At 76.7% G+C, this 57,368-nt stretch carries 51 protein-coding genes (1 of these 51 only partly in view); 28 read left to right on the top strand and 23 right to left on the bottom strand.

Translation table 11 applies throughout. The features are described from left to right. Positions 1 to 203 precede the first annotated feature (203 nt). Complete coding sequence (locus ACI78U_RS07660; protein WP_456874693.1) at positions 204 to 1,391, top strand: ROK family protein; 1,188 nt, start codon at positions 204 to 206, stop codon at positions 1,389 to 1,391. Here the strand turns inward: ACI78U_RS07660 and ACI78U_RS07655 are convergent. The 4 genes from ACI78U_RS07655 to ACI78U_RS07640 form a co-directional block, all read right to left on the bottom strand. After that, positions 1,388 to 1,756 carry a hypothetical protein gene (locus ACI78U_RS07655; RefSeq protein ID WP_456874692.1) on the bottom strand — a complete coding sequence of 123 codons (369 nt, stop codon included), beginning with the start codon at positions 1,754 to 1,756 and terminating at the stop codon, positions 1,388 to 1,390. The two genes, ACI78U_RS07660 and ACI78U_RS07655, sit on opposite strands and share 4 nt — an antisense overlap. Before the next feature lie 87 nt (positions 1,757 to 1,843). Beyond that, positions 1,844 to 2,071: a DUF4177 domain-containing protein gene (locus ACI78U_RS07650; RefSeq protein WP_456874691.1), complete on the bottom strand. Its 228-nt coding sequence runs from the start codon at positions 2,069 to 2,071 to the stop codon at positions 1,844 to 1,846. A 28-nt stretch (positions 2,072 to 2,099) separates the two neighbouring features. Continuing rightward, positions 2,100 to 3,410, bottom strand: a complete 1,311-nt coding sequence (locus ACI78U_RS07645) for a class I SAM-dependent RNA methyltransferase (RefSeq protein WP_456874690.1) — start codon at positions 3,408 to 3,410, stop codon at positions 2,100 to 2,102. Beyond that, entirely contained in the window at positions 3,403 to 5,439 is a 2,037-nt protein-coding gene (locus tag ACI78U_RS07640; RefSeq protein ID WP_456874689.1) for an APC family permease, read from the bottom strand. Before ACI78U_RS07640 ends, ACI78U_RS07645 begins: the two co-directional genes overlap by 8 nt. 124 nt (positions 5,440 to 5,563) lie before the next feature. Between ACI78U_RS07640 and ACI78U_RS07635 the strand changes: the two genes are divergently transcribed. The 3 genes from ACI78U_RS07635 (at position 5,564) to ACI78U_RS07625 (ending at position 7,916) form a co-directional block, all read left to right on the top strand. Next, complete coding sequence (locus ACI78U_RS07635; RefSeq protein WP_456874688.1) at positions 5,564 to 6,274, top strand: potassium channel family protein; 711 nt, start codon at positions 5,564 to 5,566, stop codon at positions 6,272 to 6,274. Continuing rightward, on the top strand, positions 6,274 to 6,939 hold the full coding sequence (locus ACI78U_RS07630) for a potassium channel family protein (RefSeq protein ID WP_456874687.1): 666 nt from the start codon (positions 6,274 to 6,276) through the stop codon (positions 6,937 to 6,939). Before ACI78U_RS07635 ends, ACI78U_RS07630 begins: the two co-directional genes overlap by 1 nt. 89 nt (positions 6,940 to 7,028) lie before the next feature. Continuing rightward, the gene (locus tag ACI78U_RS07625) at positions 7,029 to 7,916 is read left to right on the top strand and encodes an alpha/beta fold hydrolase (protein ID WP_456874686.1); all 888 of its coding nucleotides are present in this window, start codon (positions 7,029 to 7,031) and stop codon (positions 7,914 to 7,916) included. On the opposite strand, the gene ACI78U_RS07620 is transcribed toward ACI78U_RS07625, so the two are convergent. The 7 genes from ACI78U_RS07620 to ACI78U_RS07590 all read right to left on the bottom strand — a co-directional run bounded on the left by ACI78U_RS07620 (position 7,913) and on the right by ACI78U_RS07590 (position 12,562). Beyond that, a complete protein-coding gene (locus ACI78U_RS07620; RefSeq protein ID WP_456874685.1) occupies positions 7,913 to 8,698 on the bottom strand; it encodes a DUF3159 domain-containing protein in 786 nt (261 codons plus the stop codon). The genes ACI78U_RS07625 and ACI78U_RS07620 overlap by 4 nt on opposite strands. An 80-nt stretch (positions 8,699 to 8,778) precedes the next feature. Then, positions 8,779 to 9,156 (bottom strand): OB-fold nucleic acid binding domain-containing protein, encoded by a 378-nt coding sequence (locus ACI78U_RS07615; RefSeq protein ID WP_456874684.1) that lies wholly within the window; start codon positions 9,154 to 9,156, stop codon positions 8,779 to 8,781. Positions 9,157 to 9,176: 20 nt separating this feature from the next. Continuing rightward, entirely contained in the window at positions 9,177 to 9,974 is a 798-nt protein-coding gene (locus tag ACI78U_RS07610; protein WP_456874683.1) for an alpha/beta hydrolase family protein, read from the bottom strand. Beyond that, complete coding sequence (locus tag ACI78U_RS07605; RefSeq protein WP_456874682.1) at positions 9,971 to 10,750, bottom strand: DUF3710 domain-containing protein; 780 nt, start codon at positions 10,748 to 10,750, stop codon at positions 9,971 to 9,973. The genes ACI78U_RS07610 and ACI78U_RS07605 overlap by 4 nt, the downstream gene beginning before the upstream one ends. 1 nt (position 10,751) lies before the next feature. Beyond that, a complete protein-coding gene (gene dut / locus ACI78U_RS07600; protein ID WP_456874681.1) occupies positions 10,752 to 11,240 on the bottom strand; it encodes a dUTP diphosphatase in 489 nt (162 codons plus the stop codon). A gap of 22 nt (positions 11,241 to 11,262) precedes the next feature. Continuing rightward, a complete protein-coding gene (locus ACI78U_RS07595) occupies positions 11,263 to 12,168 on the bottom strand; it encodes a hypothetical protein (protein WP_456874680.1) in 906 nt (301 codons plus the stop codon). Between the two features lie 91 nt (positions 12,169 to 12,259). Next, positions 12,260 to 12,562, bottom strand: a complete 303-nt coding sequence (locus tag ACI78U_RS07590; protein ID WP_075015036.1) for a DUF4193 domain-containing protein — start codon at positions 12,560 to 12,562, stop codon at positions 12,260 to 12,262. A 294-nt stretch (positions 12,563 to 12,856) separates the two neighbouring features. Between ACI78U_RS07590 and ACI78U_RS07585 the strand changes: the two genes are divergently transcribed. Both ACI78U_RS07585 and ACI78U_RS07580 read left to right on the top strand, forming a co-directional pair. After that, a complete protein-coding gene (locus tag ACI78U_RS07585) occupies positions 12,857 to 13,900 on the top strand; it encodes a phosphotransferase family protein (RefSeq protein ID WP_456874679.1) in 1,044 nt (347 codons plus the stop codon). A 70-nt stretch (positions 13,901 to 13,970) separates the two neighbouring features. Then, a complete protein-coding gene (locus ACI78U_RS07580) occupies positions 13,971 to 14,513 on the top strand; it encodes a LytR C-terminal domain-containing protein (RefSeq protein ID WP_456874678.1) in 543 nt (180 codons plus the stop codon). Positions 14,514 to 14,633: 120 nt separating this feature from the next. Here the strand turns inward: ACI78U_RS07580 and ACI78U_RS07575 are convergent, their stop codons facing one another. Beyond that, positions 14,634 to 15,452: an inositol monophosphatase family protein gene (locus ACI78U_RS07575; protein ID WP_456874677.1), complete on the bottom strand. Its 819-nt coding sequence runs from the start codon at positions 15,450 to 15,452 to the stop codon at positions 14,634 to 14,636. A gap of 60 nt (positions 15,453 to 15,512) precedes the next feature. On the opposite strand from ACI78U_RS07575, the gene ppgK reads away from it, so the two are divergent. The 5 genes from ppgK to ACI78U_RS07550 all read left to right on the top strand — a co-directional run bounded on the left by ppgK (position 15,513) and on the right by ACI78U_RS07550 (position 22,358). Beyond that, positions 15,513 to 16,256, top strand: coding sequence for a polyphosphate--glucose phosphotransferase (gene ppgK / locus ACI78U_RS07570; protein ID WP_456874676.1), 744 nt, complete (start codon positions 15,513 to 15,515; stop codon positions 16,254 to 16,256). Positions 16,257 to 16,511: 255 nt separating this feature from the next. Further along, a complete protein-coding gene (locus ACI78U_RS07565) occupies positions 16,512 to 17,885 on the top strand; it encodes an RNA polymerase sigma factor (protein WP_456874675.1) in 1,374 nt (457 codons plus the stop codon). A gap of 479 nt (positions 17,886 to 18,364) precedes the next feature. Beyond that, a complete protein-coding gene (locus ACI78U_RS07560; protein WP_456874674.1) occupies positions 18,365 to 18,589 on the top strand; it encodes a DUF7455 domain-containing protein in 225 nt (74 codons plus the stop codon). A gap of 143 nt (positions 18,590 to 18,732) precedes the next feature. Then, positions 18,733 to 21,153, top strand: a complete 2,421-nt coding sequence (locus ACI78U_RS07555) for a VanW family protein (RefSeq protein WP_456874673.1) — start codon at positions 18,733 to 18,735, stop codon at positions 21,151 to 21,153. Between the two features lie 101 nt (positions 21,154 to 21,254). Then, complete coding sequence (locus ACI78U_RS07550) at positions 21,255 to 22,358, top strand: YihY/virulence factor BrkB family protein (protein ID WP_456874672.1); 1,104 nt, start codon at positions 21,255 to 21,257, stop codon at positions 22,356 to 22,358. Between the two features lie 71 nt (positions 22,359 to 22,429). Here ACI78U_RS07550 and ACI78U_RS07545 read toward each other — a convergent pair whose 3' ends face one another. Further along, positions 22,430 to 22,660: a DUF3039 domain-containing protein gene (locus ACI78U_RS07545; RefSeq protein ID WP_456874671.1), complete on the bottom strand. Its 231-nt coding sequence runs from the start codon at positions 22,658 to 22,660 to the stop codon at positions 22,430 to 22,432. A gap of 89 nt (positions 22,661 to 22,749) precedes the next feature. Between ACI78U_RS07545 and ACI78U_RS07540 the strand changes: the two genes are divergently transcribed. Together ACI78U_RS07540 and ACI78U_RS07535 are read left to right on the top strand one after the other, a co-directional pair. Beyond that, the gene (locus ACI78U_RS07540) at positions 22,750 to 23,691 is read left to right on the top strand and encodes a pseudouridine-5'-phosphate glycosidase (RefSeq protein WP_456874670.1); all 942 of its coding nucleotides are present in this window, start codon (positions 22,750 to 22,752) and stop codon (positions 23,689 to 23,691) included. Continuing rightward, the gene (locus tag ACI78U_RS07535; RefSeq protein WP_456874696.1) at positions 23,688 to 24,572 is read left to right on the top strand and encodes a carbohydrate kinase family protein; all 885 of its coding nucleotides are present in this window, start codon (positions 23,688 to 23,690) and stop codon (positions 24,570 to 24,572) included. The genes ACI78U_RS07540 and ACI78U_RS07535 overlap by 4 nt, the downstream gene beginning before the upstream one ends. A gap of 3 nt (positions 24,573 to 24,575) precedes the next feature. Here ACI78U_RS07535 and ACI78U_RS07530 read toward each other — a convergent pair whose 3' ends face one another. From ACI78U_RS07530 to ACI78U_RS07520, 3 genes are all read right to left on the bottom strand, one after another. Further along, positions 24,576 to 24,890: a DUF3099 domain-containing protein gene (locus ACI78U_RS07530; protein ID WP_456874669.1), complete on the bottom strand. Its 315-nt coding sequence runs from the start codon at positions 24,888 to 24,890 to the stop codon at positions 24,576 to 24,578. Between the two features lie 225 nt (positions 24,891 to 25,115). Then, entirely contained in the window at positions 25,116 to 25,703 is a 588-nt protein-coding gene (locus ACI78U_RS07525) for an HhH-GPD-type base excision DNA repair protein (RefSeq protein ID WP_456874668.1), read from the bottom strand. 170 nt (positions 25,704 to 25,873) lie between these two features. Next, positions 25,874 to 26,356 (bottom strand): cupin domain-containing protein, encoded by a 483-nt coding sequence (locus ACI78U_RS07520; protein ID WP_456874667.1) that lies wholly within the window; start codon positions 26,354 to 26,356, stop codon positions 25,874 to 25,876. A 293-nt stretch (positions 26,357 to 26,649) separates the two neighbouring features. On the opposite strand from ACI78U_RS07520, the gene ACI78U_RS07515 reads away from it, so the two are divergent. Then, complete coding sequence (locus tag ACI78U_RS07515; protein WP_456874666.1) at positions 26,650 to 27,378, top strand: ATP-binding protein; 729 nt, start codon at positions 26,650 to 26,652, stop codon at positions 27,376 to 27,378. On the opposite strand, the gene ACI78U_RS07510 is transcribed toward ACI78U_RS07515, so the two are convergent. Then, a complete protein-coding gene (locus ACI78U_RS07510) occupies positions 27,338 to 30,325 on the bottom strand; it encodes a SpoIIE family protein phosphatase (RefSeq protein ID WP_456874665.1) in 2,988 nt (995 codons plus the stop codon). The genes ACI78U_RS07515 and ACI78U_RS07510 overlap by 41 nt on opposite strands. Before the next feature lie 452 nt (positions 30,326 to 30,777). Here ACI78U_RS07510 and ACI78U_RS07505 point away from each other — a divergent pair, with 452 nt between their 5' ends. Next, positions 30,778 to 32,934 carry a SpoIIE family protein phosphatase gene (locus ACI78U_RS07505; protein WP_456874664.1) on the top strand — a complete coding sequence of 719 codons (2,157 nt, stop codon included), beginning with the start codon at positions 30,778 to 30,780 and terminating at the stop codon, positions 32,932 to 32,934. Here ACI78U_RS07505 and ACI78U_RS07500 read toward each other — a convergent pair. Then, complete coding sequence (locus tag ACI78U_RS07500; protein ID WP_456874663.1) at positions 32,875 to 34,047, bottom strand: helix-turn-helix transcriptional regulator; 1,173 nt, start codon at positions 34,045 to 34,047, stop codon at positions 32,875 to 32,877. The genes ACI78U_RS07505 and ACI78U_RS07500 overlap by 60 nt on opposite strands. 137 nt (positions 34,048 to 34,184) lie before the next feature. On the opposite strand from ACI78U_RS07500, the gene ACI78U_RS07495 reads away from it, so the two are divergent. Continuing rightward, positions 34,185 to 35,369, top strand: a complete 1,185-nt coding sequence (locus ACI78U_RS07495; protein ID WP_456874662.1) for a flavin-containing monooxygenase — start codon at positions 34,185 to 34,187, stop codon at positions 35,367 to 35,369. Positions 35,370 to 35,526: 157 nt separating this feature from the next. On the opposite strand, the gene ACI78U_RS07490 is transcribed toward ACI78U_RS07495, so the two are convergent. Beyond that, entirely contained in the window at positions 35,527 to 35,994 is a 468-nt protein-coding gene (locus tag ACI78U_RS07490; protein WP_456874661.1) for a hypothetical protein, read from the bottom strand. A gap of 302 nt (positions 35,995 to 36,296) precedes the next feature. On the opposite strand from ACI78U_RS07490, the gene ACI78U_RS07485 reads away from it, so the two are divergent. Genes ACI78U_RS07485 through ACI78U_RS07475 form a run of 3 tightly spaced genes read left to right on the top strand, consistent with a single transcriptional unit; the run spans position 36,297 to position 39,336 of the window. Next, the gene (locus ACI78U_RS07485) at positions 36,297 to 36,869 is read left to right on the top strand and encodes an OsmC family protein (RefSeq protein WP_456874660.1); all 573 of its coding nucleotides are present in this window, start codon (positions 36,297 to 36,299) and stop codon (positions 36,867 to 36,869) included. 38 nt (positions 36,870 to 36,907) lie between these two features. Further along, entirely contained in the window at positions 36,908 to 38,167 is a 1,260-nt protein-coding gene (locus ACI78U_RS07480) for an NAD(P)-binding domain-containing protein (RefSeq protein ID WP_456874659.1), read from the top strand. Next, on the top strand, positions 38,164 to 39,336 hold the full coding sequence (locus ACI78U_RS07475; RefSeq protein ID WP_456874658.1) for an NAD(P)/FAD-dependent oxidoreductase: 1,173 nt from the start codon (positions 38,164 to 38,166) through the stop codon (positions 39,334 to 39,336). The genes ACI78U_RS07480 and ACI78U_RS07475 overlap by 4 nt, the downstream gene beginning before the upstream one ends. 14 nt (positions 39,337 to 39,350) lie before the next feature. Here ACI78U_RS07475 and ACI78U_RS07470 read toward each other — a convergent pair whose 3' ends face one another. After that, positions 39,351 to 40,142 (bottom strand): alpha/beta fold hydrolase, encoded by a 792-nt coding sequence (locus ACI78U_RS07470; RefSeq protein WP_456874657.1) that lies wholly within the window; start codon positions 40,140 to 40,142, stop codon positions 39,351 to 39,353. A 293-nt stretch (positions 40,143 to 40,435) separates the two neighbouring features. Here ACI78U_RS07470 and ACI78U_RS07465 point away from each other — a divergent pair, with 293 nt between their 5' ends. From ACI78U_RS07465 to ACI78U_RS07435, 7 genes are all read left to right on the top strand, one after another. Further along, positions 40,436 to 43,573, top strand: a complete 3,138-nt coding sequence (locus tag ACI78U_RS07465; protein ID WP_456874656.1) for an ATP-binding protein — start codon at positions 40,436 to 40,438, stop codon at positions 43,571 to 43,573. 42 nt (positions 43,574 to 43,615) lie between these two features. Then, a complete protein-coding gene (locus tag ACI78U_RS07460) occupies positions 43,616 to 44,605 on the top strand; it encodes an NAD-dependent epimerase/dehydratase family protein (protein ID WP_456874655.1) in 990 nt (329 codons plus the stop codon). A 60-nt stretch (positions 44,606 to 44,665) separates the two neighbouring features. Beyond that, entirely contained in the window at positions 44,666 to 45,688 is a 1,023-nt protein-coding gene (locus ACI78U_RS07455; protein ID WP_456874654.1) for a zinc-dependent alcohol dehydrogenase family protein, read from the top strand. 48 nt (positions 45,689 to 45,736) lie between these two features. Beyond that, positions 45,737 to 46,168 (top strand): D-aminoacyl-tRNA deacylase, encoded by a 432-nt coding sequence (gene dtd / locus ACI78U_RS07450; protein ID WP_456874653.1) that lies wholly within the window; start codon positions 45,737 to 45,739, stop codon positions 46,166 to 46,168. Between the two features lie 244 nt (positions 46,169 to 46,412). After that, positions 46,413 to 47,396 carry an RNA polymerase sigma factor SigB gene (gene sigB, locus ACI78U_RS07445; RefSeq protein WP_456874652.1) on the top strand — a complete coding sequence of 328 codons (984 nt, stop codon included), beginning with the start codon at positions 46,413 to 46,415 and terminating at the stop codon, positions 47,394 to 47,396. Between the two features lie 133 nt (positions 47,397 to 47,529). Beyond that, positions 47,530 to 48,081 (top strand): TIGR03086 family metal-binding protein, encoded by a 552-nt coding sequence (locus ACI78U_RS07440; protein ID WP_456874651.1) that lies wholly within the window; start codon positions 47,530 to 47,532, stop codon positions 48,079 to 48,081. A 52-nt stretch (positions 48,082 to 48,133) separates the two neighbouring features. Next, complete coding sequence (locus ACI78U_RS07435; protein ID WP_456874650.1) at positions 48,134 to 49,693, top strand: alpha/beta fold hydrolase; 1,560 nt, start codon at positions 48,134 to 48,136, stop codon at positions 49,691 to 49,693. Positions 49,694 to 49,713: 20 nt separating this feature from the next. On the opposite strand, the gene ACI78U_RS07430 is transcribed toward ACI78U_RS07435, so the two are convergent. Then, positions 49,714 to 52,443: a bifunctional acetate--CoA ligase family protein/GNAT family N-acetyltransferase gene (locus ACI78U_RS07430; protein WP_456874649.1), complete on the bottom strand. Its 2,730-nt coding sequence runs from the start codon at positions 52,441 to 52,443 to the stop codon at positions 49,714 to 49,716. Continuing rightward, complete coding sequence (locus ACI78U_RS07425) at positions 52,436 to 53,617, bottom strand: acetoin utilization protein AcuC (RefSeq protein ID WP_456874648.1); 1,182 nt, start codon at positions 53,615 to 53,617, stop codon at positions 52,436 to 52,438. The genes ACI78U_RS07430 and ACI78U_RS07425 overlap by 8 nt, the downstream gene beginning before the upstream one ends. A gap of 210 nt (positions 53,618 to 53,827) precedes the next feature. Here ACI78U_RS07425 and ACI78U_RS07420 point away from each other — a divergent pair, with 210 nt between their 5' ends. Both ACI78U_RS07420 and ACI78U_RS07415 read left to right on the top strand, forming a co-directional pair. Further along, positions 53,828 to 54,535, top strand: a complete 708-nt coding sequence (locus ACI78U_RS07420) for a metal-dependent transcriptional regulator (RefSeq protein ID WP_456874647.1) — start codon at positions 53,828 to 53,830, stop codon at positions 54,533 to 54,535. 177 nt (positions 54,536 to 54,712) lie between these two features. After that, the gene (locus tag ACI78U_RS07415) at positions 54,713 to 56,797 is read left to right on the top strand and encodes a S9 family peptidase (RefSeq protein WP_456874646.1); all 2,085 of its coding nucleotides are present in this window, start codon (positions 54,713 to 54,715) and stop codon (positions 56,795 to 56,797) included. 9 nt (positions 56,798 to 56,806) lie between these two features. Here the strand turns inward: ACI78U_RS07415 and ACI78U_RS07410 are convergent, their stop codons facing one another. Further along, positions 56,807 to 57,368, bottom strand: partial view of a DUF4192 domain-containing protein gene (locus ACI78U_RS07410; protein ID WP_456874645.1) — the 3' portion only. 524 nt of this gene lie beyond the right edge of the window; only the last 562 of its 1,086 coding nucleotides appear in the window; the start codon falls outside the window, past its right edge; it ends in the stop codon at positions 56,807 to 56,809.

The following is a 57,368-nucleotide window of genomic DNA, read 5'->3' as shown; positions in this document are numbered from 1 at the left end:
TGTCCTCTCTGTGGCGGCGGTGGCACGGCTGGTCGAGGGCCGCCGACCCACTGTAGTCGCGCGACGGCCGGCCCCTCCCGGCGAAGCGGTGGACGGGCGACCGGGGGCGGACCGTTCCGTCGCACGGCAGCACTCTCCCCACGCCGGAGGACCCAGTTCCGTCGTCGATTGACAGAAGGCGGGAGTGTGCTCACGATCACGCCATGCACACCCGGCCGTGGCTGCCCGAGGTGACTGGACCCTCGCGCCGGCTCGTCGAGGCGCTGCGGGTCGGCGGCCCGGCGACGCGCGCGCAGCTGGTCGAGCAGACCGGCCTGTCGCGGGCCACGGTCTCCGGATACGTCGCCGACCTCGTCGACCAGGGGCTGGTCGCGCCCGCGGACCCCTCGGACGCGCTGCCCACCGGCGGGCGGCCCGCCCGCCTCGTGCAGCTGACCCGCAGGGCCGGCGTCGTCGTGGGGGTGGACATCGGGCGCACGCACGTCCGCACCGCCGTCGCCGACCTGTCCCACCGGATCGTCGGCGAGGAGGTGACCACCCTGCCGGTCGCCGACCTCGGCCCCGACGCCGTCCTCGACACCGTGGGCGGCCAGGTGGAGGACGAGCTGGCCCGGGCCGGCGCCGGCACCGCCGACGTCGTCGGCGCGGTCGTCGGCCTCCCGACGCCGGTGGTCGGCCGCTCGGCCAGCGCCCGCGGCACCGTGGCGCGCTCGAACATCCTGCCGACCTGGTCGGGCCGGACGCCGGCGCCCGCACTGCAGGAACGGCTCGGCGTCCCGGTGATCGTGGAGAACGACGCGAACCTCGGCGCGGTCGCGGAGGTGCGCTGGGGCGCCGGCCGGGGCTCGCGCTCCACGATCTACCTCAAGATGGCCACCGGCGTCGGCGGCGCGCTGGTCCTCGACGGCGACCTGCTGCGCGGCGTCTCCGGCACGGCCGGCGAGATGGGCCACGTCAGCCTCGACCCGTCGGGACCGCTGTGCCGCTGCGGCAACCGCGGCTGCCTGGAGCTGACCGCCGGCGGCACCGCCCTGCTGCGGGCGATCCGCACGGCCGCGCCCCACCACACCGACCTGCGCTCCCTCGTGGCCGGCGCCCAGGACGGCGACCAGGCCTGCCGGCGGCTGATCGCCGACGCCGGGACGTCGGTCGGCCTCGTCCTCGGCGGGCTGGTCAACGTGCTCAACCCGGACCGCATCGTCGTCGGCGGGGAGCTCGGCACCGCCGGCGACCTGCTGGTGGACCCGCTGCGGCGGGCCCTCGAGCAGTCCGCCATCCCCGCCGCCGCCGAGCAGCTCACCGTGGTGCCGGGCTCGCTCGGGGGCCGCGCGGAGCTCCTCGGCGCGCTCGCCGTCGGGATCCGGGAGGCCGACCGGCTGGGTGGCGGCTAGAGGCGGGGCACCCAGACCTCGCCGCGCAGCGCCCCGGCCACGACCGTCACGCCGCGTGCGGCGGCGGCCAGCCGCGCACCCTCCCGCTCGTAGGCCGCCACCGCGGCCTCCAGGGCGTCCGGGGGCAGGTGGTCGGCGAGGTCGACACGGACGGTCCGCCAGCCCGCGCGGGCGGCCTCCAGCCCCGCGCCGACGTGGTCGCCGGCCATCCGGGCGAGCAGGACCGGATAGCGGCGCAGCACCTCGTGCGCCCGGTAGTCGGCCGGCACGAGGTCGAAGAGCCAGGTGACCGCGGTGCGCTCCCAGTCGGGCGCACCCGGCGGACGCACCTGCTCCGGCCAGCCCGGCGGCACGCTCGATCCCACGCCGGCAGTCTGCCGCAGATCGAACACGCGTTCGACCCGGCGGGCGGCGCCGTCACCCGGTCGTGACCGGAGCGACCCGCCCGCGACCTAGGCGAGCGGGCGCTTGAGCCAGAACTGCTCGAAACCCCAGGTGCCGGCTCCGCTGGAGTGGTAGCTCACCAGCTCCCACCCCTCGCCGCCGAGCCGGTTGAGCACCGAGCTGGTGTCCCCCTGCTGCCGTTCCAGCCGCCCGCCGGGGAGCTTGACGCTCACCCCCGCGCGCTGCGACTCGGCGTCGTTGGCCGTGATGACCGAGGCGTACTCCCAGGTGGTCACCCCCAGACCGTATCCGGCGCCCTCCGGGTCAGGTCGCGGGGACGAGCAGCGCGACGCACTCGACGTGCGCGGTCATCGGGAAGGCGTCGAAGGCCCGCAGCGCGGCGAGCCGGTACCCGGCGCCGGCGAACACGGCGACGTCACGGGCCAGCGACGCCGGGTCGCAGGCGACGTAGACGACCGCGCGCGCCCCCGTCCCGGCCAGCACCCGGCTGACGGCCGGTCCGGCGCCGGCCCGCGGCGGGTCGAGCACGACGACGTCGGGGCGCCCGCCGAGCTCCACCAGCAGGCCGGTCAGCCCCTCGGCGTCCACCTCGCCCTGCCAGACCTCGGCCTGCGGCAGGTCCGCCAGGTTGGCCTCCGCGGCGGCGCACGCCCCGACGTCGGCCTCCACGCACACGACCCGGCCCGACTCCCCCACCGCGGGCGCCAGCGCGCCGCCGAACAGGCCCGCGCCGGCGTACAGGTCGAGCACCGTCTCCCCGGGCCGCACCGACGAGGCCCCGGCCACGGCGGACACCAGGGCGTCGGCCGCCGACCCGTGCACCTGCCAGAAGCCGGTGCCCTCGACCTCCCAGTCCCGACCGGCGGCGTGCCGCGCGGCCCGCCCGGCGGGGACGGCGGCCTCGTCGTCGCCGGCGCGGAGCACGCGGGTCGAGGTGGGGGCACCGCGCCGGTCGAGCCGGGTCGTGGTCACCGTCCCCGCGGAGTCCACCGCGACGTCGACCGCACCCGCGCCCGGCCAGCGGCGGTCGAGCACGGCGCGGGCGGCGGCCTCCACGGTGATCGGGCAGTCGTCGAGGGGGAACAGGTCGTGGGAGCGGTGCCGCCGCAGCCCGGGGGTCCCGGACCGGTCGACGGCGAACCGCGTCCGCGACCGCCAGCGCAGCGGGCCGCCGGGCAGCGCCTCGACGATCAGGCCGGTGAGGAGGGGGTCGGCGGGGTCGAGCCGGCCGAGCCGGGTGAGCTGCTCGCGGACGACGTCGGCCTTGAGCCGGCGCTGCCCGTCCCAGGACACGTGCTGCCAGTCGCAACCCCCGCAGCGCCCCGGCCCGCTGTACGGGCAGGGCCGCTCGACGCGGTCGGGCGAGGCCTCGCGCACCTCGACCGCGTCGGCGCGGCAGTAGCCGGGCTGGCGGTCCTCGGTGACGCGGACGACCACCCGCTCCCCCGGCAGCGCGTGCCGCACGAACACCACCCGGCCCTCGTGCCGGGCCACGCAGTGCCCGCCGTGGGCCACCGGGCCGACGGTCACCTCGAACTCCCGGCCGGTCCAGCCGCCACCCCGGTCGGGGCGCGGCGGCCGGGCTCCCCGGGGGCGGCGCCGGCCGTCAGCCATAGGGGGTCGACTCGACCGGGTCGTCGGACAGGCCGCGGCGCACGTCGCCCGGCGCCGGGCCCCGCTGTCGGTCGTCGTCGCGGCCGATGGAGCTCTCCAGCTGCCACGGCACCGTGGTGATCATGACCCCGGGCTGGAACTGCAGCCGGGCGCGCAGCCGCAGCGCGCTCTGGTTGTGCAGCACGTTCTCCCACCAGTGCCCGACGACGTACTGCGGCACGAACACGATGACCAGCTCCCGCGGGCTGGAGCGGCGGATCGCCTTCACGTAGTCGACGACCGGCCGGGTGATCTCCCGGAACGGCGACTCGAGCACGGTCAGCGGGACGGGGATGTCGTAGCGGTCCCAGTCGGCCTGCAGGGCGCGGGTGTCGGCGTCGTCGACGTTGACCGTCAGCGCGGTCAGCTGGTCGGGCCGGGTGGCGCGGGCGAAGGCCAGCGCGCGCAGCGTCGGCCGGTGCACCTTGGACACGAGCACGACGGCGTGGACCTTGCTCGGCAGCATCCGCGAGTCGACGTCGGGCACCAGCTGCTCGGCGACGTGCGAGTAGTGCCGGTTGATCGCCCGCATCAGGACGATGAGGAACGGCATGCACACCAGCACCAGCCACGCGCCGTGGACGAACTTGGTGACCACGATCACGACCAGCACGACGCTGGTGAGCGTGGCGCCGGCGAGGTTGATCGCCTGGGACCGGCGCATCCGGGCCCGCTGGGCGGCGTCCGTGCTCGAGCGCAGCTCCCGGTTCCAGTGCCGGACCATCCCCCACTGACCGATGCTGAAGCTGATGAACACCCCGAGGATGTAGAGCTGGATCAGCGAGGTCACCGACGCGTCGAAGACGACGATCAGCAGGCCGGCGAACCCGGCCAGCAGCAGGATGCCGTTGCTGAAGGCGAGCTTGTCGCCGCGGGTGTGCAGCTGCCGGGGCAGGAAGCGGTCCTGCGCGAGCACCGAGCCCAGCAGCGGGAAGCCGTTGAACGCGGTGTTGGCCGCGAGGACGAGGACGGCGGCGGTGAACGCCTGGACGGCGAAGAAGCCCACCGACTGGGACCCGCCGAAGGTGGCCGCCGCCACCTGCGCGATCACCGTCCGCTGCGGCTCGGTCTCGCAGTCGGCGAAGCCGACCAGGTCGCACGCCGACGCCGCGTACCGGACGTCGGTGAGCAGGGCCAGCGCGGTGATCCCGGCGAACATCGCCGCCGCCACGCCGCCCATGAGGGCCAGGGTGGTGGCGGCGTTGCGGCTCTTGGGCGGGCGGAAGGCCGGGACGCCGTTGGCGATCGCCTCCACGCCGGTCAGGGCGGTGCACCCGGAGGCGAAGGCGCGCAGCGCCAGCAGGACCAGCGCCAGCCCGCCGAGCTCGGCGTAGTCCGCCTGCGGGCTGATCGTGTACCCGGCGCTCTCGGCCGCCAGGTCCGAGCCGGTGACGAAGTACCGCACCAGGCCGGTGGCGATCATGACCAGGATCGCGGTGATGAACAGGTAGGTGGGCGCGGCGAAGGCGCGGCCGGACTCCCGCAGCCCGCGCAGGTTGAGCGCCGCCAGCAGGGCCACCAGGCCGAGGGCGATCGCGACCCGGTGCTCGTCCAGCGCCGGGAAGGCCGAGATGATGTTGTCGGTGCCGGCCGACACCGACACCGCCACGGTGAGCACGTAGTCGATGAGCAGCGCGCTGGCCACCACCAGCCCCGCGAACTGGCCGTGGTTGCGCATGGCGACCTCGTAGTCGCCACCGCCGGACGGGTAGGCGCGCACCACCTGCCGGTAGGACGCCACCACCGTCACCAGCAGCACGACCACCCCCGCCGCCAGCCAGGGGGTCAGGTACAGGTACGCCGTGCCGGCCAGCGCCAGGATCACCAGCAGCTCCTGGGTGGCGTAGGCCACGGAGGAGAGCGGGTCGCTGGCGAAGACGGGGAGCGCGACGCGCTTGGGCAGCAGGGACTCCCCCAGCCGGTCGCTGCGGACCGGCCGTCCCAGGACGAGCCGTTTCGGCAGTTGTCCGAGGTCGGACAGGCTTGGCACGGCGGCGATGGTACGGACGCCGGGGCACCCGGTGCCGCACCTCCGGGACGGCTGCGCCCCCGACGGGTCAGGCGTCCGCGACGGGTCCTCCGCAGCCGCCCGAGCGGGTGTAGCTTCGCGCCCGGTGAGCGGGCGGACGGCGCCCGCGAGCGAGTGGCAGGAGCGACACGTGCACGTGGTCGTCATGGGCTGCGGCCGTGTCGGCTCGGCGATCGCGCGGCGGCTGGAGAAGATCGGTCACAGTGTCGCGGTCATCGACCAGGACCCCGAGGCGTTCCGCCGGCTGGGCCCGGAGTTCAGCGGCCGCCAGGTGACCGGCCTGGGCTTCGACCGGCAGGTGCTCCTCGACGCCGGCATCGACTCGGCCGGGGCCTTCGCCGCGGTGAGCAGCGGGGACAACTCCAACATCATCAGCGCCCGCGTCGCCCGGGAGACCTTCGGCGTCCAGCACGTCGTCGCCCGGATCTACGACTCCAAGCGGGCCGAGGTGTACGAGCGCATGGGCATCCCGAGCGTGGCCACGGTGCCCTGGACGGTGAACCGGCTCATGCGCGAGCTGCTGTCGGTCAAGGTCAGCGAGATCTGGCGCGAGCCCACCGGCAAGGTGCTGCTGATGCGGGTGACCGTCACCGACGGCTGGGTGGGCCGCAAGGTCGCCGAGCTGGAGGCCGCCTGCGGCGCCCGGGCCGCCTGGCTGGTCCGCTTCGGCGAGTCGCAGCTGCTCACGGCCAACACCGTCCTGCAGGACGGCGACCAGCTCGTGGTCGCCGCCACCGACCAGATCTCCGACCGCGTGCACCAGGCCGTCGAGCACCCCGAGGGAGGCAGGGTCTGATGCGGGTCGCCATCGTGGGGGCCGGCGCGGTCGGCCGGTCGATCGCCGGGGAGCTGCTGTCCAACGGGCACACCGTGATGCTCATCGAGAAGGACGGCCGCAAGGTCCGCACCCGCTCGGTGCCCGGCGCGGAGTGGGTGCAGGCCGACGCCTGCGAGGTGTCCTCCCTCGAGGAGGCGCAGCTGGCCACCTGCGACGTGGTCGTCGCGGCCACCGGTGACGACAAGGCCAACCTCGTCGTCTCGCTGCTGGCCAAGACCGAGTTCGCCGTCAACCGCGTCGTGGCCCGGGTCAAGGACCCGCGCAACGAGTGGCTCTACACCGAGGCCTGGGGCGTCGACGTCGCCGTCTCCACGCCGCGGGTGCTCGCCGCGCTGGTCGAGGAGGCGGTGACCGTCGGCGACGTCGTCCGGCTGATGAGCTTCCGCAAGGGCGCGGCGACGCTGGTGGAGATCACCCTCGCCGAGGACACCCCGTGGGCCGGCCGGCCGCTGGGCGAGGTGCCGCTGCCCCGCGAGACGGTGCTCACCGCCCTGCTGCGCGGCGACCGGGTCATCACGCCGAGCCCCGACGAGCCGCTCGAGGTCGGCGACGAGCTGCTGTTCATCACCCACGCCGACGTCGAGGAGCAGCTGCAGCAGGTGCTCTCCCCCCACATGGTGTGACCCCGCGCGGTTGACCTGCGCCGGGACCCGCGGCGACGATGGCGCGGGCCGCGGCCACCGGCCGCCCGGTCCCCGACGAGGGGGGTCCCATGAGCGACACCCGGACCGTGTCGGTGCCCCACCTGGGCGGCTCGGAGATCGGCCACCGGGCGGCCCGACCCCACGACCCGTCGCTGCCGACGCTGGTCCTGGTCAACTCGTTCACCACCGACGCGGACCTCTACCGGCCCCAGTTCGCCGACGACGAGCTCGCGGGCACCGCCAACCTGATCGCGCTCGAGCCGTACGGCCACGGCCGGACCCGCGCATCCTGGGCACAGTTCACCTACTGGGACTCGGCCATCGCCGACCTGCAGGCCCTCGACGCGCTCGGCATCCCCGAGGTGTTCGTCCTGGGCACCTCGCAGGGCGGCTGGGTGGCCGCGCGCATGGCGGTGCTCGCGCCCGACCGGATCACGGGCATCGTCCTCCTCGGCACGTCGATGGACGCCGAGAGCCGGCGCAGCCGGGACCTCGGCTGCTGGGACGGCGTCGGCTTCTGCCCGCCGGCCATCGACGCCCTCGCCGGGAGCGTCGGGGAGGACTGGGTGGTCCCGGCCGAGCTCGTCGACGCCGTCCTCGCGGAGGGCCTCGGGGAGGACGTGCCGGACGACGAGCGCGCGTTCTGGCACGCCCGACACCGGGAGAACTACGCCGGCGACGCCGGGCGCGAACGGCTCCGGCTCAGCTCGGTGAACCTGCGCGACCGCGACGGGCTGCACGGCCGCCTCGACGGGGTGCGCTGCCCCGTCCTGTGGATGCACGGCACCGCCGATCCGGTCTACTCCGTCGCCAACGCCGAGGACGGGATCCGCCGGTTCGTCAACAGCCCGCACGCCGAGCTGCGCGTCGTCGAGGGCGGCCGGCACTTCCTCAGCGCCTCCGACCCCGCGGCCGTCGACGCCGCGACCGTGGAGTTCATCCGCCGCTGGGCCTAGGCGGTGTCCGGCGGCGGTCCGGCTCCGTCCTCCACGCGGTGCCGGTGCAGGCGGGCGACCACCCACAGGGTGACCGCGAGCGCCGCCGCGGTCACCGGCAGGCCGAGCACGAGTGAGGCGACGCCGAGCAGGTCCTCCTCGTTGGCGAGGTACAGCGGCGTCTGCACCGCGACCCGCAGCAGGAAGGTCAGCGCCCACAGCACGGTCAGCCAGCCGTAGGCGCGGACCACGCGGGGGTCGTCGCGCCAGTGCCGCTCGGGCGCGGGGTCGGTCGGGCGCTGCCCGGCCGCGGAGCCGGGCTCCGGCCCGGACTCCGGGTCGGGCGCCGGCCGGTGCTGCAGCCGGGCCCGGGCGGTGCCGACCCGCCGCCGCAGCCCGGGCAGGGAGTGCGCGGCCATGGAGCCCAGGTGGCTCGGGGCGAGGAACTCGGCGAGGACGCCGACCAGCGGCCAGCGCAGCGGCACCGACCCCAGCAGGACGACGCCGATGACGGCGTTGCGGATGATCCCGGGCACGAAGTAGTTGCGGGCCTGCCCGGACGCGGCCGCGATCGCGACGGCGATCGCCACGCCGAACAGGCCGCTGAACGCCTGCTGCACGCTCTCGCGGCGGACCAGGCGGAAGACCAGCACCAGGACGGCGGCGCCGATCGCGAACCACACACCGGTGCGCAGGCCACCGATCGCGTTGGCGACGATGAACGCCACGGTCGGCAGGGACGCGTCGACCATCCCGCGCCAGCCACCGAGCTGCTCGAGCACGAGGTGGCGGTCGAAGGTCACGGCCGGGCCGTCGTCCCCGGTCTCCTCCTGCGCTGCTGGTCCCCCGGGCTCACGCCGGCCGTCGTCGTGGGCCGGCGCCGTCACCCCGCGCTCAGCTCGTACCAGGGGTTGTAGATGACCTTGCGCCCGTCGAAGGAGGCGAAGCGTCCGCGCGCGGTCAGCGACCGCCCGGGCTCGATGCCCGGGATGCGCCGGCGGCCGAGCCACACGAGGGTGACCGAGCCCGAGCCGTCGAACAGCTCGGCCTCCAGGGTGGGGACGGTCTCGCGCGGGGTGTAGACGACCGACTTGAGCCGGCCGGTCACGGTGACCACGGCTCCCTTGCGGCAGGCGCTGACCAGCTCGCAGCCGGCGCGGTCGGTCTCGGCGCGCAGCTCCAGCGCGTCGATCGTGGAGTCGTCGGCGGTCAGCCGCTGCAGGGTGCGCGCGAGCCAGCCGCCGGGACGCGTCTGTGTCACGTGTCCAGCGTAATCCGGCATCAGGGGCTCGGACGTCGGCCGTCGCCCGGGTCGTCGCGGCGCTGCTCGAGCCACGCGCGGACCACCGCCCACGCCTCCCCGGCCGGGTCGATCGGCTCGAGGTGACCGCCTGCCACCAGGCGCACCTGCACCCGGTCGCCGGCCGCCGTCGCCGCCGCCGCGTAGCGCTCGCTCTGCTCGGGTGGCACGACGTCGTCGTCGGTGCCGTGCACGCACAGGACGTCGGCGCCGGTGGGCAGCAGCCGCACGGGGTCGGCGGCGGCGTAGCGGCCGGGCACCTCCCCGGGCTCGCCGCCGAGGAACTCCTGCGCCGCCCGGCGGCCCAGCGACCGCTCCGCGGCCCGGTCCAGGTCGACCACCCCCGCCTGCAGCACCGCCGCGGTCACCCGCACCCGCGGCCGCGCGCCCGGCGCGCCGTCGGGGAGCCGCCCGCGCCCGGCGGCCCAGGCGGCGAGGTGCCCGCCGGCCGAGTGGCCGACGACGGTCACGTCGGCGAGGTCGAGCCGGTCGCTCGGGGCCAGGTCGGCCAGCGCGTCGAGTGCGGCGGCGACGTCCTCCAGCGTGGCCGGCCAGCCGCCGCCCGCGCCCACCCGCCGGTACTCGACGGCGACCGCCGCCCAGCCCGCCGCGGCGAGGTCGGCGGCCAGCGGGCGGGCCAGCTCGACGCCGTACGCCGCGCGCCAGAAGCCGCCGTGCAGGACGACGGCGACGGGCGCCGGGTCGTCCGCGGCAGCCGGCAGCGTCAGCTCGAGGAACTGGTCCGGGTGCGACCCGTAGGGGATCGTCCGCGGGCTCACGCGGCCGGGCCGGGAGCCGGCGGCTGCGGCGGGCCGCCCTGCGGCGCCGGCCGGGGCGCTGCCGGCCGCGGCGCTCCGGGCCGCTGGGCTGCCTGCTGCTGGGCCGCCTGCTGCTGGCGGGCGAGCTGCGCGGCGGCCTGCGGCGGCAGGGTGAGCGGCAGCTGCTCGCGCACCGGCATCGGATCGGTGCCGCGGACGACGACGATCTGGCGGAAGGCGTCCTCGAGGAGCGCGGCCGCGTCGGGGTCCTCGGCGGCCGGGCCGCTGATCATCCCGCGCAGGAACCAGCGCGGGCCGTCGACGCCCAGGAAGCGGGCCGCCCGCCGCTGCGGCTTGGGCGGTGGACCGCCCGGCTGCGGGGGCGGCGTGACGAGGACGGTGCCGGCCAGCTCGGGGCCGAACGGGCCCTCGACCTCGGTGAGCCGCCCGCCCTGGCCCGACGCGCTCGTGGCGAGGTCGGCGCGGACGTCGTCCCAGATGCCGGCGGCCCGGGGTGCGGCGAAGGCCGAGACCTGCAGCAGCGAGTCGCCGTGGCGCAGCGTCGCGCCGACGACCTTCTGCTGCTGGTTGAGGTCGACCCGCAGCTCGGTGCCCGGGACGGCGGGCAGCCGCAGCGCACCGAGGTCGACCCGGGGCCGGCCGTCGTCGGGGGCGTCGGCGAGGTCGTAGGGGCCGGTGGTCTCCTCGACCTCCCGCTCACGGTGCTGGGGCTCGGGCGGCACGCCGCGCTCGCGCAGGCTGCGGTCGATGCGGTTGCGCCGTCGTCCGAAGGGCATCTCAGGCCTCCTCTGCCACCGGCCGGGCGGCGCGGCCGGTGGACCCGTGGCCGCCCTCGCCGCGGATGCTGGCCGGCAGCTCGTCGACCGGCAGGAAGCGGGCCCGCACCACCGGCTGCACCACCAGCTGGGCCACCCGCTCGCCGCGCCGCAGGGTCACCGTCGTGTCCGGGTCGAGGTTGACCAGGTTGACCTTGATCTCACCGCGGTAGCCGGCGTCGATGGTGCCCGGCGCGTTGACCAGGCTCAGCCCGTGCCGCGCGGCCAGGCCCGAGCGCGGGTGCACGAATCCGGCGTAGCCCTCGGGGATCGCCACGGCCACGCCGGTGCCCACCAGCGCCCGCTGGAGCGGGGCGAGCTCGACGTCGTCGGTGAGGGTGAGGTCGGCCCCCGCGTCGCCGGGCAGGGCGTAGTGCGGCGGCGTCGCGCCGGGCGCGGTCAGCCGCACCGGGACGTCGACGGCGGGGGGCACGGCGGGGGGCTGGACCACGACCGCGACAGTAATCGCGGGCTCAGGCCCGGTGCCGCCGCAGGTCGGCCCGGACGCGCCGGGCCAGGTTCTCCGTGGCCTTGAGGTTGCCGCGGCCCCCGATCGCGGCGCCGATCAGGAGGGGTGCGGCCGCCCCGAGGTTGCGCGCCAGCCGGCGGGTGAGCTGGCGGCTGAGCGTCCGCAGCCCCGCCGTGCCGAGCACCACGCCCATGCCCTGGCGCTCGCCGTCCTCGACGGCGCGCTGCGAGGTCCAGCTCGCGAGGTAGGCGGCGGCCCGCTCGCGGTCGGTGCCGACGGCGGGCCGCCCGTGGAGCTCGTGCAGCTCGCCGATCAGCACCACCTCGACGCCGGCGGTCAGCAGCGTCTCGGCGCCCAGCTCCAGCGGCAGGGCGACCAGCGAGGCGGGAGCGAGCCACTGCGCCGCGAACAGCCCGCCGGTGGCCGCCCCCACGGCGGTGGTCAGCCGGGCCGCCCGGGTGGTCAGCGCGTCGGCGATCTCCTCGTCGGTGCGCCCGGGGTGGGCCGCGCGCAACCGGGCGGCGTCGCGGATGGGCAACCGGGGCGCGGCGGTGGCGAGCAGCTCGCCCAGGACCGGGCCGAGGCCGCGGTCGCCGTCGTCCCCGGCCGGAGCCGTGCTGCCGGGCGGGTCCCCGCGGCGGGTGGCCGCGGCGGAGAGGGCGCCGACGACGTCGCGCAGCAGGCCGGCGGCCGACCGCCGGGAGCCGTCAGGGGCAGCGGTGTCGTCGTCGGTCCCGCCGAGCAGGCCGGAGACGGCGTCGGCCAGTGCGCGGGCAGCGCGGCCCAGGCCGGTGTCGGCGTCCAGCCAGGCCGGGCCGTCCTCCGGGGGGCCGGGGTCGGCCGGCCGCTGGACCGGCCGTGGCGGCGGGACGTCCCTGGGTGCGCCGGTGCGCCCGCTGTACCCGGTCATCGGCTGCTCCCTCCCCGTGCGTCCCGCCGCGCCTCCCCTGCAGTGTCCCCGGCCCGGCCGTGGGCCCGCGAACGGCCGGGAGCGGAGGTGCTCAGGCCGCGCAGTCGCGGCAGTAGTTCTCGCCGCCGCGGGTGGCGGCCAGGCGGCTGCGGTGCTGCACGAGGAAGCACCGCGAGCAGGTGAACTCGTCCTCCTGCTTGGGCAGGACGCGGACGGTCAGCTCCTCGTTGGACAGGTCCGCACCGGGCAGCTCGAGGCTCTCGTTGAAGTCCGTCTCGTCGACGTCGACCGAGCTGGACTGGGCCTCGGCACGCCGCGCCTTGAGCTCCTCGAGCGAGTCCTCGCCGAGCTCGTCGGCCTCGTTGCGTCGCGGGGCGTCGTAGTCGGTGGCCATGGGGTGTGCCCCTCCTCCGGGGTTCTCGCGGGCGGAACGCGCCCGCTTCGTCCGACGGCGGCGGGGTGCGCCACCGTCCTGTGCGGCCGACGGGGACGGCCGCTGGTCACGGTCCGGACCTGCTCCGGAGCGACCCGACGGTCGTCCCGGTGCGGGACCGGCAGCCCCCCAACGCCGTGCGGCCCCGGTTTGTGCCCGCCCGGAGGCCGTCGACACGCCGGGCGGCGCCCGGCCGGGGTCGGAGCCCCGGCGGGCGGGTCGGGAGGCGGAGTGCCGGAGGTTACCCTGCGGCCCGTGTCGAGTGCCGTGGGAGCTGACCCTGCCGTCGTCGGTCCGTACCTGGCCTCCGCCCTGGGCGACGAGCGCTGGCGCGAGGTGACCATCGAGCTGATCGCCGCCGGCATGTCCAACCTCACGTACGTGGTCACGCCGGCCGGCGGCACGGCCGACGACGCGGTGATCCTGCGCCGCCCGCCCACCGGCGCGGTGCTGGCCACGGCGCACGACATGGCGCGCGAGCACCGGGTGATCAGCGCGCTCGGGCCGACCGACGTCCCGGTGCCGCGGACGCTGCACCTGTGCACCGACCCCGGGGTCCTGGGCGCGCCGTTCTACGTCATGGAGCGGGTGGTGGGCCTGCACGTGGTCAACGAGCTGCCGGAGGGCTACGCCGACCGGCCGGAGCAGCGCCGGGCCATCGGCGACGGGCTGGTCGACGTGCTCGCCGACCTGCACTCGGTCGACCACCAGGCGGTCGGGCTGGGCGACTTCGGCCGGCCGGAGGGCTTCCTCGCCCGGCAGGTGCGCCGCTGGAGCAGGCAGTGGGACGCCACCCGTGACCGCGACCGCCCGCAGATGGACGCCCTCGCCGCCCGGCTGGCCGAGACCGTCCCGGCCACCCAGCGCCACGGCATCGTCCACGGCGACTACCGGCTGGACAACTGCCTGCTCGACCCGGAGCGCCCCGGCGGCATCCGTGCGGTCCTCGACTGGGAGATGTCGACACTGGGCGACCCGCTCACCGACATCGGGATGCTGTTCGTCTACTGGCCCGAGGCCGGCGAGACCCGGCCGGTGCTCAGCCCGGTGACGACGCTGCCCGGGTTCCCCACCCGCCGCGAGGTCGCCGACCGCTACGCCGACCGCAGCGGGCTCGACCTCGGCGATCTCACCTGGTACGTCGGGTTCGCCTACTTCAAGTTCGCGGCGATCGTCGCCGGCATCGTCGCCCGCTCGGCGGCCGGCGCCATGGCGGGCAAGGACACCTCCGGGTACGCCGACCGCATCGACCCGTGCGTCGAGCTGGGACGCGCCGCGCTGGAGGACGGTGTCCTCTGAGGTCGGCGGCCCCGCCTAGACTCCGCGCGACCCGCCGGTCCGGTCCGGGCGGGCGCCGAGGAGGACGAGCGTGAGCACCACCACCGACAGCCCTCCGGTGCGGCGCCGCGACCGCCGCCCGGTGCCGCCGCTGGTCTTCCTGCTCGTCCTGGCCCTCGCCGCCCTGGGCGTGTGGTGGAAGGTGCTCTCCGACGAGGGCAACCGCGCGGAGGCCGACGAGGCCGCCTGCGCCACCGCAGAGGCGGCGCCGCCGTCGTTGGACCCGAGCACGCTGTCGGTGCGCGTCTTCAACGCCACCGACCGCGCCGGGCTCGCCCAGGAGGTCGCCGCCGAGCTCCAGGGGCGCGGGTTCGTCGTCGAGGAGGTCGCCAACGACCCCTCCGACCGCGAGGTGACCGGCACCGGCGAGGTGCGGCACGGTCCCCGCGGCGACGAGTCGGCCCGCTACCTGGCGCTGTTCCTGCCCGGGGCCGGCACCTTCCTCGACACCCGGGCCACCGCCCAGGTCGACCTGGTGATCGGCCCGGACTTCACCGAGCTGGCGACACCGGAGCAGGTCGCCGCGACCCTCAGCCCGATCGCCAGCGCCGAGGCCGCCTGCTCGGAGGCGTAGGACGAAGGACCCCCTTGCCCCCGCCGCCCGCACGTCGGCCTCGCCCGGAGGCTCGGCCCGAGCGTGCGAGGGCTGAGAGGGGCGAGGTCCTTGTGCCTGCAAGGGGGCCGTTCCAGCACGTCACCGGGAGTCGTGCAGCCGGTCGAGCAGCGCCAGCAGCGGCTCGGCCACGGTCTCCGGGACGGCGACCGCCATCGGCTCGGCGAACGGCCGCCCGGGCAGCCCGGTGACCACCAGGCCCGCCTCGGCGGCGACCAGCGCGCCGGCGGCGTGGTCCCACGGCTTGAGGTCCAGCTCGTAGTACGCGTCCACCCGCCCGGCCGCCGCGGCGCAGAGGTCCAGCGACGCGCAGCCGTACCGGCGGATGTCGCGCACCTCGGGCAGCAGCTGCGCGAGGACCGCGCCCTGCGCCCGGCGCTGCTCCACCCGGTAGCCGAACCCGGTGGCCACGAGCGTCTGCCCGAGCTCCCGCGGGCGGTTGCCGGACAGTCGCACCGGCGCGGGCGCCTCGCGCGTGGAGAGGAAGGCCCCGCCGCCGGCCGTGGCGGTGAACAGGTCCCCGGTGGGGACGTCGAGGACCGCCCCGGCCACGGTGACGCCGTCGGCCTGGGCGGCGATCGACACCGCGTACCCGCGCAGGCCGTAGAGGAAGTTGACCGTCCCGTCGATCGGGTCGACCACCCAGCGCACGCCGCTGGTGCCCGCGCGGTCGGCGCCCTCCTCCCCGAGCAGGCCGTCGCCGGGCCGGGCGCCGAGCAGCCGGTCGGTGATCAGCCGCTCGGCCGCGGTGTCGACGGCGGTGACGACGTCGGTGGGGCTGGACTTGACGTCGACGGCGGCCGCGGCCGAACCGCGCTCGCGGGTGACCAGCGCGGCCGCCTCCCGGGCGGTGGCGACGGCCAGGTCGAGCAGGGCCACGGGTGACGCGGGGGCACTCACCCGGGCGATCCTGCCCGAGCCCCCCGGCCGCGTGCGGCGCCGGTCACTACTGTGGCCGCCGTGCAGGGGTTCGGCGTGGACATCGGCGGCAGCGGCATCAAGGGGTGCCTGGTCGACCTCGAGGAGGGAGCCCTCGTCGGGGAGCGCATCCGCGTGGAGACACCGCAGCCCTCGTCGCCGGCGGCCGTCTACGACGTCGTCGTGGGGATCGTGCAGTCCTTCGGCTGGACCGGCCGGATCGGCGTCACCTACCCCGGCGTCATGAAGCGCGGCGTGGCGCACACCGCGGCCAACATGGACAAGGGCTGGATCGGCACCGACGTCGACGCCGGGCTGAGCGCGCTGGTGCCGGGCACGGTCGAGACGCTCAACGACGCCGACGCCGCGGGGCTGGCCGAGATGCGCTACGGCGCCGGCCGCGACCGGCAGGGCGTCGTCCTGCTGCTCACGTTCGGCACCGGCATCGGCAGCGCGCTGTTCGTCGACGGCCACCTGGTGCCCAACACCGAGTTCGGCCACATCCAGGTCGACGGCCACGACGGCGAGAAGAAGGCGTCGGCCGCCGCGAAGGACCGGGAGGAGCTCAGCTACCCGCAGTGGGCCAAGCGGGTGGACCGCTACCTCGACGTCCTCGAGGGCAGCGTCTGGCCGGACCTGATCATCGTCGGCGGCGGCGTGAGCAAGAAGGCGCACAAGTGGGTGCCGCTGCTGTCGACGCGCACGCCCGTGGTGCCGGCGCAGCTGCAGAACGACGCGGGCATCGTGGGGGCCGCCCTGGCCGCCGCCGAGCGGCTGGAGCCCTGAGCCGGGACGCGGATCGCGAGCCGACCCTTCCGGGCGACCGGGCGCCGTTCGAGGCGCTGGTCACACGGCGTCACGCCGTTACAATGGAGGAGCCCCAGCCCGTCACCACCCAGCCGGGAGTCATCCCCCCTCCCCCCCCGCGGCCAAACACCGCGCCGGTCCCCGGGGCCCCCGGTCACCGGCCGACGGCAGGGGCCGCTACCCGGGAACCACACTGCTCCCGGGGAACGCACCGAGCACGGGAAGGAACCCTGAGTGCCCGCCGACAAGCCTGCACCGGACACCGAGGCCGCGAGCAGCACCCGCTCCCGGACGGTGGCCGCGAGCACCCGGCCCTCCCGGACCAGCACCCCCGTGGGGGTCACCGACGGCGGGACCACCAAGCCCGCCCCCCGGAAGAGGACCTCGGCCAAGCCCGCCGCGACGAGCACCAAGAGCGCTGCCAAGCCGAGCATCAGCCCCTCCCCGGGCGCCGGTGAGGGCACCGTGCTGACCGCGGTCGCCACCGACGACTCCGCCGTCGCGGTGATCGACGCCGGCGCCGAGGGCCTCACCCTCGACGAGACGGTGGTCGCCGGTCCGGACGGCGCCGAGCCCGCCGAGGTCCCCGCCGCCGAGGAGGCCGCCGCCGAGGGCGGCGACTTCGAGTGGGACGACGAGGAGGAGTCCGAGGCGCTCCGGCAGGCCCGCAAGGACGCCGAGCTCACCGCCTCGGCCGACTCGGTCCGCGCCTACCTCAAGCAGATCGGCAAGGTCGCCCTCCTCAACGCCGAGGAGGAGGTCGACCTCGCCAAGCGCATCGAGGCCGGCCTCTACGCCGCCGAGCGGATGCGCCAGGTCGAGGAGGAGGGCCAGAAGCTCTCCCCGCAGATGCGCCGTGACCTCAACTGGATCATCCGTGACGGCGAGCGTGCCAAGAACCACCTGCTGGAGGCCAACCTCCGCCTGGTGGTCTCCCTCGCCAAGCGCTACACCGGCCGCGGCATGGCGTTCCTGGACCTCATCCAGGAGGGCAACCTCGGCCTCATCCGCGCCGTCGAGAAGTTCGACTACACCAAGGGCTACAAGTTCTCCACGTACGCCACCTGGTGGATCCGGCAGGCGATCACCCGCGCCATGGCCGACCAGGCCCGCACCATCCGCATCCCGGTGCACATGGTCGAGGTCATCAACAAGCTCGGCCGCATCCAGCGCGAGCTGCTCCAGGACCTGGGCCGCGAGCCCACCCCGGAGGAGCTGGCCAAGGAGATGGACATCACCCCGGACAAGGTGCTGGAGATCCAGCAGTACGCCCGGGAGCCGATCAGCCTCGACCAGACCATCGGCGACGAGGGCGACAGCCAGCTCGGTGACTTCATCGAGGACTCCGAGGCGGTCGTCGCGGTCGACGCGGTCAGCTTCACCCTGATGCAGGACCAGTTGACCAGCGTGCTGCAGACCCTCTCCGAGCGGGAGGCCGGCGTCGTCCGGCTGCGGTTCGGCCTCACCGACGGTCAGCCGCGCACGCTCGACGAGATCGGCCAGGTCTACGGCGTGACCCGCGAGCGGATCCGCCAGATCGAGTCCAAGACGATGTCGAAGCTGCGCCACCCCAGCCGCTCCCAGGTGCTGCGCGACTACCTGGACTAGGCGAAGGACCTCCTCGCCCCCCGGCCCTCGCTCCGCTCGGGCCGGGCCCCTGCGAGGAGGCTGTTCCAGCACGTCACCCGGACGACCCCCGACCCCAGCGGTCGGGGGTCGTCGTCGTGCCGGTGTGTGTTCCGGCCGCGTTGCGGGATGGTCACGATCTCACCCTGCCGGGCGGACGACGCGGTGTACCGCGGCACCGGCCGGGTAGACGGCGTAGCGTGGAGGACGTCGAGACAGCAGCGGACCCACGGCAGCCGGAAGCCATCCGGCGCACCGGCACCACCAGCACCACGAACTGACAGACCAGCACCACCCAGTGACGTCCCTGCTGAACCCCCCCACCAGTCCCAGCGGCCACCGGCTCACCACGACCGGCGAGTCGGCCGCCGTGACGGGAGGCACGGGAACAGGAGGATCCATCCTGGCGCTGTGCAGGAGGCCGATCCGCAGCCGCGGGTCCGTGCGGTAGAGAGCGAGTGATGACCCAGATGACCCAGACGCTGACGACGACCCCCGCCGCCGACGACCTGGTCGTGCCCTTCCACTGCGACCGGTGCGGCGCACTGGCCAAGGTGCGTGTCGTGCTCGCCAGCGGTAGCGACCTCGTCTTCTGCGGGCACCACGCTCGCGAGTACGAGTCCAAGCTCCGCGACATCGCCGTCGACATCATCGAGACCGACGGCGAGCAGCGCCTCACGAACTGACGGAGGCGCTATCGTCGCTCCCAGCGATGAAGCCCTCACCCGACGCCGCCGCCGGCGTCCCCGTATCGCCTCGCGCGTACGGGGACCCGGCGGCTCCGTCGTTCCCGGGGACCCCCGGTCGACGGCGACCCGAGGAACCCCCGATGCCGCAGCACCCTGCCCCCGCCCCCGAGGCCACCGCGCCGGAGACCACCGAGACCGGCGGCTTCTCCGACGACACCCGGCCGGTCCCGCGCGACCGCGGGCCGGTCGGTCCGGACACCCCTCTCCCGCCGGCGCCTCCCGCGGCCGCCGCCCCCGCCGACACGGCCGGGGAGCCCGCAGCCGGGGATGCCGCGCTCGCCTCCGCCGAGGACGCGGGCCCGGTCGCCGCACCGGCCCCTCCGGCCGCGGACGACGCCGGCGGCGAGACCCCCGCGCCCGACCCGGTGGACGACACGGTCACGCTGACCGGCGGCCCCGCCGCCGACGCCGGCACCGACGCCGACGCGTCGCACGCCACCGAGCCGGTCGACCTCGCCGGACCGGTCCCGGCCGCACCGTCCGGCACCGCACCGTCCGGCACCGCACCGTCCGGCACCGCACCGTCCGGCACCGCACCGTCCGGCACCGCACCGTCCGGCACCGAGCCCGCGGACACCGACCTCTCCGACACCGTCACGCTGTCCGGAGCCGCGGTGCCGGCCGGCCCGCCTCCCGCCCCCGCCCCGGTGTCACCCACGCCCACCGGGACTGCCGGCGACGCCGGCGGGCCGCCCGCACCCCCGGCCGGCCCGAGCCGCCCGCGCCGTCCCTGGTGGCGCCGTCCCGCCGCGCTCGTCCCCGCCGGCCTGCTCGCCGTGCTCGGCGCCGGCTACGGCGTCGACCTGCTGGTGGCCGGGGACGACGTCCCCCGCAACACCGTCGTCGCCGGCGTGGAGATCGGCGGCCTGTCGCGCGCCGCGGCGGCCACCGAGCTCGAGGAACAGCTCGCGCCGCGGGTCGCGGCCGACCACGTCGTCGTCGCCGACGACGTCGAGACCACCCTCTCCCCCGCCACCGCCGGGATCGCCCTCGACGTCGACGCGACCGTCGACGCCGCCGGCGACCAGCCGCTGAACCCGTGGACACGCCTGGTGTCGCTCGTCGACGAGCGCGAGGTCACCCCGGTGGTCACCGCCGAGGAGACCTCGCTGGCCGCGCAGGTCGACACCATCGCCACCCAGGTCGACCGCGCGCCGGTCGACGCCACCGTCACCCTCGAGGGCACCACGCCGTCGGTGGTCCAGCCGGTCGACGGGCGCACGCTCGACCGCGAGGGCGCCGCCGACGCGATCACCGCGGCACTGGCCTCCGGCGGCGACCCGCAGACCCCGATCGAGCTGCCGGTCGACGTCACCCCGGTCCGGGTCGGCGCCGAGGAGGCGCAACGGGTCCTCGACGAGACGGTCACCCCCGCGCTGGCCGCCCCGGTCACCGTGACCAGCCAGGACGGCGCCACCTCGGTGGAGATCCCGGCCGAGGCCATCGCGGCGTCGCTGACCTTCACCCCGCAGGACAGCGGCGAGCTCGCCGTCGCCGTCGACCCCGCCGCGCTGCAGACGGCGATGGGCGAGGACTTCGCGGCCTTCGGCACCCCGGCCCAGGACGCCCGCTTCGAGATCACCGGCGAGACCGTGCGCGTCGTCCCCTCGGTCGACGGCACCGGCGTCGACCCGGACGCCCTGGCCGGCCAGCTGCTCGAGGTGCTGCCCGACCCCGCGCCGCGGACGGTCACCGCCGAGCTCGGCGCCGTCCCGGCCGACCTCACCACCCAGGAGGCCGAGGCGCTGGGCATCCGGGAGGAGGTCAGCTCCTTCACGACCACGACGACGAACAACGCCAGCGCCACCAACATCCGCACGGTGGCGGCGGAGGTCGACGGCGCCCTGGTGCTGCCGGGCGAGACGTTCAGTCTCAACGGGTACACCGGCCCGCGCGGCACCGCGCAGGGCTACGTGCCGGCCAACGTGATCAGCGGCGGCGAGCTGTCGACCGCCGTGGGCGGCGGGATCAGCCAGTTCGCCACCACGATGTTCAACGCGGTCTTCTTCGCCGGCCTCGAGGACGTCTTCCACAAGCCGCACAGCTTCTACATCAGCCGCTACCCCGCCGGTCGCGAGGCCACGGTGTACGAGGGCCAGATCGACCTGCAGTGGCGCAACGACACCGACACCGGGATCTACGTCGACACGCAGTGGACCCCCGGTGCCTCCGGCGGGTCGATCACGGTCACCTTCTACGGGACCAAGCGCTACGAGATCGAGGCGCTCGAGGGTGCGCGGCGCAACGTCCGCACGCCGGCCGTGCAGGAGAAGGTCGACGACGGCAACTGCATCCCGCAGGGCGGCGCGCAGGGCTTCGACGTCACGGTGACCCGGGTCTTCCGCGACCTGCAGTCGGGCGCCGAGGTGCGCCGGGAGACCTTCGAGACGTCCTACGCCGCCGAGGCGGTCATCCGGTGCGTGGCCCCGCCGCCGACCGACCCGGCGCCCGTCCCGCCCGCGCCGGACGCCGCGACGCCGCCCGCCGAGCCCACGGCCTGACCCCGCCGACCCCGGCTCCGGCCTCGTCCGACCGGGGGACACCGCTCCCGGCCGCTGCCCGGCGGCAGCGGCCGGGCCACCCGGGCGTGCACACTGGCCGGGTGAGCACCGTGCGGGCCGGCGGGCCGCCCCGCACCGGCGGGCCGGCCGGGGACGGCCGCGCCGTTCCCGCACCGGACGCCGTCGCCGCCCCCGCCGGCTCCGCGGTCCCGGCCGCCCCGGGGACCGGACCCGCCGACCCGCCCGCGCCGGGACGGCTCGACCACTGGCCGGCCGTGGTCCGGGTGCCGCTGCAGGTGCTCGGCCGCACGGTGGCCAAGGCGTGGCAGGACCGGATCCTGGGGCTGTCCGGCGAGGCCGCGTTCTGGCAGATCCTCTCGGTGCCACCGCTGCTCATCGCGCTGCTCGGGTCGCTGGGCTACCTCGGCGACTGGATCGGCGCCGAGGCGGTGCAGACCATCGAGGACACGCTGGTCGACGCCTCCAGCGAGGTGCTCACCGCCGACGTCGTCGACACGCTGGTGCGGCCCACGCTCTCCGACATCCTGACCTCCGGGCGGCTCGACGTCGTCAGCCTCGGCTTCCTGCTCACCCTCTGGGCCGGCTCCTCGGCGACCGCGACGTTCATGAACACGATCGTGATCGCCTACGACCAGCGCGACGTCCGCGGGCCGATCGCCACCCGGCTCATGGCGCTGTGGCTGTTCGTCGTCGGCCTGGTGCTGGCGGTGCTCATGCTGCCGCTGCTGGTGCTCGGCCGGGGGGTGCTGGTCGGATTGCTGCCGGCCGAGTGGCAGGACACCGCCACCATGCTGGTCAACGCCGTCTACTGGCCGCTGGTGGTCGTGGGCCTGCTGCTCGCGCTGACCAGCTTCTACCACGTGGTCCTGCCCCGGCGGCTGCCCTGGCGGCGGCACCTGCCGGGCACGCTGCTGGCCGTCGGCTTCTTCATGGTGGCCGCGACCCTGCTGCGGCTCTACGTGTCCGACATCCTGGTCGCCGCCCTGCCCTACGGAGCGCTGGCCACCCCGATCGCGGCGCTGCTGTTCCTGTTCTTCTTCGGCATGGCCGTGCTGCTCGGCGCCGAGCTCAACGCCGGCATCCAGGAGCGCTGGCCGGCGCCGCTGCGCCGGCACACCCGCCGGGCGAAGCGCCGGCGGGCCGCCGAGCTGGAGTCGGAGGCCAGGCGCCTGGGCCTCCGGTGACGTGCTGGAACGGCCCCTCGCAGGGGCCCGGCCCGAGCGGAGCGAGGGTCGGGGGGCGAGAGGGTCCTTCGTCAGTCCTTCCGCAGCTGCTCGTAGATCTCCTTGCAGGCGGGGCAGACGGGGCTGCCCGGCTTCGGGGACTTGGTCACCGGGAAGACCTCGCCGCAGAGCGCCTCGACGAGGGTGCCCATGACCGCACTCTCGGCGATCTTGTTCTTGCGGACGTAGTGGAAGACCTCGTTGGCGTTGCCGGTGTCGCCCTCGCGGACGTCGGGCTTCTCGAGGATGTCGGTGCTGCTCACGAACTGCTCCCTGGCTGGGCGACGGGTGCCGGCGGTCGACCGGCCGAGGGTGCGGCTGGGCGCTGACCGCCTCCCCCCATGATGGCAGGGTGAGCGCCGAACCCCGTCATGCCGCCGCCCCCACCGACCTGGTCCTGTCCCCCGAGGTCGCCGAGGCGCTCGACGCCGGCGCCCCCGTCGTGGCCCTCGAGAGCACGCTGCTCGCCCACGGCCTCCCCCGCCCGGACAACCGGGCCGCCGCCGACGAGGTGGAGTCCGCCGTGCGCACCGGCGGCGCGGTGCCCGCGACGATCGCCGTCCTCGACGGCGTCCCGCACGTCGGGCTGACGGCCGCGCAGGTCGACCGCGTCTGCGCCGACCCGGACCTGGCCAAGCTCGGCGTCCGCGACCTGCCGGTGGCCGCGGCGCTGGGGCTGTCGGGCGCGACCACCGTGTCGAGCACCGCGCTGCTGGCCGCGGCGGCCGGGATCGGCGTGTTCGCCACCGGTGGCCTCGGCGGCGTGCACCGCCAGTCGGCCGAGACCTTCGACGAGTCCGCCGACCTCACCGCGCTGTCGCGGACCTCGCTGGCCGTGGTCTGCGCCGGCGTGAAGTCGATCCTCGACGTCCCGGCCACGCTCGAGCGGATGGAGAGCCTCTCGATCACCGTCGTCGGCTACCGGACGACCCGCTTCCCCGGCTTCTACGTGGCCGACTCCGGCTCGGCCCTGGACTGGTCGGTCGACAGCCCCGAGCAGGCCGCCGCCGTCCTCGCCGCGCGGCGCGACCTGACCCCGGGTGCGGTCGTCGTCGCCAACCCGCTGCCGGCCGGTGAGCAGCTCGACCCGGGGCTGCACGACCGGGTCATCGCCGACGCGCTGGCCGCGGCCGAGGCCGCCGGGGTGCGCGGCAAGGCGGTGACGCCGTTCGTCCTCGACCACCTGCACCGGGCCAGCGAGGGCGCGACGCTGGCGGTCAACGTCCGGTTGGTGGTGCGCAACGCCGAGCTGGCCGGGCGGATCGCCGCCGCGCTCGCCCGGGCGGCGCGCTGAGCACCGGGCGGCCGGTCGTCGTCGTCGGCGACCTCGCCACCGACGTCGTCGTGGTGCTCGCCGGGGAGCCCGCGCCCGGCTCCGACCGGCCGGCGACCATCCGCAGCCGCGGCGGCGGGGCGGGGGCCAACGTGGCCGCGCACCTGGCCGCGCTCGGCGTCCCGGTGGTCCTCGCCGGCTGCGTGGGCGACGACCCGGCGGGGGCCGCCCTGGTGGCCGAGCTCGCCGCGGCCGGGGTCGCGCTCGCGGTGCGCACCGTCCCGGGCGCGGCCAGCGGCACGATCGTCAGCCTGGTCGACCCCGCCGGGCAGCGCAGCATGCTGGCCGACCGCGGCGCCAACCTGGACCTGCGGGCCGACGACGTCCCGGCGCCCGGGCCCGGCGGCCACCTGCACCTGTCGGGCTACACGCTGCTCGACGAGCGGCCGCGCGCGGCCGGACTGGCGGCACTGGCCGCGGCGCGCGCGTCCGGGTGCACGGTCTCGCTCGACCCGGCGTCCACCGGCCCGCTCACCGCGTACGGGGTGGACCGCTGGCTGGCCGACACCGACGGGGCCGACCTGCTGTTGCCCAACGCCGACGAGGCACGACTGCTCACCGGCTGCGCCGACGTGGCCGACGCCGCCCGGGCGCTCGCACGGCGGCACGCCGCGGTGGCGGTGACCCTGGGCGCCGACGGCGCGCTGTGGGCGTCGGGCGCCGCGCTGGTGCACCGCCCCGCGCACCCGGCCGACGTCGTCGACACGACCGGCGCCGGCGACGCGTTCACGGCGGGCCTGCTGGCGGTGTGGCTGGCCGACCCCGGCGGGGACCCGGCCGCGGCGCTGGACGCCGGGCTGGCGCGGGCGGCCGGCGTGGTGGGGCGGCCGGGGGCGCGGTGAGGGTCAGCCGTCGATGACCCTGCCGCCCTCGATGACGCGGCGTTCGCGGTCCGGGGCCTCGAGGATGCGGTCGGGCCGGGGCGGCACGTAGCGGTGGGCGTCGAGCTTCTTCTTCGGCGGCCGGTCGTTGGCCATGACGACGGCGATCCAGGGCAGCACGGTGCCGAGAACGGCGAAGAGGATCGCCAGCCAGAGGATCTGGTAGAAGGCCGCGGCCAGCACCAGGCTGACCGCGCGGACGGCCATCGTCAGGATGTACCGCTTCTTCCGCGCGGCGTGCTGCTCCACCAGGCTCGGTTCAGCCTGCGTGATCAGCACCGGCTCGGCCCTGCGGGTTCGCGCGGACTGCTGGCTCGAGGCCACGTGCACCCATCCCCTTCGCGGATCGGGGCAGAGGCGGCACGGTGTCGCCTGTGCGGGTCGGGAGCCCGTCCTCCGTCGGCCGGGCCCCGAGGATCCCCCGGTCCGCGCTCCATCGTGCCACCGCGCGGGGGGCCGTGCAGGTACCTCCGCGGACGTTCGGGTGCCGGTTCCCGCCGCTGCTCAGCCGGTCGTCGCGGCGGCCTTCGCGGCCTCCTTCGCTGTCTGCTTGGCGGCCCGGACCTCGGCCAGCGACTCCGGTCCGGTGACGTCGGCGACCGAGCGCCGGGAGCCCTCCTCGCCATAGGGCCCGGCCGCCTCGCGCCAGCCCGGCGGGGTCACGCCGTACTGCTTGCCCAGCAGCGCGACGAGGATCCTCGCCTTCTGCGCGCCGAAGCCGGGGAGCTCGCCGATCCTCGCCCGCAGGGTCGCGCCGTCGGGCACGTCGGACCACAGGCCGTCGGCCCGGCCGTCGTGGCGCTCGACCAGCACCCGGCAGACCGCCTGGGCGCGGGCGGCCATCGAGCCGGGGTAGCGGTGCACGGCGGGCGGCCCCTGGAAGACCCGGGCCAGCTCGTCGGGGTCGGCGTCGGCGATCGCGGCCGCCGAGAGGGTGTCCACGCCCAGGCGGTCGGCGAGCAGCCGGGGTCCGGCGAAGGCGCGCTCCATCGGGAACTGCTGGTCGAACAGCATGCCCAGGAGCAGCGCGAGCGGATCGCGGCCGAGCAGCTCGTCGGCAGCGGCGTCCTGGGTGATGCGGACAGTCGGCATGACCGGAGATCCTGCACGATGCTGCGACCCCCAGGACGTGCCTGCGCACGCCCGGCGACCCACGACGGTGGGTGGACCCGGCACGGCGACGGCGCCGCCCGGGGCGACCGGAGGACGCCGGACGATGCGGACGATGCGGTGCGCTCGCTCCCGGCCGGCCCACCTCGCGGTCAGAAGCGGAGTCCGTGCCGCTCGAGGACCTCCAGCGTTCCCTCGAGGTCGAGGTCCACCTCGTACGGTTCGGCCAGTCGGGCCAGCTCCTCCGGGTCCGGGAACGCGTCGAGCCGGTCGAGCACGTCGAACAGTTCCTCGAGCCCGCCCGGCGAGATCACCTCGAGGATCCGTACCGGCCGGTCGCCCGCGTTCCAGAACGTGTGCCAGGCACCGCGCGGCTTCCACACCAGGTCGCCGACCTCCGCGAACACCTCCTCGCCGTCCGAGACCGCACCCATGCGGCCCTCGAGCACGAGGCTGAACTCGTCCTCGCGACGATGACGGTGCAGTGGTGCGATCAACGTGCCCGCGGGGGCGTGGTGCTCGACGAGCGAGAGGCGACCGTCCGTCTCGGCCGCGGCGAGGAGGAACCGGTCGCGTGCACCGTCAGGCGCGCCGAGCAGCTCGCCCTCGCCCGCCCGGAGGACCTTGACCGTCATGCCTCGCTCCCCGATCCCGAGGGGACGCTCCCTCGCCACGGCGTCGGACAGCCTCTGGTGTTGCTAGGGCTCGGCTCAGCCGACGTCAACGTGTCCGCTGACGTTCCGGAAGTGCCGCCGAGCGACGGGCAGCGGCGCGGGTGGGTCCCCGCGGACGCCCGACGGAGACGCGCGGCCGCGTCCGGGTGCCAGACTGGTCCGGTCGACCAGGGCCGAGCAGGCGGCTCCGGGCGCCGGGAGGACTCCCTCCTCCCGCGACGACCGCCGTCCGGCTCGAGCCGAGGGGCCTTCCCGTGGACGACCAGCGACCGCCACTCGGCACCGGGGGTGTGGCGCGGACGGGGCCGAGCGTGTGGGCGCGGCGCCCACCTCCGGCGCCCTGGCTCGGCCGGCCGGCGACGTGGCCCGAGCAGCCGGACACGCCTGCGGCGCTGGCCGGTCTGCGCCGCCGCCTGCGCTCGGCCATCGACGACGGCGGGCTGCCGGCGGGGTGCGACGGCGGCGAGCGGCTGCTGCTGGTCACCGAGGAACTGGTGTCCAACGCGCTGCGGCACGGCCGCCCGCCGGTGGGCGTCACGGTCACCGCGCCGCGGCTCGGCTGGCTGGTGGCCGTGAGCGACACCGCCACCGACCTGCCGCCGGTCCCGGCGATCGGGCGGGACCCCGCGCACGGCGGCACGGGCCTGTCCCTGGTGGCACGGGTGTGCGGCGCGCACGGCTGGGTCGCCGAGGACGACGGCAAGGTCGTCTGGGCGCGGGTGCCCTACCTCGAGCTGCTCCGGACCGACCGGGTCGACCGGGCCACCGAGCGAGCCGTCCGCCTGGCCGAGGACCTCGCCGAGACGGCGGCCGGGGCCGCCAGGACCCTCGAGACGCTGGCCGGACAGGCGGACTCGGCCGGTCGGACCGACGTCGCGCGCCGGTTCCGGAGCGCGGCCAGGCGGGCCCGCCTGGAGGCCGAGCGGGCGCGCTGGACGGTCATCACCGCGCCCCGCCCGGCGGCCGGATCCCGCGTGCGCTGACCCTCCCCTGGCCGGCGGGCTGCGGTCGGTGCGGCCGGGGGCCGGCCGCTCCGGTCCGGAGCGCCGGGGCGAGTCCCGTGAGGTCGAGCATCCGCCGGGCCGGTCCGGTCGCCGGGAGCAGGAAGTCCAGGTCGCCGTGGATCCCGGCGCGGTCGGCGACCTCGAGCAGCAGTCCGGCGCCCACACTGGTGATCCAGCCCAGCCGGGTGAGGTCGACGGTGACCGGACGGGAGTCGGCCAGTTCGGCCAGGAGGCGCTCCCGGATCGCGCGGGTCCCGGCGAGGTCCAGGTCCCCGGCCAGCGCGAGGCACCGGCGGCCCTGGACGTCGGTGACCTCCATCGTGGCCGGCTGCTCGTCGGGCCGCTGCACCACGCGGACCTCCTCCACGGCGGCCCGGCGGCGGGGTGCCTCCGGTCGCGGAGCGAGGGGGACCACGAACCGCAGCGTGGTGCCGGCGGGCCCGGCGGAGAGGTCCACGTCGTCGGCGAGGACGGAGACGATCTGCAGTCCGCGGCCGCGGGAGCCGGGGTCGGCCGGTGGCCGGCGCCAGGTGCCGGTGTCGGCGACCGAGACCGCGACGCCGGCGCCGTCGAGGCCCATCTCGACGACGACCCGGCCGGGGCCGTCCCCGTCGCGGTAGGCGTGCTCGGCGGCGTTCCCGGTCGCCTCGCCGACGGTCAGCAGGAGGTCCTCGACCGCACCGGCGGGCAGGCGCGCGTCGAGGGCCCAGCGCCGCACCGCCCGGCGCACCTGCGCCAGCCGCACGGGCTCCGCGGGCAGGTCCAGCCGCAGCGGCGCGGGCAGCAGCCGGACCGCGACGACCGCGACGTCGTCGTTGCTGCCGTTCCCGTCGACGAGGTCACCGAGGACGCCGTCGACGAGCGCCGGCAGCGGATCCGACCGCCGGGCGGTGACGGCGGCTGCGAGCCGGTCGAGCCCGTCGTCGAGAGTGGCGCCGCGCCGCTCGACCAGCCCGTCGGTGTAGAGCACCAGCGTCGCTCCCGGCGACAGGGTGCGGGTCGCCTCCCGGCGGGGTCCGGAGGGCGGCAGGCCCAGCGCCGGGCCCAGCCCACCGTCGAGGTAGTCGGAGCGGCCGGTGACCCCGCCGCCGTCGGCCAGCAGCGGTGGCGGGTGACCGGCGCAGCTGTAGGCGAGCCGGCCGGTGTCCGGCTCCAGTCGCAGGCAGGCGACGGTGCTCACCCGCGCCCCGGCGACGTGGCCGGCGAAGCGGTCCAGGACCTCGAGCGCCCGCGCGGGTGGGAGTCCCGCGAGCAGCAGGCCGGCCAGCGCGCTGCGCAGCTGGCCCATCACGGCCGCAGCCGGGGCGCCGTTGCCGACGACGTCGCCGACGGCGACCGCGACCGCACCGCCGGGCAGCGGCAGGACGTCGTACCAGTCCCCACCGGCGGAGGTGCCCTGCACCGCGGGCAGGTAGCGGGCGGTGACCGCCAGCCGGTCCACCACCGGGAGCCGACCGGGCAGCAGGCTGCGCTGCAGCGTCTCGGCCATCACCCGCCGCACGTCGGCCAGTGCGGCGCGCTCGAACGCGACCGCCACCTGGTCGGCGACGCCGAGCAGGAACCCGCGCTCGTCGTGGTCGAAGGGCCTCGGCGCCCGGAAGGTGACGGCGAGCGCACCGACCAGCCGGTCGCCGACGAGCAGCGGCAGCGCGGCGACGCCCTGGGTGTGGTCGGACATGCTGTCGGCCACGGCGGGATAGCGGTCGACCACGGTGGCCCGGTCGGGCAGCCAGACCGGCCGGCGGGTGAGCGCGGCGTCGCCGAGCGGCGACGACGGCGTCAGCCGGATGGTGGTGTAGGGATCCCAGCGCCCGGCCGGGGCGCCGACGACGTCGATCGTGTGCAGCAGCCCGTCGTCGCCGAGGGTGCAGACGGCGACGGCGGAGGCGCCGAGCACGTCGCGGAGCCCGGTGGTGAGGGCGGCCGCCGCGTCGGCCACCGTGCCGGCGGCCGACAGCGCCACGGTGATCTCGTGCAGCTGCCGTCGCCGGGCGGCCAGGCGCTCGGCGGCCACCATCGTCGCCAGGCGCTGCCCCAGGTCGGCGGCGAGGGCGACGTCGGCTCCGTCGTACCGGTCCGGCGCCTGCGCGGTCAGGGTGAGCAGTCCGACGACGGCGCCGCCGTCGACCAGTGGCGCGGTGAGCCAGCTGGTACCGCCGAGCGCGCTGAGGGCGGCGAACTGGACCTCGTCGGTCGTCGCGGCACGGAACAGCTGCTCGGTGACCTCGGGGACGGCGAACGCGCGGCCGCTGCGGAGCTCGGCGGCGAACTGGTCGGGCACCCGCACCGACCCGAGGGTGCGGACCGGGCCCGCCAGGCCGGCGGGGGCGACGGCCACCGGCCGGTACCGCTCGTCGTCGCCGCGCAACCACACCGCGGCCCAGTCGGCCAGGTCGGGCACCAGCAGGCCGGTCACCGTCGCGAGCCGTTCCTCCACGCTGCCGGGACCGGCGAGCACCCGGCCGGCCGCGGCCAGCAGCTCCGCGGCCCGCTCACGGCGCTTCGAGTCGGTGACGTCCACGAGGACCGAGTGCAGGGCGGTCGGGGTCCCGCCCTCGTCGCGGGCGACGTACGCCAGGTGCTGCAGCCACACCCACCGCCCGTCGGCCGCCCGGACCCGGTAGGTCAGGGACAGGTCCTCGCCGTCGGCGATGGTGGCGCGCACGGCGGCGAGCACCTCGTCGGCGTCGTCCGGGTGGAGGATCCGCTGCCAGAGGCCGGGTTCGTCCAGCCACTGCCGGACCGGGTAGCCCAGCACCTCCTCGGCACGGGCGTTGACGAACCGGAAACGCCAGGTCCCCGGGTCGCGCTCCCACACGATCGCGTTGAGTCCGGCGACCATCGCCCGCATCCGGGCCGCGTTCTCCTCGGCGGCGCGGCGGGCCGCCCGGCCGGCCTCGTCGTCCCCGCCAGCCGGTCCGCCCACCTCGCGGACCCCGGCGGGCTGGGCGGGAGCACCCGGGCCGGGCTCCGGTGGGACGTGGGCGACGGTCCTGCGTGCTCCGGGATCGTGCTCTGCCACCGCTGGGCCCCTCGTCCGACCCCGCGGACGGTCGGTGCGGGTCGTCTCCGACGGCCGCCGCGAGGAGCTTCGCAGCCCTGGTGGGCGCGCGACCACCGCGCCTAGACTGCCTCTACGGTCAGCAGTGGTCGTCCTGGGCGGGCACCGCGCGACGCCGGCCTGGCGGTCGGCAGCGCAACGGTGTGGGGCGGTCGCAGGTGGCACCGCTGACCTACCCGGGCTCGGCGGTCGGAAACGCGTGCCGCTGAGCCGCCGCTCAGTGAGCGATCCTCCGGGTCCGGAGCTGCGCCGATGCAGCCGATCCCCACCGCCGTCGTGCGCACGGGCCCCGCCGCGTCGTGGCGCCGGAGGTCGGGATGACGCGTGTGCCCGTGCCCTGGCGGCTGGTGCTTCTCGTCGCCGCGGGGTACGCCGCCGGGTCCCTCACGTCCTTCGTGCTGTTCGAGTCGTCGAGCACGGGGGCGGTCCTGTTCCTGCCGGCCGGGGTGACCTTCTCCGCGCTGGTGCTCAGCGACCGTCGCCGGTGGCCGTGGGTCCTGGCCACCGCCGCGCTCGTCGAGGTGGCCGTCGACCGGACCCAGGGCATCGGCCCGGTCGCGGCCTGGGGGTTCGCGCTCGCCAACACCGCCGAGCCCCTCGTCGGCGCCACCCTGTTCCGCCGGTTCGCCCCGCAGCCCGACCTGAGCCGCCGCCGCGACCTCGGGGCCTTCCTGGCCTGCGGTGTGGTGGCCGGCCCCTTCGTGGGTGGGGTGGTCGGCTCGCTGACCATCCGCCTCTCGCAGGGACCGGCGGTCCTGGACGGCCTGCTCCCGTTCTGGGCCGGCGACGGGCTCGGGGTCCTCGTGGTGGCCGGAGCCGTGCTCACCCGGCGGCTGGACCGGGACCGGCCCGGCGCCCCCGGCCCGGGCCGGCGCGCCCTGCTCCTGGTGCTGACCGCCGGGGTGACGGTCGCCGTGTTCTGGCCGGTCATCGTGCCGGTGGCGTACCTGACGCTGCCGTGGCTGTTCTGGCTGGCGCTCCGGCACGGGGTGGCCGTGGTCACCCAGGCCGGCCTGGTGGTCGCCGTCACCGCCAACGTCATGACCGTGGCCGGGCACGGCCCGTGGGCGGCGTTGAGCGACACCCCCCGGGCGGAGGCCGCCGTCCTGCAGCTGTTCATCGCCGTGGCGGTCCTCGGTGCCTGGCTGCTCGCCGTCGAGATCGCCGAGCGGGACCGCGCCCGGTCAGTGTCCCGGCAGGAGGTCGCGGCCCGCCGCCGGGTGGAGGCCCTGCAGGAGGTGACCGCCGGGCTGGCGACCGCCGCGACCACCGAGGCGGTCGCCCGGGTGCTCGTCGGCTCCGGCATCGGCCTGCTCGCCGACTCCGGTGCCGTCGGGGTGGCCGACCGGGACGGCACCCGGCTGCGGGTCTGGACGACGGCCGGGCCGGGCGTCACCGACGTGTCGCTGGGCGACCCGTCACCGCTGACGACCGCTGCCCGGCGCCACGCCCCGGTCCGCGTCTGGGCTCCCGCCGCGCTCGCGGTCCCGGCCCGGGTGTCCGGCACGACGTTCGGCGCACTGGAGTTCCGGTTCGCCGACGACGGCGCGATCGACGACGACGTCGTCGCGATGTCCCGCACGCTCGCCGACCTCATGGCCCCCGCGCTGCACCGGGCGCGGCTGTACGAGGAGGAGCGGGAGGTGGCCCACCAGCTGCAGCAGTCCCTGCTGCCCGTCGTGCCCGGCGAGCTGCCCGGGGCGGGGTTCGCGGGCTGCTACCGCCCGGCCGACGAGCACCACGACATCGGTGGCGACTGGTACGACGCCTTCCCCCTGCCGTTCGGCCGGGTCGGGTTCGCCGTCGGCGACGTCGTCGGCCACGACCTGCGGGCCGCCGCCGCGATGGGACGGCTCCACTCGGCGCTGAGCGTCCTGGCCGCCGCGCCGCACGACGGCCCGGCCGCGGTCCTCGACGCGCTCGACCGGGCGTCGTGGACGATCCCGGGCGCGGGGCTCACCACGATCGGCTACGGCGAGTACGACCCCGCCACCGGCCGGCTGCAGTACGCGTGCGCGGGCCACCCGCCGCCGCTGCTGGTCAGCGACCACCACGCGCAGTTTCTCACCGGCGGGCGGTCCCGGCCGCTCGCCGCCGCCAGCGAGCCGCGCCCGGAGGCCACCGTCGACGTCCCACCCGGCTCCATGCTGCTGTGGTACTCCGACGGCCTCGTCGAGCGCCGCGACGCCGACCTCGACGCGGGCCTGGACCGACTGGCGTCGGTCGCCGGCCGCCTCGACGGCGCCTCCCCGCAGGCCTGGTGCGACGCGGTGATGGAGCAGCTGACCGGCGGCCAGCAGCTGCACGACGACGTCGTCCTCATCTGCCTGCGGCTGCAGCCGTCCGCGCTGGACCTCGCCCCCGGCGCGTCCGCCGTGCGACCCGGCTCCTCCGCCGCGGTCGGTGCCGTTCCCTCACCGGTCGGCGTCGAGCCCGACGCGGCCGACGGTGAGCCGACCCGGTTCCCCTCGTGACCTGCGTTCGTCCCCGGCCGGGTGCCGGCCGGCGAGGAGCCTGGCCTCGTGCTGTTCGGCAAGCAGCGCGCACAGCTCCGGCCGGCTGTGCACCCCCAGCTTGGCGAAGACGGATGCGACGTGCCCGCGCAGCGTGTGTGGGGAGATCCACAGGGCATGGGCGATGTCGGCGGTGGCCTCCCCACGCAGCAGCAGCTGGGTCACCTCGCGCTCGCGAGGGGTGAGCTCGGCGAGGGCGCAGATGAGCGGCGCGACCTCGCTGCGCCGGGCGGGCTCGAGGACCACCGCCACCCGTTCAGTACCGCCATCCGGGGGGTCCAGGCACGCAGCGTGCACGCTGAGGTGCCGCCCGCTGCGGCCGCGGACCTGCGCGCGCGCCGGACGGCCGGCGTCCCCACCAGCGGCCAGCCGCCGGGCCCGTGCGGCGACGGCGTAGACGACGCTCGGCAGCGGCAGCTCCTCCACCGGCAGTTCGGCCAGCCACCGCTCGGCCGGGCCGGTGACCGCGTGGACGTCCCCTCGGTCGAGGAGTACGACCCCGGGCGCCTCCGGAGGCTCACCCGGTCGGTCGGCGTCCCGGACGGCGAGCGAGGTCCGCAGGGCCGCCCCCACGTGCCCGGCCACGCGCGCCAGCAGCACCTCGTCGGCCACGGCGAACGGCGGCGCGTCCGCACCGCGGGTGAGGCAGACCGCACCCCAGCACTGCCCTCCCGCGCGGAACACGGCGCGCAACTCGTCCCCGAACCCCTGCGGCGCGTAGAGGGCGCGGTAGCGGGCGCTGCGGCCCAGGTCCCCGTGCGTGGCCGCGCTGAGCCGCGACACCGGACGGCGCCGGTGCGCCAGCGCCACGAAGCGGTTCACGTCGTCGCTGCACCACTCGTGCTCGATCAACCGGCGCTGCAGGACCGGGTCGACACCGTCGGCCAGGATCGCCGTCCCCAGCAGCGTGTCAGGATCCGTGACCAGCCACCCGGCGGCCGCATGGGGGACCGAGCGGCGCACGGCCCGGGCGACGTCGCCGAGCAGGGCCAACGGCGGCTGGACCCGGCCGCAGGCCTGCAGGACCGCACCGGTGGCGGACGGCGACGGCGCCGCCGGCGGGGCCGCGCTCATCCCCCCACGGTCCACCTGCCGGGGGCTGCTGTCACCCCCGTCGGGCGACCCGGCGGCGCCGAAGACCCCCCGGCTGCGGGGTGGAACACGGCCGCCCGACCGCCGAGGCTGACCCCGGCAGACCGCGAGGAGGGGACATGTCCACCGACACCGCGACCCCACCGGTACCGGACCGGCACGACGGGCCCGGGACGCGCACGACCGTGGTGGTGATCGGCGGCGGGACCACCGGCCTGGCCGTCGCGGCCGCCCTGACCCGTCGTGCGGTCCCCACCGTGGTCCTCGAGCGAGGCAGCGCGGCCGGCGCCGCCTGGCGCAGCCGCTACCGGTCCCTGCGGCTCAACAGCGGGCGGGCCTGGTCGACCCTGCCCGGCCTGCGCTACCCGCACGGGGTGCCCGTCTTCCCCCGGCGCGACGACGTGGTCGCCTACCTGGCGGCCTACCGCGTCCACCACGGCATCGACCTGCGCACCGGCGTCCGGGCCCTCCGGCTGGACCGGACCGACGGCCGCTGGACCGTCACCACCACCACGGGGCCGGTGACCGCGACCCAGGTGGTCGTAGCGACCGGCCTGCTGGCCCGGCCCGTCCTGCCCGACGAGCTGACAACCCCGCCGGGTCCGCCGGTCGTGCACTCGGCCGACTACGTCGACGCGACCCCCTACCGAGGCCGGAGCGTGCTGGTGGTCGGCGCCGGCTCGTCCGGGATGGAGGTGGCCCACGACCTTGCCGCGGGTGGGGCCCGGCGGGTGCTGCTGTCGGTCCGGACACCGCCCAACGTGCTGCCCCGGTCCGTCGGGGGCCTGCCCGGCGACCCGGTGGTCCACCTGCTGTGCAGGCTGCCGCCGCGCCGCGCCGACGCGGTGGCGAACCAGGTGCGGCGGCTGACGCTGGGGGATCTGCGGGGCGTCGGCCTGCCGGTACCCGCCGAGGGGCCGTTCACCCGGATGCGCCGGCCGGGGGACGCCGGTCCGGCCGTCGTCGACCGTGCCGTCGTCAGGGACCTCCGTGCCGGACGGATCACCGTGGTGCCGGCGGTGGAGCGCCTCGGCGAGGACGGCGCGCACCTGGCCGGCGGACGGACCGAGCAGGTGGACGCCGTCGTCGCCGCCACCGGCTTCCGCCCCGACCTGGACCCGCTCGTCGGCCACCTCGGCGTCCTGGACGGGCACGGCGTCCCCCGGGCCCTCGACGCCCGACCGGCGCTGCCCGGGCTGCGCTTCGTCAACTTCGGCATGCGCCCCGGCCTGCTGGCGGCCGCGGGTCCCCGGGCCACCGCGGCCGCAGCGGCGGTCCTCCGCGAGGTGTCGCCGCGGCGCTGACCCGGAGGCCGCTGCAGACCGGGCCCGGGACAGGGGCCGTCGGACGGCGCCCCGGTGGACGAGGACGACGTCGCGCGGGACGTGGTCTCCTCGTGCGCGGACCCCGACGGCCGGCGCGGGCAGGTCTGCCGGGAACGGCCGACGCCGGGGATCCGCGTCAGGAGCGGCTGGTCAGCCGGAGCAGGACGCCGATCACCGTCCCGACCGTCGCGTGGCCGACCACGCCGCGGACGTGGCTCACCAGCGGGTAGGCGGTCATCGTCGACAGCGACGTGCCCTCGTCGACCAGCAGGAAGGCCCCGGCCCCGACCAGCGGGCCGGCGACCATCGGCCGCACCCCCCGCCGCACCAGGGCCGCCGCGATGACGCCGTAGGTCACGCCGAACGTGCGGTGCACGGCCAGCCCGACCCGGCCCGCCGTCGCCTCGTCGACGTCGCGACCCGTGGCGCGGCCGAGCTGTGTGCCCAGCTGGACCAGCATGCCCCCGGGGGCGATCTCCTGCTCGCGCTTCCTCGACGCCTCGCTCTGCCGGCCGTGGAACCAGGTCGTGACGGCGTCCATCGTCCGGCTGGCCGCGTACCCGGCCAGCGCCCCGGTCCAGAGCAGGCTGCGGTCCCGTGTCATGGCCGACACCGTGGCCTCCCGGCACGGCCGTGGGGGGCGATCGACGACCGCCGCGGCCTCCGCAGCCGTCGTCCCGAGCGCGTCAGGACGGTCGGTGCCCGGCGCCTACGCACGGTCAGTCCCCGCGTCCGTCTGGTCCGCGACCGGCGGCCGTGCACGTCCGCGGAAGTGCACGGCCGGGGACCGGTCTTCCGGTGACCTTCCCCGGCCTCCTGCTGGCGGAAGGACGGTGGAAGGCGCCGTTCCTAACGTCCTCGGCGTGAGGCCACCTGGGCCTCCCGACACCGAGGAGCACACCGGACATGACCACCACCGAGACCGCCCGCCCGGCCCGCAACGGCGTGGACGTGCCGACCCTGTTCGCCACGATCGACGCGGTGAAGGGCACGCCGGAGATCGCCCGCTTCCGCTTCCGCGCCGACAACCGCTGGGTCGCCGGCACGCACAGCCGCAGCACCCTCTCCGGGTTCTACGGCGCGATGCAGGAGATGACCCACGAGCAGGAGCACACCTGCGACGCCGACCACCCCGCGGTGCTCGTCGGCCAGGACAACGGCCCCACCCCGGTCGAGTTCCTGCTGCACGCGATCGCCGCCTGCCTGACCGCCGGCCTGGTCAACATCGCCTCGGCCCGCGGCATCGACCTGTCCGAGGTGACCTCGACCGTCGAGGGCGACATCGACCTGCGCGGCATCCTCGGGACCTCCGACGAGGTCCGGAACGGCTACTCGGCCATCCGCGTCCACTTCGACGTCCGCGGCGACGCCCCCGAGGAGCAGCTGCGCGAGCTCGTCGAGCAGTCCCGCCGCCGGTCGGCCGTCTACGACGTCCTCACCAACGGCGTGCCGGTGCACGTCGACGTCGCCACCGCCTGACCCGCCCGGGCCGGCCCCGACCGAGGGAGGACAGGACCATGAACGCCGTCGACACCGTCGTGGTCGGGGCCGGCCACGCCGGGCTGGCGATGAGCGCCCACCTGACCGCGCGCGGACGGGACCACGTCGTCCTCGACCGCGGCCGGACCGCCGAGCGGTGGCGCAGCGAGCGCTGGGACTCGCTGCGCCTGCTCACCCCCAACTGGATGACCCGGCTGCCGGGCTACGAGTACGGCGGCCCGGACCCGGACGGGTACATGACGGCGGCCGAGCTCGCCGAGCTGCTGGACCGCTACGCGACCGCCTTCGAGCTGCCGGTGGTGGAGGACACCCCGGTCCTCGCCGTGGAGGCCGCCGACGACGGCTTCCGGGTGGTCACCGGCGGGGACACCTGGTCCGCCGCGAACGTCGTCGTCGCCACCGGCGCCTGCGACGTGCCCGCCGTCCCGGCGGTCGCGGCCGGCCTGTCCCGGTCGGTCGTCCAGGTCCCGGCGGCGGCCTACCGCAACCCCGGGCAGCTGCCGCCCGGCGGCGTCCTGGTCGTCGGGGCCTCCGCCTCGGGTCTGCAGATCGCCGACGAGCTCGCCCGCGCCGGCCGCGAGGTGGTGCTCGCGACCGGGTCGCACACCCGGCTGCCGCGCCGCTACCGCGGGATGGACGTCCTGTGGTGGCTCGAGGCGGTCGGGACGCTCGACCGCGGCGTCGACGAGGTGCCGGTGCGCGCCCGCCGCGAGCCCTCCCTGCAGCTGGTCGGCCGCCCCGACGCCGCCGACCTGGACCTGGGGACGGTGCGCGCCGCGGGGGTGCGGGTGGCCGGCCGGCTCACCGCGGCGGACGGCGCGGTCGTCTCCTTCGACCGCTCGCTCGCCGGCACCGTCGCCGTCGCGGACGACCGGCTGCGCCGCCTCCTGCAGCGCCTCGACGGGTACGCGGCGGCCACCGGCCTCGACCGCGAGGTCGGCGAGCCCGACCCTCCGGCGCCGCTCGCCCTCGACGACGGCCCGGCGCGGCTCGACCTCGCCGCGGCCGGCGTGGGCACCGTCGTCTGGGCGACCGGCTACCGCTGCGACCACCGCTGGCTGCCCGCCGCGGCGCTGGACGGGACGGGGCAGGTGCGGCAGCGGTACGGCACCACGCCGCTGCCCGGGCTGTTCACCGTCGGCCAGCGCTTCCAGACCCGCCGCAACAGCACCTCCGTCGGCGGCTCCCGGCACGACGCGGCCCTGGTCGCCGCGCACCTGGACGCCGTCCGTCCCGCCCGGCGCCGCGCCGGCGTGCCCCTGCGGGGCCGGTCGTGAACGCCCGCCACGACGTGGTGGTCGTCGGCGGGCGCGTGGCCGGCGCCTCGACGGCGCTGCACCTGGCCCGGCGGGGGCTGCGCGTCCTCGTCCTGGACCGCGGCGCGTACGGCAGCGACACCGTCTCCACCCACGCCCTCATGCGGACCGGCGTGGTGCAGCTCAACCGCTGGAGCCTGCTCGGCCGGCTGGTGTCGGCGGGCGTCCCGCCGGTGCGCACGACCACCTTCCACCACCTGAGCGGGGACACCCGCATCACGCTGCGGCCGGCGGCCGGCGTCGACGCGCTCTACGCCCCGCGGCGCACGACCCTCGACGCGCTGCTGGTCGACGCCGCGGTGGAGGCCGGGGCCGAGGTCCGGCACGGGGTGCGGGTCACCGGCCTGCTCCGCGACGCCCGGGGCCGGGTCACCGGCGTGCACGGCGAGGACCGCGACGGCGCCCGGTTCGAGGTGCCGGCCGGCATCACCGTGGGCGCCGACGGGGTCCGCTCCGCCGTCGCCCGCTGGGCCGGCGCGCCCGTCGACCGGCAGGGTCGCGGCGCCTCGGGTGTGGTGTACGGCTACCTCGCCGACCTCCCCGCAGACGGCTACGAGTGGTTCTACGGGCACCGCGCCTCGGCCGGCCTCATCCCGACCGAGGACGGCCTGGTCTGCGTCTTCACCGGGACGTCGGCGCAGCGCTTCCGGGAGCTGCCGGGCACGGCGGCCGACCGCTTCGGCGCGCTGCTGACCGCGGTCTCCCCCGCGGCCGCCGAGCGGGTGGCGGCGGCGCGGCCGGTGGGCCGGCTGCGCGGCTTCGGCGGCGTCCCCGGGTTCCTCCGCCGCGCCGGCGGCCCGGGCTGGGCGCTGGTCGGCGACGCGGGGTACTTCAAGGACCCGCTGAGCACCCACGGGATGAGCGACGCCCTCCGCGACGCCGAGCTGCTGGCCCTCGCCCTGACCGACGCCCTGTCCGGCCGGGTGCCGGAGGCGGCCGCCTTTGCGGCGTTCCAGTCGCAGCGCGACCGGCTCTCCGACGCCCTGTTCACCGTCACCGAGCGGGTCGCCGCCCACGACTGGACCGAGGAGGAGCTGCGCCGGCTGCTGCGGGAGCTCAGCGCCGCGATGAGCGACGAGATCGACGCCCTGCTGGCCCTCGACCGGCCTCCTGCCACGGCCGTCGCATGAGGACCCCCGCAGCCTCAGGGCACGGTGCGGAGGAAGCGCCGCACCTCGGCGTCGAACGCGTCGGGGGCCTCGAGGTTGACGACGTGACCGGTGCCGGGGAGGACCACCAGCCGGGACCCGGGGATCGCGGCGTGCAGCGCCTCGGCCACCGGTCGCGGCGCCCGCACGTCCTCGGAGCCGTGGAGCAGCAGCGTCGGGACGGTGACGGTCGGCAGCACGTCGCGCAGGTCCGCGTCGGCGAACGCCGTGAGCATGGACCGCGTCCCGGCCGGGCGGACGTCGAGCACGACGCCGCGGACGAGGTCGAGGGTCTCCTGCGGCACGGGGCCGGCGAAGAACCCGGGCAGGTAGTCGTCGACCCACTCGGCCGGCGGGCGGTCGAGCTCGGCGCGCACCCGCCGCAGGCGGGCCTCCACCTCCTCGCGGGGCAGCGACCCCCGCCACCCGGCGTAGGCCGAGGCGAGCACCAGGGACCGGACCGACTCCGGATGGCGTCGCCACACCGCGAGCGCGAGGACGCCGCCGGCGGACAGGCCGCACAGGTGCACCCGGCCGAGCCCGAGCGCGCCGACGAGCGCGGCCACCGCGTCGGTGTACTCGTCCAGGGTCAGGTCCGCCGGCGGGTCGGGGGATGCGCCGCAGCCGGGCGCGTCCCACGCGACCACGTCGAACTCGTCCGACAGCCCGTCGAGCTGCGGCCGCCACTCCCGCCCGTCGCTCCAGGCACCGTGCAGGAGCAGCAGGGGCGGCCCCGCCCCCGCGCGGTGGTAGGCGATGGTCCGTCCGCCGGCCTCGACGACGTCCACGGCAGCCCCTCGACGATGCCGCCGGCCGGTGCCGCCGGCCGGTGCCGCCGGCCGTGCCGGTCCCGCCGGTCGGGACGCACCGGACCGCGACCCGACGCGTGCCGAGCGTCCCACCCGGGTCGGCGGCCGTCGAGGCGCCGGCTCGTGACGCGCGCACGACGACCCTGGCGCGGGAGACACCCGACGCGGGATGCTCCCTGATCGACCCGGGCGCAGGCCGGCCCGGACGGGCGGGGACCGCGGGGGCCGGCACCGGACACCGACGACGACGACGACGACGGAACGGACCACCGATGGTGGACGTGCAGATCAGCCTCCTGGGCCGCTTCGCGGTCACCGTGGACGGCCGCGAGGTCCCCGACGCCGCGTGGACGCGGCGGTCGGCGTCCGCGCTGGTGAAGCTGCTGGCCCTCGCGCCGGGGCGCAGCCTGCACCGGGAGCGGGTCCTCGACGCGCTGTGGCCGGACCTGCCCCCCGAGGACGCCTCCCCCCGGCTGCACACCGCCGCCCACTACGCCCGGCGCGCCCTCGGGGACCGCGCCGCGGTGGTGCTGCGCGGCGACACGGTGAGCCTGCTGCCCGGCGCCGGCGTCGAGGTGGACGCCGAGCGCTTCCTGCGGCTGGCCCGGGCGGCGGTCGCCTCTGGCGCGGCGGCCGACGTCGAGGCCGCGCTGGCCGCGCACGGCGGCCCGCTGCTGCCTGACGACCCGTTCGAGCCGTGGACCGAGGCCGACCGGGACGCCGTCCGCCAGGCCCACCTGGACGTGCTGCGGGCGGGCCGGCGTTGGACGGACCTGCTCCGGATCGAGCCGGCGGACGAGGAGGCCCACCTGGCACTGGTGCAGGCCGCCGCCGACCGCGGGGACCGGCGCGGGGCGCTGCGGCAGTTCGAGCGGCTGGACCGGGCGCTGCGCGCCGAGCTCGGGGTGGGCCCCTCGGCGGAGGCCCTCGCGCTGCGCGACCGGCTGGCGGGCGACTCCCCGGGTCCGGCCCCCGGCCCCCGCCTGCCCCGGCTGGTCGGCCGGCAGGCCGTCCTGGACCGGCTGGACGGGGCGCTGCGGGAGGCCCGGGCCGGACGGGGGACGACGGTCCTGGTCAGCGGCCCCGCCGGCGCCGGGACCTCGGCCCTGCTCGGCTGGGTCCGCGCCCGTGCGGCGGCCGAGGGGGCGCGGGTGGGCGCGGGGGCGAGCTCCGACGCCGAGGGCGGGTGGCCCTACGCCCCGGTGCTGGAGGCGCTGTCGGACCTCTGCCGGCGGCACCCGACGCTGCTGGACGGGCTCGACGACGCCTACCGGCAGGAGATCGAGCGGGCGCTGCGCGGCGGCGAGCTGACCTGGTCCGGGGAGGGCGGGCACCAGCGGCTGTTCGTCTCGGCCGCCGAGCTGCTCCGCCTGGCCGCGGGCGGCGGCGGCGCCGTCCTCACCGTCGACGACCTGCACGAGGCCGACGACGGCAGCGTGCGCCTGCTGCACTACCTCGCCCGGGTCGCGCCCACCGAGCGGGTGCTGCTCGTCGCCGGGCACCACGACGTCCCCCGCGACAGCCGGCTGGGCCGGGTGCGGGAGAGCCTGCTGCGACGGCACCCGGCGGTCGACCTGCGGCTGCCGGCGCTCCCGCCGGCCGGCACGGCCGCCCTGCTCGCCGCGCACCTCGGCGCCCCTCCCGCCGAGCGGCTGGCCCGCGAGGTGCACGACTGGTCCGGCGGGCTCCCCGGCCGGGTCGTCGCCCTCCTCCCGGGGATCGGCACGGGCGACGCGTGGCGGCTGCCGGTCGGCCGGCTGCTGGCCGCCTGCCCACCGGGGACCGAGGAGGTGCTGCGCCGGGTCGCCGTCGCCGGGGGGACGGTGGACACCGACGAGTTCGTCGCGCTGTCCGGCGTCGACGAGGAGACGGCGTTCGGCCACCTCGACGCCGTGCTGGCGGCGGGGCTGCTCGAGCCGGCCGACGTCGGCTACCGGTTCCGCACCGACCGCGTCCGCGAGCGGCTGCTCGCCGACCTCCCGCCGCACCGGCTGCAGCGGCTGCACCGGGACGCGGCGGCGGCGCTGGAGGCGGTGGGCGCCGCGCCGGCCCGCGTGGGGGCCCACCTGGTGCGCGCCGGCGACGCCGCGGCCGCCGTCCCGCACCTGCTGACCGCCGCGGAGACCAGCGCCGCCCTCGGCGCCCACCGTGACGCGCTCGACCTCGTCGAGCAGGTCCGCGAGGCCGCCGCCGGGCCCGACCGCGCCCGGATGCTGGCGCTGCGCGCCGACCTGCTGATGGCCGTCGGGGACGGCGGCGCGGTCGCGGCCTGCCGGGAGGCCGTCGCGGCCGCCGAGGGGGACGCCCGCCGGGTGCTGCTCGCGCGGCTGGCGCAGGCGGCGAGCATGGACGGCGACCTGGACACCGCGACGGACGCACTCAGCGGCCTGCAGCCCGACGGCGGCGCGGCCGACAGTGCCATCCTCCTGGCCCGCGGCAACCTCGCCTGGTTCTCCGGCGACCTCGAGGGGGCGCGCGCCGCGGCCGACGAGGCGCGGCGGCGGCTCGGCGCCGCGACCGACTGGCGCCTGCTGGACCTGGTGGCCCTGCAGGGCCTCATCGCGCACAACGGCGGGCAGTGGTTCCGCCGGCTGCGGCACGAGCTGCAGCGGACCCGGGAGGCCCCGGCGATCGCGACCGCCGTCTTCGACGCCCACCTGTGCGTGGCCGAGTACCTCCTCTACGGGCCCACCCCGTACGCCGAGGTCATCGCACTCGGGCGGGCTCTGCGCGAGACCGCCGAGCGGGCCGGGGCCCTGCGCGCCGTCGCGTTCGCCTGCGCGCTCACCGGCGAGGCGGCGCTGCTGTCGGGCGACCTGGCCACCGCCGAGCACGACCTGCGGGAGGCGGCCGACCTGCACGCCGAGATCGGCGCCCCCGCCGGGGAGGCCCACTCGCTCCAGCGCCTCGCCGAGCTGCGCGTGCACCAGGGCGACCGCGCCGGTGCCCGCCGGCTGCTGCAGCAGGCCCTGCCGCTGGCCCGGTGGTCGCCGATCCCGATGCACCTGCTCCAGCGCATCCACGGCACCGCGATCCTCGCCGCGGACTCCCCGGAGGAGGCCCACGCGGCGGTCGGGCGGGCGGAGGCCACCGTCGGACCGGAGGACCACTGCCACTTCTGCCAGGTCATGGTCTCGGTCCCGGCGGCGATCGCCTGCGCCGACGTCGGCGACGTCGAGGCCGCGCGCGGTCACCTGCGGGCCGCCGAGCGGTCGGCCGCGCTGTGGCAGGGCACCGCGTGGCAGGCGGCGATCCTCGAGGCGCGGGCGCACCTCGCGCACGCCGAAGGGGACCCCGAGGGCGGCCACCGGCTGCTCGAGCAGGCCGCGGAGTGCTTCGCGACCGCCGGGCAGCCGCTGGACGCCGACCGGTGCCGCGCCCCGCTGCCTGTGCCGGCCCGGAGCACCTGAGGCGCCGGGGAGGCATCGAGGAGGCATCGAGGAGGCATCGACGTGGCACGGGTGTTCCTCGCCGGCGGCACCGGCGTGCTCGGCCGGGCGCTGCTGCCGCTGCTGCTCGCCGCCGGCCACCGGGTCACCGCGACCACCCGCTCCCCCGCCCGGACCGGGCAGCTGCGCGCTGCGGGCGCCGAGCCGGCCGTCGTGGACGCCTTCGACGCCCCGGCTCTGCGCGCCGCCGTGACCGCCGCGCGCCCCGACGTCGTGCTCCACCAGCTCACCGCGCTGTCCGGGCCGGCGGCCGACTACGGCGCCTGGCTGGCCGACACCAACCGGCTCCGCGCCGAGGTGACCCCCGTGCTCGTCGACGCCGCCCGTGCCGCCGGCGCCCGCCGCGTCGTCGCCCAGAGCGCCAGCTTCACCACCGCCCCCCAGGGTCCCTGGCTGCTCGACGAGGACGCCCCGCCGTACACCGACGCGCCCGGCGCCCTGGGGGGACACACCGCCGCCGCCCTCGCCCTGGAGCGGGCGGTCCTCGGCACCGACGGGATCGAGGGCGTGGTGCTGCGCTACGGGTTCCTCTACGGCCCCGGCACCGGCTTCGCGCCCGGCGGGGGCTTCGCCGAGGCGGTCCGGGCCGGCCGGCAGCCGGTCGTCGGCGACGGCGAGGGTCGCTACCCCTTCGTGCACGTCGACGACGCCGCCGCGGTCACCGCCGTCGCTGTCGAGCGCGGCGCGCCCGGGGTCTACAACGTCGTCGACGACGACCCGGCGCCGATGCGCGAGTGGGTCCCGTACCTCGCCGGCCTGCTCGGCGCCCCCGAGCCGGCGGTGGTCCCGGCCGACGTCGCCGGGCGGGACCTCGGCCCGCAGACGGTCTACTACGGCACCCAGCTGCGCGGCGCCCGCAACGACCGGGCCCGGCAGCAGTTCGGCTGGCAGCCGGCCCACCCGAGCTGGCGGGAGGGCTTCCGCGAGCTCTTCGGTGCCGCACCCGGCGGGGGTCCTGGACCGTCCCGGGTGGGGCGGCCCCGGCACGGGTAGGCGACGGCGGGCCGCCGCGGTGGCCCCCGGCCCGACCCCACCGACCCCGGAGGACCCGTCATGCGAGGAACGGTCCTGCACGCCCCCCGCGACGTCCGCGTCGAGGACCGCCCCGACCCGGCGATCGAGCAGCCCACCGACGCCGTGGTCCGACTGGCCGCCACCTGCGTGTGCGGCTCGGACCTGTGGCCCTACCGCGGTGTCGAGGAGGTGCGCGGGCCCTCGCCCATGGGTCACGAGTACGCCGGCGTCGTCGAGGAGGTCGGCAGCGAGGTCACCACGGTCCGGCCCGGCCAGTTCGTCGTCGGCTCCTTCTTCGCCTCGGACAACACCTGCGAGATCTGCCGCGCCGGCTACCAGACCTCCTGCGTCAACCGGCAGCCCGGCGCGGCCAGCGGCGCCCAGGCCGAGTACACCCGCGTCCCGCTGGCCGACGGCACCCTCGTCGCCACCCCCGACCTCCCGGACGACGACCTGGTGCCGAGCCTGCTCGCCGCCTCCGACGTGCTGGGCACCGGCTGGTTCGGCGCCGTCGCCGCCCAGGCCGGGCCCGGGAAGACGGTGGCCGTCGTCGGGGACGGCGCGGTCGGCCTGCTGGCCGTGCTGGCCGCGCGGCAGCTCGGGGCCGAGCGGGTCGTCGCGATGAGCCGGCACGAGACGCGGCAGCAGCTGGCCCGGGAGTTCGGCGCCACCGACGTCGTCGCCGAGCGCGGCGACGAGGGCGTGGCGCGGATCCGGGAGATGACCGACGGGCTGGGCGCGCACTCGGTCGTCGAGGCCGTGGGCACCCAGGAGTCGATGATGCAGGCCGTCCGCGCCACCCGCCCCGGCGGGCACGTCGGCTACGTCGGCGTGGCCCACGACGTCGCGCTGCCGGGCGACGAGCTGTTCTTCACCCACGTGCACCTGCACGGCGGGCCGGCCCCGGTGCGCCGCTTCCTGCCCGAGCTCATCGAACTCATCTGGCGGCGCCAGATCGACCCGGGGCGGGTCTTCGACCTCGAACTGCCGCTCGAGCAGGCCGCCGAGGGCTACCGCGCGATGGACGAGCGGCGGGCGATCAAGACGCTGCTGCGGCCCTGACCTCGCCCGCCGCCGTCCGGTTCCCGGCCGGTCGCGCAGGATGGGCCGGTGCGTGCGGTGGTGAGCAGGGTGGCGTCGGCCTCGGTGACCGTCGACGGCGCCGTCGTCGGGGAGATCGGCCCCGGCCTGCTGGCGCTGGTCGGCGTCGGCCGGGACGACGACGCCGGCCGCGCCCGCGCGCTGGCGCGGAAGATCCACGAGCTGCGGGTGTTCCCCACCGACGAGGGCGCCCGCTCGGCCGGTGACCTCGGGCGGCCGGTGCTGGTCGTCAGCCAGTTCACGCTCTACGCCGACACGCGCAAGGGACGGCGCCCGTCGTGGGACGCCGCCGCGCCCGGCGAGGTGGCCGAGCCGCTGGTCACCGAGGTCGTCGCCGAGCTGCGCCGGCGCGGCAGCGAGGTGGCCACGGGGGTGTTCGGGGCCCGGATGCTCGTGGGGTCGGTCAACGAGGGACCGATGACCTTGCTGCTGGAGGTCTGATCCAGCGACCGGCCGGGTACTGGTGGTGACCGAAGACACGGTCTGTGCGTTGCCTGTGATTGCGGGTCACGCGGAACACCAGGCCCCGTCGGAACCGTTGGACGGGGCGTAACACAACGGACGACAACAGACGACAGCGGGGTGCCGCCCGGACAGCGGCGCCCCCACCCCAGACGCGGGTGACCCACCGTGCACGCCAGCCGGCGGGTGCATCCGGAACCACAGGCAAGGACGAAGACATCCCGTGACGCTCCTGCAGTCCTCCCCCAGTGACGCCCTCGAGGTCCGCTCGCCGCGACGCGAGCCGGACACCAGTGGCCTGGTGTCGACCGACCTGGTGCGCGTGTACCTGAACACCATCGGCAAGACCGCCCTGCTGACCGCCGAGCAGGAGGTCGAGCTGGCCAAGCGCATCGAGGCCGGCCTGTACGCCGAGCGGCTGCTGGCCGAGCGGCAGCTCACCCCGGCCCTGCAGCGCGACTACAAGGCCCTCGCGATCGACGGCAAGGCCGCCAAGCGGCACCTGCTGGAGGCCAACCTGCGCCTGGTGGTGTCGGTGGCCAAGCGCTACACCGGCCACGGCATGACGTTCCTGGACCTCATCCAGGAGGGCAACGTCGGCCTCATCCGCGCCGTCGAGAAGTTCGACTACACCAAGGGCTTCAAGTTCTCGACCTACGCGACGTGGTGGATCCGCCAGGCGATCACCCGCGCGATGGCCGACTCCGGCCGCACCATCCGGCTGCCCGTGCACCTGGCCGAGCAGGTCAACAAGGTCGTGCGGACCCGCCGCCGGGTGCACCAGGAGCTCGAGCGCGAGCCCACCGCCGAGGAGCTCGGCCTCGAGCTGGACATGACCCCCGAGCGGGTCACCGAGCTGCTCGAGTACAGCCGCGACCTGGTCAGCCTCGACCAGACCGTCGGTGCCGACGAGGAGTCCCGGCTCGGTGACTTCATCGAGGACGCCGACGCCGCGGTGGCCGAGGACGCGGTGGCCTTCCAGATGATGAAGGGCGACGTGCGCAACGTCCTCTCCACGCTGGAGGACCGCGAGCGCGACGTCGTCGTGCTCCGCTTCGGGCTCGACGGCGGCCAGCCGCGCACCCTCGAGCAGATCGGCAAGCAGTTCGGCCTCTCCCGCGAGCGGGTGCGCCAGATCGAGCGCGAGACGATGGCCAAGCTGCGCGACCCGCAGCGCGCCGACGCCCTGCGCGACTACCTGGCGTAGCAGCCGTCCCGGCAGCACGCCGCCGAGAGCCGGTTCCCCGCGGGGAGCCGGCTCTCGGCGTCTGCGCGGCCGTTGACAGCCGCAGCGGTGCACGCCAGGCTCGTCCTCAACCGATCGGTTGAGGAGGCGGGCCGTGGCGACGACGGCGCAGCGGTGGCGGAAGCTCGCGGACGAGTTCGGACGGCGGGTCGACGGCGTCCCCCCGGACCGCTGGGACGACCCCGCGCCGTGCGAGGGCTGGGTCGCCCGCGACGTCGTCCGGCACCTCGTGGAGTGGATGCCGTCGCTCTACCTCGGCGCCATCGGCCGGCCGCTGCCGGGGATGCCCTCGGTCGACGACGACCCCGCCGGTGCCTGGCGGGCCGCCGACGCGGCGATCTCGGCGCTGCTGGCCGACCCCGCCACGGCCCGGCTCCCCACGGCCACCCGCGCGGGCGAGATGACCCTCGAGGAGCTGGTCGCCATGACCGGGCTCATGGACCTGCTGGTGCACGCCTGGGACCTCGCCCGCGCCACCGGCCAGGACGAGACGCTGGACGCGGCGGAGGTCTCGGGGTTCCTGGCCGGCATCGAGCCGTGGGACGCCGCGATGCGCGGCAGCGGCCACTACGGCGCGCGCGTGCCGGTCCCCGACGACGCCGACGACCAGGCGAAGCTGCTGGCCTTCACCGGCCGCCGGCCCTGACGCGGGCGCCGGTACCTGGTCGCGAGGCGGTCCGCGGGTCGACCATGGGCCGGTGCTCACCGTGCGGCTGCTCGGGCCGTTCACCGTCGAGGTGGACGGCCGCCGGGTGCCGGAGGACGCCTGGACCCGCCGGGACGCCGCCGGGCTGGTGAAGCTCCTGGCGCTGCGCCCCGGCCGGCAGGCGCACCGCGAGCAGGTGATGGACCTGATGTGGCCGGATCTCGACCTCGCCGACGCGGCGCCGCGGCTGCACAAGGCCGCGCACTACGCCCGTCGGGCCCTGGGCTCGCCGGAGGCGGTGGTGCTGCGCGACGGCACGGTCGCCCTGGTGCCCGGGACGCCGGTCGAGGTGGACGTCGAGGAGTTCGAGGCGGCCGCCGCGGAGGCGCTGCGGGAGGGCTCGCCCGAGGCGGCGGCCGACGTGCTGCGGCGGTTCCCCGCCGAGCCCCTCCCGGGTGAGGTCTACACCGGGTGGGCGGCCGGACCGCGCGAGCGCCTCGGCGGCCTGCGGCGGCAGTTGCTGCGGCAGGCCCGCCGGTGGGCCGACCTGGTGGCGCTCGACCCGCTCGACGAGGCGGCCGCCGTCGCGCTGGTCCGCGAGCTGGCCGCCGGCGGCGACCTGCCCGGCGCGCTGGCCCGCTACGAGGACCTCGACCGGACGCTGCGGCGCGAGCTGGGCACCGGTCCCGGCCCGGAGGCGACCCGGCTGGGCGCCGAGCTGACCGCCGCGCTGCGCGCCCGCGGGCGGCTGAGCGCCGCGGACGAGGGCCGGCTGTCCCAGGAGATCCGGTTCTGCCGCAGCCCCGACGGCGTGCGCCTGGCCTACGCGTGCTCCGGGACCGGGCCGCCGCTGGTCAAGGCCGCCCACTGGATGACCCACGTCGACCACGACTGGCACAGCCCGGTGTGGCGGCACTGGCTGTTGGCGCTGTCCCGGCGGCACCGGCTCGTCCGCTACGACGAGCGCGGCTGCGGGCTGTCGGACTGGGAGGTCCCGGAGCCGACCTTCGAGAGCTGGGTGACCGACCTGGAGACCGTGGTGGACGCGGCCGGGCTCGACCGGTTCCCGCTGCTCGGCATCTCGCAGGGCGCCGCGGTCGCGATCACCTACGCCGCCCGGCACCCGGACCGGGTGAGCCGGCTGGTCCTCTACGGCGGCTACCTGCAGGGCCGGCTGGTCCGGGCCAGGACCGAGGAGGACCGCCGCGAGCACCACCTCGAGGTGGAGCTGGTGCGGCTGGGCTGGGGCCGCGACGACCCGGCGTTCCGGCAGGTGTTCACCTCGCGGTTCATGCCCCGGGCGTCCCGCCGGCTGTGGGACGCCTTCAACGACCTGCAGCGCACCACCACGTCACCGGAGAACGCCGCCCACGTCCTCGAGGTCGCCGCGGGCATCGACGTGGTGGCGACCGCGGCCGAGGTCCGGGCGCCGACGCTGGTGCTGCACGCGCGCCACGACGGCCGGCCGCCGTTCGCACAGGGCCGGCTGACCGCGTCGGTGATCCCGGGCAGCCGGTTCGTCGCGCTCGACAGCTGGAACCACGTCCTGCTCGCCGACGAGCCGGCCTGGCCGGTGTTCCTCCGGGAGGTGGAGGACTTCCTGGCGGAGTGAGCGGGCCGGTCCCGGGCGGCTCAGGGGACCTCCCGCATCCGGCGCGGACCGGGCTCGACGCGCGCCGTGGGCGGGCCGACCCGCACGGTGCCGCCGGCCACCACCAGCGACCGCCCGCCGTGCCACGGCTTCTCCGGGCCGACGATCACCGGGGACAGCGTCAGCCCGAGCACCTCGGGCAGGTCGTCGGCGAGCCGGGCCACCCGCAGCAGCAGGTCCTCCAGCGCCGCGACGTCGACCCGCTCGGCACCGCGCCAGCCGTCGAGCAGCGGCCACGCCCGCGGCTCGCGCACCAACTCGGCGGCGTCGAGGTCGGTCAGCGGCAGGGTGCGGTAGGCGCGGTCGCCGAGCAGCTCGGTGGCCACCCCGCCGAGGCCGAAGCTGACCAGGGCGCCGAACGACGGGTCGTCGACGACCTCCACCACCGTCGCCACGCCCGGCGCGGCCATCTCCTGCACGATCACCGGGTCGCCGGCCGGGATGGCCTCGAAGGCGGCGCGGACGGCGTCGGCGTCGGGGAGGTCGAGGCGGACCCCGCCGAGGTCGGTGCGGTGCCGCAGCCAGGGCGCGGTGGACTTGAGCACCACCGGATAGCCGACGGCGTCGGCCGCGGCGACCGCCTCCTCGGCGGTGGTCACCGTCCGCGTGCCGAGCAGCGGCACCCCGTAGGCGGCCAGCAGCGCGATCACCTCGTCGTCGGTGAGCGGGCGGCCCTCCGGCGACCCGGCCAGGACGCCGCGGACCAGCGACCGCGCGCGCCCGGCGTCGACGCCGGGCAGCTCGGGCACGGTGCCCACCGGCCGGCGCCGCCAGCGGGCGTACTCGGCGACGCGGGCCAGCGCGATGACCGCCCGCTCCGGGGTCGAGTACGACGGCACCGAGCCGCGGGCGGGCATGCCGGTCTCGTCGGGCACGGTGAGCTCCCGCGGGATGCCCTCGGCGGAGAGGAACGTGGCCACGACCGGCTTGGCCGAGGACCGCGACACCTCGACCAGCGCCCGGCCGTACTCGTCGGGCGGGGTGTGCACCAGCGGCGGGAGGAACACCGCGACCACCGCGTCGACGCCGTCGTCGTCGACCGCCTGCTGCAGCGCCGCGCGGAAGGCCTCCGGGCTGCCGCCGGTGCCGATGTCGGCCGGCGTCTCGTGCGCCAGCGACAGCCCCTGGTCGAGGACGGAGTCGGCGACGAGCACCCCGAGGGCGGTGGAGTTGCCCACGACGGCGACCCGGTCGCCCCCGGGCAGCGGCTGGTGCGCGAGCAGCATGCCCACCTCGAACAGCTGCGCGACGGTGTCCACCCGGATCACCCCGGCCGAGGCGAACAGCGCCGCCACCGACTGCTCGGGCACCGCCACCGACGTGCCGGCCAGCCCCGGGGTCAGCCCGCCGTGCCGGCCGCTCTTGACCGCCACCACCGGCTTGGTGCGGCCGACGGTGCGGGCCAGCCGGGCGAACTTGCGCGGGTTGCCGAAGCTCTCCAGGTGCAGCAGCACGACCTCGGTGCCGGGGTCGGTGGCCCAGTACTGCAGCAGGTCGTTGCCGCTGACGTCGGCGCGGTTGCCCGCCGAGACGAAGCTGGACAGGCCGATGCCGGCCCGGCGGGCCCGTTCGAGCAGGGCGACGCCGAGGGCGCCGGACTGGGCGAAGAAGCCGACCCGGCCGCGGCCGGGCACCCGGGGGGCGAGGCTGGCGTCGAGCCGGATGGCCGGGTCGGTGTTGACGATGCCCAGGCAGTTGGGGCCGACCACCCGCATGCCCGAGGCCCGCGCCGAGGCGACCAGCCGCCGCTCGGCCTCCCGCCCCTCCGGCCCGGTCTCGCCGAAGCCGCCGGAGATGACCACCAGCCCGCGGACCCGCTTGCGCCGGCAGGCCTCGACCACACCGGCGACCTCGTCGGACGGGACGGTGACGACGGCGAGGTCGACGTCGCCCGGGATGTCCTCGATGGAGGCGTAGGCGGGGACGCCGCGCACGTGCCGGGCGCCGGGGTTGACCGGGTACACCGGCCCCTCGAAGCGGTGGTCGAGCAGGTTGCGCAGGACGAGGTTGCCGATCTTGCCCTCGTCGTTGCTGGCGCCCACGACCGCGACCGACGACGGCGTCAGCAGCCGCGCGATCGACCGGGACTCGCTGCGCTGCTCGCGCTCGTAGAGCACCGCCAGCGAGGTCTCGGTGGGCGCGATGGGGAAGGTCAGGTGGACGACGCCCTCGTCGTAGGTGCGCTTCGCCTGGTAGCCGGCGTCGAGGAAGACCCGGACCATCCGGGCGTTCTGGGTCAGCACCTCGGCGACGAAGCGGCTGATGCCCCGCTCGCGGGCGGCAGCGGCCAGGTGCTCGAGCAGCACCGACCCGAGGCCGCGGCCCTGGTGGGCGTCCTCGACGAGGAAGGCGATCTCGGCGTCGTCGGTGCCCGGGAGGCGGTCGTAGCGGCCCACCGCGATGAGCTGGTCGCCGAGCAGGACGACGAACGCCACGCGGTCCCGGTGGTCGACGTGGGTGAAGTGGTGCAGGTCCCGGTCGCTGAGCCGCTTCATCGGCCCGAAGAACCGGTAGTAGCGGGTCTGGTCGGAGCTGCGGTCCATCAGCCCGACCAGGCCGGCGGCGTCCTCGGGGCAGATCGGGCGCAGGTGCACCGTGCCGCCGTCGGCGGCGATGATGTCGGCCTCCCAGTGCGCCGGCGGCCGGGGCGCCTCCTCCGCGGACGGCTGCTCCGCGGGTGACTGTTCCGGCGCGGTGCGCTGGTCAGTCACGGGGGTCGTCCGGGTCGAGGCCGAACAGGGGGTAGACCGCCCGCCGGGTCCGCGCGACGGCGCGGTCGACGCGGGACTCGGTGAACGGGTCCCACGCGGCGAACCCGGTGTAGCCGCCCTCGGTCATGTGCGTCGGCGGCCGGGCGCGCAGCCCGCGGGCGACGACGTCGTCGCGCCAGGACTGCGGGATCTCCGTCGCGGGGTCCAGCTGCGCCCCCGCCGCCTCGGCCAGCAGGTGGGTCCAGGCCCGCGGCACGCAGCGGACCAGCCCGTAGCCGCCCCCGCCGAGGGCGATCCAGCGGCCGTCGCAGAGCTCGTGCGCCAGCTCGTGCACCGCGCGGTAGCTGGCCCGCTGGCCGTCGATGGTGAGCGCGAGGTCGGCGAGCGGGTCCTCGTGGTGGGCGTCGCAGCCGCACTGGGTGACCAGCACCTGCGGCGCGAAGGCCCGCAGCACGCCCGGGACGACGGCGTGGAAGGCGCGCAGCCAGCCGGGGTCGTCGGTGCCGTTGGGCAGCGCGATGTTCACGGCGCTGCCGTGCGCCTTCTCCGGGTCGCCGCACTCCTCGGGGTACCCCGTGCCGGGGAAGAGCGTCAGCGGCGTCTGGTGGATGCTCACCGTGAGCACCCGGGGGTCGTCGTAGAAGGCGGCCTGCACTCCGTCGCCGTGGTGGACGTCGAGGTCGACGTAGGCGATCCGCTCGACGCCCTGGCCCAGCAGCCAGGCGATGGCGATCGCGGCGTCGTTGAAGACGCAGAAGCCCGACGCCCGGTCGCGCATGGCGTGGTGCAGGCCGCCGGAGATGTTCACCGCGTGCTGCGCGCGGCCGGAGTGCACGAGCTCGGCGGCCTGCACGCTGCCACCGGTGATGAGCGCCGCGGCCTCGTACATGCCCTCGAAGACCGGGTTGTCGGAGGTACCCAGGCCGTAGCGCTCGTCGGGGTCGGTGGGGGCGCGCCGCACCGCCTCCAGGTAGGTCTCGTCGTGCACCAGGGTGAGCAGGTCCGTGCCGGCCGGCGTGGGCCGGACGACCTGCACCCGGTCCGAGGCCAGCACGCCGAGGCCGTCGGCCAGGCGCATGGTGAGGTCCAGCCGCACGGGGTGCAGCGGGTGGTCGCCACCCAGCGTGTAGCCGAGCAGCGCGTCGTCCCAGACGACGGCCACCGAGTCGCTCACGGTGCCCTCCTCCGCCGTCGGGCCCCTCCGGCCGGGGCGTCGTCGTCCCGGGGTCGGCCCTTGCCCGGACGCTACCGCCGGTGCGCGGCCGCCGCCCTCCCCGCGGCCGGCCGCCGCGGGACGCACGCCGGGGCGGCCCGCGGGTCCGGCGGAGCGCCGGGACCGGCGGCTCGCGAGCCGTAGGATCGGGAACGACACGGAGGAGTGCCAGTGAACGACCTGATCGACACCACGGAGATGTACCTCCGCACGATCTTCGAGCTGGAGGAGGAGGGCATCGTCCCGCTCCGGGCCCGCATCGCCGAGCGGCTGCACCAGAGCGGCCCCACCGTCAGCCAGACCGTCGCCCGCATGGAGCGCGACGGGCTGCTGACCGTCGAGGGCGACCGGCACCTGCAGCTGTCGGAGTCCGGGCGGGCGCTGGCCACCGCGGTCATGCGCAAGCACCGGCTCGCCGAGTGCCTGCTCGTCGACGTCATCGGCCTGGACTACGCCGACGTCCACGAGGAGGCCTGCCGCTGGGAGCACGTGATGAGCGAGGCGGTGGAGCGCAAGCTGCTGACCCTGCTCGGCAACCCGACGGTCTCCCCCTTCGGCAACCCGATCCCCGGCCTCGACGCGCTCGGCGGGGAGACCTCGGCAGTGCTCGACTCGCTCACCCTGCTGTCCACCACGGCCACCGCCGAGGGCCGCCGGGTGACCATCCGGCGGATCAGCGAGCAGCTGCAGGAGAACGGCGAGCTGCTGCGCGAGCTCTCCGAGCACGGCGTCCGCCCCGGTGCGACCGTCGTCGCCCGGTCGACCAACGGCACCGTCACCGTCGACGACCACCCGCTGCCCGCCGGTGTGGCCCAGCACCTGTTCGTCGCCGCACTCGACGACGACCTGACCCCGGCGGAGGCCGCCGTCCAGCTCTGACGAAGGACCCCCTCGCCCCCCGCCGCTCGCGAGCTCGCGGCGGGACCCTGCGAGGGGGCCGTTCCAGCACGTCCCGGCGCCCGGTGCCCGCTCTCCGCGGGTGCCGGGCGCCGGTCGTTACGGTGGGCGGCGTCCGCGCCACGACCCAGCGTCCGCGACCACCCGCGAGGAGCCCCGGTGAGCCAGCCCGACCACCCGACCGACGGCCCCGCGGGCCCCGCTCCGGCCTCCCCCTTCGAGCGGCTGGCCGACTTCGTCGCGATCCCGCGGGTGAGCGGCCTGGCGCTGTCGGCCGACGGCACCCGGCTGGTGGTCCCGGTGCAGACCCTCGACGCCGAGGGCAAGAAGTGGCAGTCGGCGCTGTGGGAGGTCGACCCCGAGGGGCAGCGGCCGCCGCGGCGGCTGACCCGCAGCGCCCCGGGCGAGTCCGCGCCCTCCTTCGCCCCCGACGGCACCCTGTTGTTCGTCTCGGCCCGTCCCGACCCCGGAGCCGGCAAGGACGCCGGGGAGCCGAAGCCTGCGCTGTGGGCGCTGCCGCCCGGCGGCGGTGAGGCCCGCCCGGTGGTCACCCGGCCCGGCGGGGTGGCCGGGTTCGCGGTCGCCGCCGACAGCGGCGACGTCGCGGTGGTGGCCGCCACGATCCCCGGCGCCGCCGACGCGGACGACGACGAGGCCCGGCGCAAGGCCCGCAGCGACGCCGGCGTGTCGGCGATCCTGCACGAGGCCTACCCGGTGCGGTACTGGGACGCCGACCTCGGCCCGGCCGTGCCGCACCTCTTCTTCGCCGGCGCGCTGCCGGCGGAGGGGCCGGCCGGTGAGGCGCCCGAGCCGCCCGAGCTCCGCGACCTGACCCCCGACGCCGGTCCGCCCACGGGCGCCGGTGAGTCGGTGGCCCTCTCCCCCGACGGCCGTCTCGCGCTGCGGGTGGACCAGGTGCCCGACGGCCCGGCCGGCCGCCGCGACCGGCTGGTGCTGGTGGAGACCGCGACCGGGGAGAGCCGGGTGCTGGTCGACGACCCGCTGGCCGACGTCCACTCCGGCGCCTTCTCCCCCGACGGCGGCTCGGTGGTCTGCGTCCGCGAGACGATGACGACCTACGCCGAGCCGCCGGACTTCACGCTGCTGCTGGTCGACGTCGCCTCGGCCGAGGCCCGCGAGCTGACCCCCGACTTCGACCGCTGGCCCAGCGCCCCGCAGTTCGCCGCCGACGGCACCGCTGTCTACTTCCTCGCCGACGACGACGGCCGGCACGCGCTGTTCCGGGTCGAGGTGAGCGGCGGCGAGCCGGTGCGGCTGACCGCCGACGGCGCCTACAGCGACCTGCAGGTGGCCCGCGACGGCAGCGCCCTCTACGCGCTGCGGTCGGCCTACGACGAGCCCCCGGTGCCGGTCCGGCTGGATCCGCGGGCCACCGGCCAGCACCCCGACCCGCTGCCCGCGCCGGGCGCCGTCGGGCCGCTGCCGGGCACGCTCACCGAGGTCCGCGCCACCGCCGCCGACGGCGCCGAGGTGCAGGCCTGGCTGGTGCTGCCCGAGGGCGCCTCGCCGGAGGACCCGGCGCCGCTGCTGCTGTGGATCCACGGCGGGCCGCTGATGAGCTGGAACTCCTGGTCGTGGCGCTGGTGCCCGTGGGTGCTGGCCGCCCGCGGCTACGCCGTGCTGCTGCCGAACCCTGCGCTGTCGCAGGGCTTCGGCCAGGACTTCGTGCGCCGCGGCTGGGGCGAGTGGGGCGGGGCCCCCTGCACCGACCTGATGGCCGCCGTGGACGCCGCGCTGGAGCGGCCCGACCTCGACGCGGAGCGCACCGCGGCGATGGGCGGCTCGTTCGGCGGCTACATGGCCAACTGGGTGGCCACGCAGACCGACCGGTTCCGGGCGATCGTCACCCATGCCAGCCTGTGGGACCTGGACAGCTTCGTCGGCACCACGGACGCGGCCTACTACTGGGAGAGGGAGTGGGGCGACCCGCTGCTGACCCCCAAGCGCTACGAGCAGAACTCGCCGCACCGCTTCGCCGACGCCATCCGCACGCCGGTGCTGGTCATCCACGGCGACAAGGACTACCGCGTGCCGATCGGCGAGGGCCTGCGACTCTGGTACGACCTGCAGAAGCGGGGGGTGCCCTCGCGGTTCCTGTACTTCCCCGACGAGAACCACTGGGTGCTCACCCCCGGCAACGCGACGGTCTGGTACGAGACGGTGATCGCCTTCCTGGCCGAGCACGTCCTCGGCGAGGAGTGGCAGCGGCCCGCCCTGGTCTAGCGCGTCGCGTCACCTGCCGGGCACCAGCGTGCTGTTGATCAGGGCGCGCAGCTCCGTCGGCGGCAGGCAGGCGGCCAGGCCGTCGGCGAGCAGCCGGGGCAGCACCGCGGCGGGGTCGGCGGCCAGCGCCCGGTCGAGCGCGACGTTGGCCATGGCGCCGTCCCCGCGCAGCCAGGCGCTGACCGCCAGCAGCGTCGCGGGCGCGCCGTCCAGGGGCACCGGCGCCCGGCGGGTGCACTCGGTCCACAGCACCTCGGCGGCCGGGGCGTCGTCGCCCAGCGCCAGACCCAGCGCCCCGTCGCGCACGTCGGGCAGCGTCAGCGCCCACAGCACCTCGGCGACCCGGACGTCGGGCAGCCGGGCGCCCGCGGTGGCCGGGCCGGGCCGGCAGGCGGCCGCGGCGTCGGCGACCAGGGCGGCGCCCTCGGCGGCGAGCGCCGCGGCGCCGACCGCGCGCAGACGGGCGGCGTGCCGCCGTCCGACCTGCAGGCAGGCCTCGGCCATCGCCGCCGCGGCCGGGCCGTCGGGCGGGGCGATGCGGGCGGCCAGCGCACCGCGGTCGGGCGCGAGG

Source organism: Geodermatophilus sp. SYSU D00710 (genome assembly GCF_054050195.1).
The sequence above is the reverse complement of the archived record's forward strand: the minus strand, read 5'-3'. Positions and strand labels throughout refer to the sequence as shown.

Excerpts from the sequence above, each read along its gene's own strand:
- ACI78U_RS07520 (WP_456874667.1), bottom strand. The coding sequence starts at position 26,356 with ATGACGGTCAAGGTCCTCCGGGCGGGCGAGGGCGAGCTGCTCGGCGCG.
- ACI78U_RS07490 (WP_456874661.1), bottom strand. The coding sequence starts at position 35,994 with ATGACACGGGACCGCAGCCTGCTCTGGACCGGGGCGCTGGCCGGGTAC.
- ACI78U_RS07590 (WP_075015036.1), bottom strand. The coding sequence starts at position 12,562 with ATGGCCACCGACTACGACGCCCCGCGACGCAACGAGGCCGACGAGCTC.
- ACI78U_RS07465 (WP_456874656.1), top strand. The coding sequence starts at position 40,436 with ATGGTGGACGTGCAGATCAGCCTCCTGGGCCGCTTCGCGGTCACCGTG.
- ACI78U_RS07605 (WP_456874682.1), bottom strand. The coding sequence starts at position 10,750 with ATGCCCTTCGGACGACGGCGCAACCGCATCGACCGCAGCCTGCGCGAG.
- ACI78U_RS07495 (WP_456874662.1), top strand. The coding sequence starts at position 34,185 with ATGTCCACCGACACCGCGACCCCACCGGTACCGGACCGGCACGACGGG.
- ACI78U_RS07485 (WP_456874660.1), top strand. The coding sequence starts at position 36,297 with ATGACCACCACCGAGACCGCCCGCCCGGCCCGCAACGGCGTGGACGTG.
- ACI78U_RS07525 (WP_456874668.1), bottom strand. The coding sequence starts at position 25,703 with ATGCCGACTGTCCGCATCACCCAGGACGCCGCTGCCGACGAGCTGCTC.
- ACI78U_RS07480 (WP_456874659.1), top strand. The coding sequence starts at position 36,908 with ATGAACGCCGTCGACACCGTCGTGGTCGGGGCCGGCCACGCCGGGCTG.
- ACI78U_RS07560 (WP_456874674.1), top strand. The coding sequence starts at position 18,365 with ATGACCCAGATGACCCAGACGCTGACGACGACCCCCGCCGCCGACGAC.
- ACI78U_RS07455 (WP_456874654.1), top strand. The coding sequence starts at position 44,666 with ATGCGAGGAACGGTCCTGCACGCCCCCCGCGACGTCCGCGTCGAGGAC.
- ACI78U_RS07555 (WP_456874673.1), top strand. The coding sequence starts at position 18,733 with ATGCCGCAGCACCCTGCCCCCGCCCCCGAGGCCACCGCGCCGGAGACC.
- ACI78U_RS07595 (WP_456874680.1), bottom strand. The coding sequence starts at position 12,168 with ATGACCGGGTACAGCGGGCGCACCGGCGCACCCAGGGACGTCCCGCCG.
- ACI78U_RS07505 (WP_456874664.1), top strand. The coding sequence starts at position 30,778 with ATGACGCGTGTGCCCGTGCCCTGGCGGCTGGTGCTTCTCGTCGCCGCG.
- ACI78U_RS07660 (WP_456874693.1), top strand. The coding sequence starts at position 204 with ATGCACACCCGGCCGTGGCTGCCCGAGGTGACTGGACCCTCGCGCCGG.
- ACI78U_RS07625 (WP_456874686.1), top strand. The coding sequence starts at position 7,029 with ATGAGCGACACCCGGACCGTGTCGGTGCCCCACCTGGGCGGCTCGGAG.
- ACI78U_RS07630 (WP_456874687.1), top strand. The coding sequence starts at position 6,274 with ATGCGGGTCGCCATCGTGGGGGCCGGCGCGGTCGGCCGGTCGATCGCC.
- ACI78U_RS07500 (WP_456874663.1), bottom strand. The coding sequence starts at position 34,047 with ATGAGCGCGGCCCCGCCGGCGGCGCCGTCGCCGTCCGCCACCGGTGCG.
- ACI78U_RS07645 (WP_456874690.1), bottom strand. The coding sequence starts at position 3,410 with ATGGCTGACGGCCGGCGCCGCCCCCGGGGAGCCCGGCCGCCGCGCCCC.